This is a genomic window from Tetzosporium hominis (assembly GCF_002265435.1).
GTDB classification, from domain to species: Bacteria; Bacillota; Bacilli; order Bacillales_A; family Planococcaceae; genus Chryseomicrobium; species Chryseomicrobium hominis.
The window spans coordinates 57,672-115,342 of the sequence record NZ_NOKQ01000276.1 but is presented as its reverse complement, the minus strand read 5'-3'; the positions used below and the strand labels follow the sequence as shown (position 1 = coordinate 115,342).

General features: G+C 42.6%; 53 protein-coding genes, 1 pseudogene and 1 other annotated feature (2 of these 55 cut by a window edge). Of the genes and pseudogenes, 9 read left to right on the top strand and 45 right to left on the bottom strand.

Annotation, left to right across the window (positions count from 1 at the left end):
• The 19 genes and pseudogenes from CF394_RS12850 to citZ form a co-directional block, all read right to left on the bottom strand.
• Positions 1-351 carry the beginning of an ABC transporter ATP-binding protein gene (locus tag CF394_RS12850; protein WP_094944130.1) on the bottom strand. 363 nt of this gene lie to the left of the window's left edge, so 351 of the gene's 714 nt are visible here — the first part of the coding sequence; its start codon is at positions 349-351; the stop codon falls past the left edge of the window.
• Complete coding sequence (locus tag CF394_RS12845) at positions 348-1,907, bottom strand: ABC transporter permease (protein WP_094944184.1); 1,560 nt, start codon at positions 1,905-1,907, stop codon at positions 348-350. Before CF394_RS12845 ends, CF394_RS12850 begins: the two co-directional genes overlap by 4 nt.
• A 218-nt stretch (positions 1,908-2,125) precedes the next feature.
• Positions 2,126-3,196: a Fe(3+) ABC transporter substrate-binding protein gene (locus tag CF394_RS12840; protein ID WP_094944128.1), complete on the bottom strand. Its 1,071-nt coding sequence runs from the start codon at positions 3,194-3,196 to the stop codon at positions 2,126-2,128.
• A 92-nt stretch (positions 3,197-3,288) separates the two neighbouring features.
• On the bottom strand, positions 3,289-4,233 hold the full coding sequence (dnaI, locus tag CF394_RS12835; protein ID WP_094944126.1) for a primosomal protein DnaI: 945 nt from the start codon (positions 4,231-4,233) through the stop codon (positions 3,289-3,291).
• Positions 4,234-4,238: 5 nt separating this feature from the next.
• Positions 4,239-5,573 (bottom strand): replication initiation and membrane attachment family protein, encoded by a 1,335-nt coding sequence (locus CF394_RS12830; protein ID WP_094944125.1) that lies wholly within the window; start codon positions 5,571-5,573, stop codon positions 4,239-4,241.
• Between the two features lie 15 nt (positions 5,574-5,588).
• A pseudogene (gene nrdR / locus CF394_RS12825) lies at positions 5,589-6,057 on the bottom strand (transcriptional regulator NrdR).
• Between the two features lie 101 nt (positions 6,058-6,158).
• The gene (gene speD, locus CF394_RS12820) at positions 6,159-6,533 is read right to left on the bottom strand and encodes an adenosylmethionine decarboxylase (protein WP_094944123.1); all 375 of its coding nucleotides are present in this window, start codon (positions 6,531-6,533) and stop codon (positions 6,159-6,161) included.
• A gap of 403 nt (positions 6,534-6,936) precedes the next feature.
• Positions 6,937-7,956, bottom strand: coding sequence for a glyceraldehyde-3-phosphate dehydrogenase (locus tag CF394_RS12815; RefSeq protein WP_094944121.1), 1,020 nt, complete (start codon positions 7,954-7,956; stop codon positions 6,937-6,939).
• Positions 7,957-8,067: 111 nt separating this feature from the next.
• Positions 8,068-8,670, bottom strand: a complete 603-nt coding sequence (gene coaE / locus CF394_RS12810) for a dephospho-CoA kinase (RefSeq protein ID WP_094944119.1) — start codon at positions 8,668-8,670, stop codon at positions 8,068-8,070.
• Positions 8,671-8,679: 9 nt separating this feature from the next.
• Positions 8,680-9,552 carry a bifunctional DNA-formamidopyrimidine glycosylase/DNA-(apurinic or apyrimidinic site) lyase gene (gene mutM / locus CF394_RS12805; RefSeq protein ID WP_094944118.1) on the bottom strand — a complete coding sequence of 291 codons (873 nt, stop codon included), beginning with the start codon at positions 9,550-9,552 and terminating at the stop codon, positions 8,680-8,682.
• A 12-nt stretch (positions 9,553-9,564) separates the two neighbouring features.
• Entirely contained in the window at positions 9,565-12,192 is a 2,628-nt protein-coding gene (gene polA / locus CF394_RS12800) for a DNA polymerase I (protein WP_094944116.1), read from the bottom strand.
• A 73-nt stretch (positions 12,193-12,265) separates the two neighbouring features.
• The gene (gene hflC / locus CF394_RS12795) at positions 12,266-13,252 is read right to left on the bottom strand and encodes a protease modulator HflC (RefSeq protein ID WP_094944114.1); all 987 of its coding nucleotides are present in this window, start codon (positions 13,250-13,252) and stop codon (positions 12,266-12,268) included.
• Positions 13,249-14,208 carry an FtsH protease activity modulator HflK gene (gene hflK, locus CF394_RS12790; RefSeq protein WP_094944113.1) on the bottom strand — a complete coding sequence of 320 codons (960 nt, stop codon included), beginning with the start codon at positions 14,206-14,208 and terminating at the stop codon, positions 13,249-13,251. Before hflK ends, hflC begins: the two co-directional genes overlap by 4 nt.
• 170 nt (positions 14,209-14,378) lie before the next feature.
• A complete protein-coding gene (locus CF394_RS12785; protein ID WP_094944111.1) occupies positions 14,379-15,596 on the bottom strand; it encodes a carboxylate--amine ligase in 1,218 nt (405 codons plus the stop codon).
• A gap of 15 nt (positions 15,597-15,611) precedes the next feature.
• On the bottom strand, positions 15,612-17,033 hold the full coding sequence (gene pnpS, locus CF394_RS12780; protein ID WP_094944109.1) for a two-component system histidine kinase PnpS: 1,422 nt from the start codon (positions 17,031-17,033) through the stop codon (positions 15,612-15,614).
• Complete coding sequence (locus tag CF394_RS12775; RefSeq protein ID WP_094944107.1) at positions 17,030-17,734, bottom strand: response regulator transcription factor; 705 nt, start codon at positions 17,732-17,734, stop codon at positions 17,030-17,032. The genes pnpS and CF394_RS12775 overlap by 4 nt, the downstream gene beginning before the upstream one ends.
• A 48-nt stretch (positions 17,735-17,782) precedes the next feature.
• Positions 17,783-18,259, bottom strand: coding sequence for a MaoC family dehydratase (locus CF394_RS12770; RefSeq protein WP_094944105.1), 477 nt, complete (start codon positions 18,257-18,259; stop codon positions 17,783-17,785).
• 762 nt (positions 18,260-19,021) lie between these two features.
• Positions 19,022-20,287, bottom strand: coding sequence for an NADP-dependent isocitrate dehydrogenase (gene icd / locus CF394_RS12765; RefSeq protein WP_094944104.1), 1,266 nt, complete (start codon positions 20,285-20,287; stop codon positions 19,022-19,024).
• 81 nt (positions 20,288-20,368) lie between these two features.
• Positions 20,369-21,484: a citrate synthase gene (gene citZ, locus CF394_RS12760; protein WP_094944102.1), complete on the bottom strand. Its 1,116-nt coding sequence runs from the start codon at positions 21,482-21,484 to the stop codon at positions 20,369-20,371.
• A 165-nt stretch (positions 21,485-21,649) separates the two neighbouring features.
• Between citZ and CF394_RS12755 the strand changes: the two genes are divergently transcribed.
• Positions 21,650-22,162 carry a hypothetical protein gene (locus CF394_RS12755; RefSeq protein WP_094944100.1) on the top strand — a complete coding sequence of 171 codons (513 nt, stop codon included), beginning with the start codon at positions 21,650-21,652 and terminating at the stop codon, positions 22,160-22,162.
• A 223-nt stretch (positions 22,163-22,385) separates the two neighbouring features.
• Here CF394_RS12755 and CF394_RS12745 read toward each other — a convergent pair whose 3' ends face one another.
• From CF394_RS12745 to CF394_RS12710, 8 genes are all read right to left on the bottom strand, one after another.
• The gene (locus CF394_RS12745) at positions 22,386-22,772 is read right to left on the bottom strand and encodes an FxsA family protein (RefSeq protein WP_094944098.1); all 387 of its coding nucleotides are present in this window, start codon (positions 22,770-22,772) and stop codon (positions 22,386-22,388) included.
• Between the two features lie 12 nt (positions 22,773-22,784).
• Positions 22,785-24,545 carry a pyruvate kinase gene (pyk, locus tag CF394_RS12740; RefSeq protein WP_094944097.1) on the bottom strand — a complete coding sequence of 587 codons (1,761 nt, stop codon included), beginning with the start codon at positions 24,543-24,545 and terminating at the stop codon, positions 22,785-22,787.
• A gap of 16 nt (positions 24,546-24,561) precedes the next feature.
• Entirely contained in the window at positions 24,562-25,521 is a 960-nt protein-coding gene (gene pfkA, locus CF394_RS12735; protein WP_094944096.1) for a 6-phosphofructokinase, read from the bottom strand.
• A 173-nt stretch (positions 25,522-25,694) separates the two neighbouring features.
• Positions 25,695-26,648, bottom strand: coding sequence for an acetyl-CoA carboxylase carboxyl transferase subunit alpha (gene accA, locus CF394_RS12730; RefSeq protein ID WP_094944095.1), 954 nt, complete (start codon positions 26,646-26,648; stop codon positions 25,695-25,697).
• Positions 26,642-27,505, bottom strand: a complete 864-nt coding sequence (gene accD, locus CF394_RS12725; RefSeq protein ID WP_094944093.1) for an acetyl-CoA carboxylase, carboxyltransferase subunit beta — start codon at positions 27,503-27,505, stop codon at positions 26,642-26,644. The genes accA and accD overlap by 7 nt, the downstream gene beginning before the upstream one ends.
• The gene (locus tag CF394_RS12720) at positions 27,502-28,191 is read right to left on the bottom strand and encodes a FadR/GntR family transcriptional regulator (protein WP_243370858.1); all 690 of its coding nucleotides are present in this window, start codon (positions 28,189-28,191) and stop codon (positions 27,502-27,504) included. The genes accD and CF394_RS12720 overlap by 4 nt, the downstream gene beginning before the upstream one ends.
• 73 nt (positions 28,192-28,264) lie before the next feature.
• Positions 28,265-31,282, bottom strand: a complete 3,018-nt coding sequence (locus CF394_RS12715; protein ID WP_165767560.1) for a DNA polymerase III subunit alpha — start codon at positions 31,280-31,282, stop codon at positions 28,265-28,267.
• A gap of 10 nt (positions 31,283-31,292) precedes the next feature.
• Positions 31,293-32,219, bottom strand: coding sequence for a DHH family phosphoesterase (locus CF394_RS12710; protein WP_094944090.1), 927 nt, complete (start codon positions 32,217-32,219; stop codon positions 31,293-31,295).
• 89 nt (positions 32,220-32,308) lie between these two features.
• Here CF394_RS12710 and CF394_RS12705 point away from each other — a divergent pair, with 89 nt between their 5' ends.
• A complete protein-coding gene (locus tag CF394_RS12705; protein WP_094944088.1) occupies positions 32,309-32,620 on the top strand; it encodes a YtpI family protein in 312 nt (103 codons plus the stop codon).
• Positions 32,621-32,836: 216 nt separating this feature from the next.
• On the opposite strand, the gene CF394_RS12700 is transcribed toward CF394_RS12705, so the two are convergent.
• Entirely contained in the window at positions 32,837-34,144 is a 1,308-nt protein-coding gene (locus CF394_RS12700) for a DRTGG domain-containing protein (protein ID WP_094944087.1), read from the bottom strand.
• Positions 34,145-34,161: 17 nt separating this feature from the next.
• The gene (locus CF394_RS12695; protein WP_094944085.1) at positions 34,162-34,839 is read right to left on the bottom strand and encodes a metal-dependent hydrolase; all 678 of its coding nucleotides are present in this window, start codon (positions 34,837-34,839) and stop codon (positions 34,162-34,164) included.
• A gap of 95 nt (positions 34,840-34,934) precedes the next feature.
• Between CF394_RS12695 and CF394_RS12690 the strand changes: the two genes are divergently transcribed.
• Positions 34,935-36,014, top strand: coding sequence for a M24 family metallopeptidase (locus CF394_RS12690; protein WP_094944083.1), 1,080 nt, complete (start codon positions 34,935-34,937; stop codon positions 36,012-36,014).
• Between the two features lie 182 nt (positions 36,015-36,196).
• Here CF394_RS12690 and CF394_RS12685 read toward each other — a convergent pair whose 3' ends face one another.
• From CF394_RS12685 to ald, 3 genes are read right to left on the bottom strand one after another with little or no spacing between them, the layout of a single operon-like run.
• The gene (locus CF394_RS12685) at positions 36,197-36,517 is read right to left on the bottom strand and encodes a fluoride efflux transporter FluC (protein ID WP_165767559.1); all 321 of its coding nucleotides are present in this window, start codon (positions 36,515-36,517) and stop codon (positions 36,197-36,199) included.
• Positions 36,514-36,861: a fluoride efflux transporter FluC gene (locus tag CF394_RS12680; protein ID WP_094944080.1), complete on the bottom strand. Its 348-nt coding sequence runs from the start codon at positions 36,859-36,861 to the stop codon at positions 36,514-36,516. The genes CF394_RS12685 and CF394_RS12680 overlap by 4 nt, the downstream gene beginning before the upstream one ends.
• Before the next feature lie 54 nt (positions 36,862-36,915).
• Complete coding sequence (ald, locus tag CF394_RS12675; RefSeq protein ID WP_094944079.1) at positions 36,916-38,037, bottom strand: alanine dehydrogenase; 1,122 nt, start codon at positions 38,035-38,037, stop codon at positions 36,916-36,918.
• Between the two features lie 169 nt (positions 38,038-38,206).
• Here ald and CF394_RS12670 point away from each other — a divergent pair, with 169 nt between their 5' ends.
• The gene (locus CF394_RS12670) at positions 38,207-38,665 is read left to right on the top strand and encodes a universal stress protein (protein ID WP_094944077.1); all 459 of its coding nucleotides are present in this window, start codon (positions 38,207-38,209) and stop codon (positions 38,663-38,665) included.
• A 32-nt stretch (positions 38,666-38,697) separates the two neighbouring features.
• Here the strand turns inward: CF394_RS12670 and CF394_RS12665 are convergent, their stop codons facing one another.
• From CF394_RS12665 to sppA, 5 genes are read right to left on the bottom strand one after another with little or no spacing between them, the layout of a single operon-like run.
• Positions 38,698-39,891 carry an acetate kinase gene (locus CF394_RS12665; RefSeq protein WP_094944076.1) on the bottom strand — a complete coding sequence of 398 codons (1,194 nt, stop codon included), beginning with the start codon at positions 39,889-39,891 and terminating at the stop codon, positions 38,698-38,700.
• A gap of 32 nt (positions 39,892-39,923) precedes the next feature.
• Complete coding sequence (locus CF394_RS12660; RefSeq protein ID WP_094944074.1) at positions 39,924-40,838, bottom strand: class I SAM-dependent methyltransferase; 915 nt, start codon at positions 40,836-40,838, stop codon at positions 39,924-39,926.
• A 60-nt stretch (positions 40,839-40,898) separates the two neighbouring features.
• Complete coding sequence (tpx, locus tag CF394_RS12655) at positions 40,899-41,408, bottom strand: thiol peroxidase (RefSeq protein ID WP_094944073.1); 510 nt, start codon at positions 41,406-41,408, stop codon at positions 40,899-40,901.
• A gap of 34 nt (positions 41,409-41,442) precedes the next feature.
• Positions 41,443-41,928, bottom strand: coding sequence for an RDD family protein (locus CF394_RS12650; protein WP_094944071.1), 486 nt, complete (start codon positions 41,926-41,928; stop codon positions 41,443-41,445).
• An 11-nt stretch (positions 41,929-41,939) separates the two neighbouring features.
• Positions 41,940-42,953 (bottom strand): signal peptide peptidase SppA, encoded by a 1,014-nt coding sequence (sppA, locus tag CF394_RS12645; protein WP_094944070.1) that lies wholly within the window; start codon positions 42,951-42,953, stop codon positions 41,940-41,942.
• A gap of 109 nt (positions 42,954-43,062) precedes the next feature.
• On the opposite strand from sppA, the gene CF394_RS12640 reads away from it, so the two are divergent.
• Entirely contained in the window at positions 43,063-43,869 is an 807-nt protein-coding gene (locus CF394_RS12640; RefSeq protein ID WP_094944068.1) for an NAD kinase, read from the top strand.
• On the opposite strand, the gene rarD is transcribed toward CF394_RS12640, so the two are convergent.
• From rarD to ezrA, 5 genes are all read right to left on the bottom strand, one after another.
• Positions 43,858-44,757 carry an EamA family transporter RarD gene (gene rarD / locus CF394_RS12635; RefSeq protein WP_094944067.1) on the bottom strand — a complete coding sequence of 300 codons (900 nt, stop codon included), beginning with the start codon at positions 44,755-44,757 and terminating at the stop codon, positions 43,858-43,860. The genes CF394_RS12640 and rarD overlap by 12 nt on opposite strands.
• 132 nt (positions 44,758-44,889) lie before the next feature.
• On the bottom strand, positions 44,890-45,093 hold the full coding sequence (locus CF394_RS12630; protein ID WP_094944065.1) for an alpha/beta-type small acid-soluble spore protein: 204 nt from the start codon (positions 45,091-45,093) through the stop codon (positions 44,890-44,892).
• Between the two features lie 79 nt (positions 45,094-45,172).
• A complete protein-coding gene (thiI, locus tag CF394_RS12625; RefSeq protein WP_094944064.1) occupies positions 45,173-46,378 on the bottom strand; it encodes a tRNA uracil 4-sulfurtransferase ThiI in 1,206 nt (401 codons plus the stop codon).
• Positions 46,375-47,517: a cysteine desulfurase family protein gene (locus tag CF394_RS12620; protein ID WP_094944062.1), complete on the bottom strand. Its 1,143-nt coding sequence runs from the start codon at positions 47,515-47,517 to the stop codon at positions 46,375-46,377. The genes thiI and CF394_RS12620 overlap by 4 nt, the downstream gene beginning before the upstream one ends.
• Positions 47,518-47,569: 52 nt before the next feature.
• Positions 47,570-49,270, bottom strand: coding sequence for a septation ring formation regulator EzrA (ezrA, locus tag CF394_RS12615; protein ID WP_207761726.1), 1,701 nt, complete (start codon positions 49,268-49,270; stop codon positions 47,570-47,572).
• Between the two features lie 109 nt (positions 49,271-49,379).
• On the opposite strand from ezrA, the gene hisJ reads away from it, so the two are divergent.
• Positions 49,380-50,183 carry a histidinol-phosphatase HisJ gene (hisJ, locus tag CF394_RS12610; RefSeq protein WP_094944061.1) on the top strand — a complete coding sequence of 268 codons (804 nt, stop codon included), beginning with the start codon at positions 49,380-49,382 and terminating at the stop codon, positions 50,181-50,183.
• A gap of 9 nt (positions 50,184-50,192) precedes the next feature.
• Positions 50,193-50,672 carry a free L-methionine (R)-S-oxide reductase MsrC gene (locus CF394_RS12605; protein WP_094944059.1) on the top strand — a complete coding sequence of 160 codons (480 nt, stop codon included), beginning with the start codon at positions 50,193-50,195 and terminating at the stop codon, positions 50,670-50,672.
• Positions 50,673-51,326: 654 nt separating this feature from the next.
• On the opposite strand, the gene megL is transcribed toward CF394_RS12605, so the two are convergent.
• Complete coding sequence (gene megL / locus CF394_RS12600) at positions 51,327-52,523, bottom strand: methionine gamma-lyase (RefSeq protein WP_094944058.1); 1,197 nt, start codon at positions 52,521-52,523, stop codon at positions 51,327-51,329.
• A gap of 337 nt (positions 52,524-52,860) precedes the next feature.
• Between megL and rpsD the strand changes: the two genes are divergently transcribed.
• A complete protein-coding gene (rpsD, locus tag CF394_RS12595) occupies positions 52,861-53,463 on the top strand; it encodes a 30S ribosomal protein S4 (protein WP_094944056.1) in 603 nt (200 codons plus the stop codon).
• 86 nt (positions 53,464-53,549) lie between these two features.
• On the opposite strand, the gene CF394_RS12590 is transcribed toward rpsD, so the two are convergent.
• Positions 53,550-53,738 carry a hypothetical protein gene (locus CF394_RS12590; RefSeq protein WP_094944055.1) on the bottom strand — a complete coding sequence of 63 codons (189 nt, stop codon included), beginning with the start codon at positions 53,736-53,738 and terminating at the stop codon, positions 53,550-53,552.
• A 104-nt stretch (positions 53,739-53,842) separates the two neighbouring features.
• Positions 53,843-55,111, bottom strand: coding sequence for a tyrosine--tRNA ligase (gene tyrS / locus CF394_RS12585; RefSeq protein WP_094944053.1), 1,269 nt, complete (start codon positions 55,109-55,111; stop codon positions 53,843-53,845).
• A gap of 57 nt (positions 55,112-55,168) precedes the next feature.
• Positions 55,169-55,362 (bottom strand) — a binding site (T-box leader).
• 100 nt (positions 55,363-55,462) lie between these two features.
• On the opposite strand from tyrS, the gene CF394_RS12580 reads away from it, so the two are divergent.
• Positions 55,463-57,671, top strand: partial view of a transglycosylase domain-containing protein gene (locus CF394_RS12580; RefSeq protein WP_094944052.1) — the 5' portion only. 728 nt of this gene lie beyond the right edge of the window; only the first 2,209 of its 2,937 coding nucleotides appear in the window; its start codon is at positions 55,463-55,465; the stop codon falls past the right edge of the window.

Below are 57,671 nucleotides of genomic sequence, written 5' to 3'. Positions count from 1 at the left end.
CGCCCGCTTCAACCGCTCGGTACGAGACAGATGGCTCAGTCCAAACTTCACATTATCAAGAACCGTCATGTGCGGGAACAAGGCGTAATCTTGAAAGACAAGACCGATGCCGCGTTTTTCTGGTTGCACGAAGTGTTTTCCATCAAACATCGTCTCCTCATACAGACGAAATTCTCCTTTTTTAGGAATCTCAAGACCTGCAAGGATCCGAAGCATCGTACTCTTTCCACTCCCGCTTCGTCCGAGGATAGAAATCACTTCTCCAGTTTCAATCGTCATGCAAAAATGATCGATGGCGAGTTCTTTACTATTGCGATAAGAGAAACATACGTCTTTAATTTCAATGGTCATTTTGCATCCTCCTTATCCAGCAATCTATAGAATATAAAGATGGCTAGAGCACTCATGGCGATAATGATAAGAGACGGTTGACTGGCTTGCATGATTTTTTCATCTCCAGCGTACTGGAACGCTTTTGTTGCGAGCGTCTCAAAATTGAAGGGTCGTAATATCAAAGTGAGCGGAATCTCTTTCATGATATCTACAAATACCAGCATCAAACCAGAAATAATAGCTCCTTTAAGAAGTGGAATATCAACTTTGAAAAATGTCTTTGTCACGGAAGCTCCAAGCATGCGGGACGCTAAGCTAAAGTTTACTCCAATTTTATCGTAGCCGGACTCAATGGCATTGTACCCAATGGCGAAGAAACGGACGATGTATGCCACAATCAGCATCACTACGCTGGTACTGAGGACAAGTGTTGAATCTAGTCCCCAAGCATTATAGAAAGATCCAAGCTGACGATCGAGCCAGATAAACATCGTGACGATAGCAACTGCAATGACAGCTCCTGGAATTGAATAACCCACAATTGTAAACTTCGGCAACACTTTTCCGATACGCCCTCTCGCAAATCGTTGGAAGTTCCCTACAATTAAAGCTCCGGCAATGATGACGACAGAAGCAATTCCTGCTACTAGCATTGAGTTGCGAATGTAGGTCGTGAACTCATCGTTAGGAATAGCCCCCCACGTCAACACGAACCAGTCGATCAACTGAATGACAGGAATCAAGAAGGCAAGACAGAAGATCAACGTCACATACCCAAACGCACCCCATTTACGGAAACCGGTAAGTCTCACCTTTGGCAACGGGTTTACTTTCGTATTGGAATAACTGAACTGTTTTGTTCCTCGGAGAAGCTTCTCCACGACAAGCATCAACACGACGAATGTCATCAGAGATGCCGCAAGCTTGATGGCTGCATCGATGTCGCCTAAGCCAAACCACGTCTGGAAAATAGCTGTACTAAATGTCTGAATCCCGTAGTATTTCACGACTCCGTAATCGTTCAAAACTTCAAGAGAAACGAGACTTACTCCACCTATGATGGCTGCACGGGAGATTGGCAACACGACTTTGAAGAAAATCGCCCAGGGACCTTTACCAAGAAGCTTCGCACTTTCGACTAGCGAAGCGGCCTGTTGCGTCAAGAACACTCGCGTGATGGTATATACATATGGAAACAAGAACATCGTATAGATGAAAATGGCTCCCGGAATATTCATGATGTCAAAAAACTTTTGGTTCACTTGCAAATCGAAGACATTGCGAAGTGTGGTTTGAATGACTCCTGTATAACTCACCATTCCGGAATATGTATATGCCGCAATAAATGGTGGAATGGACAAGGGTAAGATCAGTGCCCACTTATAAAAACGACTTAGTGGAAACTCGTACTGAGCAATCAGCCAGGCTAGGCTTGTTCCGATTACTATAGTTCCGACAGCTGTATAAAAAACAAGTAAGAACGACGTTTTCATATAATCTTGGAGCATATATTCTTTGATATGCTCCCAGTTTTCGCTAGATGGCGCTAGCAGTCCAACGATGATTGGAAGCATCGGGGAAAGTAAAGAAAGAACAATAATGACGGACAGAATGGTCCATCCGTTCAAGTAGTAGGAAAGTTTTCTCACGTGGGTGTCATACCCTTCTATAGACCGTATTTCTATGCGGTATCATTATAGCACGCAGAGAAGTGAAAAGTCCGGCAAATGATACTCATTCTCGATGAATGTTCACAAAATAAAAAAACCTCCCGAGTGGGAGGCTCATGAGATTACTTCCAACCAACTTGGTTGAAGATCATAATGGATTTTGCATTGTGTGTGCCAAGTTCAGATAAAGGAATATCTTGTTCTTTGAACTCGCCCCATGACTGAAGCAATTCAGAAGCAGGCACCGCTTCGTTAACTGGATATTCATAGTTGGCTTCTGCAAAAGTACCTTGTGCTTCTTCAGCAGACAAGAACTCAAGAAGTTTGATAGCATTTTCTTTATTTTTAGAACCTTTAACTACACCAGCACCTGAAATGTTAACATGTGTCCCGCTTGTTTCTTGGTTCGGGAAGAAAACGCCTAAGTTTTCTGCTACCTTTACTTCTTCTGGGTCATCAGAGTTAAGCATTTGCCCTAAATAATAAGTGTTCATAATTGCTACATCACCAATACCTGCAGCTACCGCTTTAGCTTGGTCGCGGTCTCCACCTTCAGGATCACGCGCAAAGTTTTTCACTAAGCCTTCTGCCCACTCTGTTGCTTTTTCTTCACCATCGATCGCGATAAATGAAGCAAGTAACGATTGGTTGTAAATATTTTCTGATGAACGAATCAATACACGACCATTCCACTTTTCTTCAGTTAAAGCTTCGTATGTTGATAGGTCTTCAGGTTTTACTGTTTCTTGGTTGTAGACCATAACACGTGCACGTTTTGTAAGACCAAACCATTGGTTGTCTGCGTCACGGTATTTTTCTGGAATTTGTTGTGCTAGGACATCGCTTTCAGCAGCTTCAAGCACACCTTCGTCTTTAGCGCGGAATAAACGCCCCACGTCTGCTGTATATAAAAGATCTGCTTCAGTTGCTTCGCCTTCACGCTTAATACGCTCTAATAACTCATCCGCTTCTCCATTAATAACATTAACTTTAATTCCTGTTTCTTCTGTGAATTTTGCATAAAGTTCATCGTCTACATCATAGTGACGGCTTGTGTAAAGATTTACTTCACCAGCTTCTTCAGTTCCTTCCGGTGCTGATGAAGTTTCATTATTTGTAGGCTCGTTTGAAGAATTAGAACAAGCCGCTAAGAATAATGTCAAGATGGCAACTAAAGTAAGTAACTTTTTCATGGTGTCGCTCCTTTTTAATTGATAATGAATTTCATTTCCATGGATTAGTATAGCCTCACTGAGAATGAAAATCAACAAAAAAGCGAAAAAGTTTAGTAACTTTCTCGCCAATTTTTCCCTTGGAGTTGAATCGGAATCGTCAAAGCTTTGATTCGTTCAAGAATTCGTCCTGCTTTAACAGGCTCTTTCTCTCCACGTTGTGTAGTTGTAAAATGATGCTGAAGTTCTTCATAAGTAAAGTTTGAAGAAATAAAAGTTGGTAGTTGTTGTGCCATGCGGTGCTGCAAGATCGTCCCGATAATATCGTCTCGAGTCCATGACGACATCGTCTCCGCTCCCAGGTCATCGAGCATCAAGACAGATGCATTTTTCACCGTCTCCATTTTCTCGCTCAACGAATTTTCTTGAATGGATTGACGCATTTCTCGCAAGAACTCTGGTACATAAACAAGAACCGTTGAGATTTGTCGGTCTGCCAGTTCATTCGCAATAGCTCCAAGAATAAACGATTTCCCTACTCCAAACGACCCGTGAATATAGAGCCCTTTTGTTGGAAGAACATGATCCTTCTCGTAAGCATCGATAAAGTTTTTTGCAGCTCGTAGCGCTAGAACTCGTGATCCGTCAGTAAGATCCACATTTGAAAACGTAGCAGCGAGCACATCTTTTGGCATGTGCATGCTGTGAATCATCGAAGAAATTGATTGGCGTTCATCTTCAATTCGGCCCTGACGGCAACGAGAGTAATCGATTTCAATGCGCCCCTTGCCCATTACAAGACGCGGCTCAAATCCTTTAATCAAGTTTTGGCACTGTACTACACTCGGGCATCCTTTGCAGTCATGCGTCTGTTCTACATATTCATAGAGCTTACTCATGCTGGCATTCAAGATGTCAGGTGTCACGACATTCGCATTCGCTTGTAGAAAATCTTGAACATCTCGGTTTTCTAACACTTCTTTTTTCATCTCTTCCATCCGAGTAGCAAAAGAAGGATTCGAGATCATGCGTTTTAATGTCCGATTGATTGGTTCCATTTCATTCACCGGCCTTTCGTTGCGCTGATTTCAGCAAGCAACTTTTGACGTTCCGCTTCTATATCAATGGTCGATTCTACAGCTGCAGATTTCTTAGCAGGTGTTTTCTTGTCTAACCATTCAGGTACTTTTTCTTGTCGTTTGTAAGACTTGTTTGAAGACGTGGTTTCCCCGTTCTTCCATTTCATGTACTGCGTATGTTCTTGACGTGCGAGTTCCATCGCTTCTTTAGCTGTCTTCACTTTTTTACGAACCCAGTGTGAGGCGATCTTCTCAGCAAATGTCTTCGTCAGTTTCATGTCTGTACGCAGCATCACATACTGAATTAAGACGTTGACGACTCCAGTAGGCATCTCATAGACTGTGATGAAACGGTTGACGAGCTCGATATCCGCAGGGAACGGCTCTTTCCCACCCGCACTATCTCTCAGCACTTCAAGTGGCGACGTGTTCTCCAGATACAACAAGTACTCTTGCTCTTTAGAGGCTGGAGGTACTGCAGGAGTGGTTGTATTTGATTCTACCTGCTGCTGTTTCACTGAAGATTTAAGGGCAGGTGACCGGTCCACTTTTAACTTAAAGTAATCTTCACAAGACCGTTTCAAACGCTCCGTTGAGATATGGGTTGGATCATCCACTGCTAACAAAATGATCTTCTGCATATCGAGCGGCGAATAACCATATAAGAACGCAAGCTTCGTAATCAGTCTCTTGATGTCTGGTGTGACCAGTTTGCGAGGCAACAGATGTTCACTCAACCCGTCGAGTAACAGCTCAAAATCAAACTCGTGCTCAAACTCGTAACTTTCGCGATTGTCTTTCTCAGTACTAGCTGTAACGTTCTTTTGCTTAAGGTTTGGCTGAAAGACATCCGTAAATGTCCGTGTTACTTCGACGCCTTTTTTCCGCCACGGAGTTGATTTTTGGTACCGCTTCTCAAGTTGCTGATAGCTCTGGTCTCCAATCTTATTCCATAAGAAGATGGATAAAAGAGGATCCGCAAAGAACGCTTGTGGCGTTAGCGGCTTCTGTAGCTCATAGTAAAACGTTCGTTCTTCGTCCCCTGTTCGCCACGTGCGAAGTAGTCCAATTGCTTCTAGATGCGCACGGGCCTCAAAAATTCGTTGTGCTGTAAGAGACATCGCGTTCATCAAGCTATAATGGCTGTACTCCGTCTTCATAGAATCAGAGAATGTCCAAAGCTGTTGATACAGCGTGAACGCTTCAGGGCCGATGATTGGCTGGTAAAATAGGGTAAGGGTTTGTAGGTCTTCTGTCGAAATGGGAGCAGCGACACTGGTGCGGAAGGCGTCCATAGGTTGTAGTTCTTTGTGTAGCATCTGCTCTCATCCTTTCTAGTTTGAAGAAGGGTTGCGTTTTAGTAACTCTTTCACTTCTTCCATAAATACATTGATATCTTTGAACTGGCGGTAAACGGATGCGAAACGGACATAGGCAACTTCGTCGACTGCAGCAAGTTTCTCCATCACTTGTTCTCCGACTTGTTCTGATTTCACTTCAGAATTGCCTGTGCGGCGCAATTCTTTTTCAATCGTGAAAACAACTTCTTCTAACTGTTCTAGAGTGACTGGGCGTTTTTCACACGCACGGATTAATCCACGCAACATCTTTTCGCGACTGAACTCTTCTCGTGAGCCATCTTTTTTAACCACGATCAGTGGCGTCTCTTCTACTTTTTCAAACGTCGTAAAGCGAAACCCCACATTGTTCACATTCGCGTCTTCTTCGTATGGATTTGTTTTCATCGACCGGTCGTGAATCGACTACTTTCGTGCCATTGTATTGGCAGGAGGGACATCTCATAATTAACGCTCCTATATGCTCGTATTTCATTCATTATACTAAAGTTAGGGCACTTCTGCACCCATAGAAAAAGCAGAGGGAGATTCCCCTCTGCTGTAATTTTAAACCGTTTGTAATGATTTTGCTGCAACTGGGCCCATACCACGTGGAAGCTCCATCAACTCACGCGTTTTAGCATGAAGTGCTTCGGCGATATAATTGGCTGCAATTGTCGGATCCAGGTCACCGCATGTGTATACATCGATACTAGCGTAGCCATGCTCTGGAAAGCTGTGGATTGTTAAATGTGATTCTGAAATGATGACGACTCCACTTACACCTTGAGGTGCAAATTTATGAAACGCAACTTCGCGTACTTCCGCACCTGATTTCAGTGCAGCATCTACGAAAGTTTGTTCAATGAAGTTCACGTCGTTCAATTTGTCGAAATCGCATTCCCACAGTTCAGCAATGATGTGACGTCCCATTGTTTCCAATGTCCGTTTCCCCCTTTGACTGGAATTTTTAATCAAAGTGACTACCACGGGGGAAAGTTAGTCCAGAGAGGTCCTAACCCTTTAAGTAGCCGGTGCTTTTGGCACGATTTTCATTATACGAACATCCGACATAAAATGCAATAAAATTTTGAAAGTAGTTCTCTCCGCTTTGTTTGTAGCGTTTTCTCACGACCTAAAACTCTATAAATAGAAGAAAATCTGAAATATGTAGAATAAATCTTCAGATTTGTAGATTAAACTCCGAGATTTGTAGATTAAACTCCGAGATTTGTAGATTAAACTCCGAGATTTGTAGAATAAATCCTCATATTTGTCGAAGAACGCTCGCTCAGCCAATGTCACCATAAAAAAAGCGCCACAATGGGCGCCTTCCAAATTCAACTTATGCAGTAATAGCCTCTAAGGACTTTGCAACTTTCTGAGTCAAGTCCACTACGCGAGCTGAATAGCCCCACTCGTTGTCGTACCAAGCAAGAACTTTCACTTTGCGATCGCCGATTACCATAGTTGTTAAGCCGTCAACTGTTGCAGAAACAGTCGTCGTGTTAAAATCGATAGAAACTAATGGATCTTGAGTGATAGCTAAGATGCCTTTCATGGAACCTGCAGCTGCTTTTTCAAATGCCAAGTTCACATCTTCAGCTGTCACGTCACGCTCTAAATCGACGACTAAGTCTACTAAAGAAACGTTTGGTGTTGGAACACGAAGAGCCATACCGTGCATTTTACCCTTTAACTCAGGAAGAACTAATGTCAACGCTTTCGCAGCACCAGTCGACGTCGGAATGATCGATTGCGCACAAGCACGCGCACGACGAAGATCTTTATGTGGGTTGTCTAAGTTATTTTGATCATTTGTATAAGCATGAACCGTAGTCATCAATCCATTAACAATACCGAATTCATCGTTTAACACTTTTGCTACAGGAGCTAAACAGTTTGTTGTACAGCTTGCGTTTGAGATGACGTCATGTTTTTCAAGATCTAATTGGTCATCATTAACACCTAGAACTACAGTGATGTCTTCGTTTTTACCCGGAGCCGTCAAAATGACTTTCTTGGCTCCTGCTTCAAGATGAAGCGCAGCGCCTGAACGTTCATTGAACTTTCCAGTGGCTTCGATAACGATATCCACACCTAATTCTTTCCAAGGTAGTGCAGCTGGGTTGCGTTCGCTTACGATTTGAATGCGCTTACCATTTACGATAAGAGCGTTCTCAGCTGTCTCCACTTCGCCTTCAAACTTGCCATGTACGGAATCGTATCGGATCAAGTGAGCCAAAGTGTCCACTGGGTAACTAGCGTTGATCGCCACAATCGAAAGATCGTCTTTCATAATCGCTTGGCGAAACACCATGCGTCCAATTCGTCCAAAACCATTAATCGCAATAGAAGCTGTCATAAATACCGTTCCTCCTGTTAACTATGTGATACTAATTCACTTAATATGCAATTAGTATAACACATTAAAGTCTATCTGGTACTCTAATATGTGACACAAATAAAAGTTCCATTATTCTGACAGTGCCTGTTTCCATTCAGCTACAAGGGAATCCACCTGTTCGTATAACTCATCCAATGTGCCGTCATTTTGAATGACATCATCTGCCCATTTCATTTTATCGGTAATTGGAATTTGAGAAGCTATTCGTTCCTCTGCTTGATGCTCTGTGAAATCGTTTCTAGCCATCAAACGCTGCTTTTGGATTTCAGGGGTCGTTCCAACGACAACAATGTGTTCTACAAAATGCTCTAGTTTACTCTCAAATAATAGAGGAATGTCCAAAATGACGATTTTTTCTCCTTGCGCAAGATAGACATCTTTTTGACGCAACATCTCTTGGCGAATCGCGGGATGGATAATCCCGTTCAACACATTTCGTTTTTCTTCGTCTCCAAAAATCTGACGACCAATTTCTTCTCGATTCATCGAGCCGTCTGGTAAAAGTGCCTCGTCTCCAAAAGCTTCTTTGATTTTCTGAAGAGTTGGCGTTCCAGGTGCTACCACTTGCCGTGCAATCAGATCCGCATCGACTACTGGGATACCATGCTCTTTGAACCGATTCGCTGCTGTGCTTTTTCCAGTAGCGATACTACCTGTTAATCCAATGATCATAGTGACCTCCTATTTTTGACATACTGGGCAGTAGGTAGACGTTCGGCCTCCTATGACCATCTGCTTTGTCTGGGTACCACAGGATGGGCACTGCTTCTTACCGTACATCTTTAAGAAGTGCTGCATATTCCCAGCTCCACCATTTACGTTCCGGTAATCGGAGATGCTGCTGCCACCTCGTTCAATACTTTCTTTAAGTACGTCGACAATAGCTTGATACAATTCATTTTTCCTCTTTTTTGAAATACGACCGACTTGGCGATTCGGATGGATCTTCATTCTGAACAACGCTTCTGTCGCGTAGATATTCCCACATCCTGAAATTACATGACCGTCCATGATAAAGACTTTAATAGGTTTGTTTTTATACTTTGGCAGTTCGGCCATTTCCAGATAATGTGCAAGTCCCTCTTCTGTAAACGGCTCTGGCGCCATCGCTAGAAGCGGTGGATGGTCGTGAAGTTCATGGAGAAAGCGGAGCTCTCCAAAACGTCGAATATCCGAATAGACGAGAGTCGACCCGTCATCTAACGTAAAGATAACGTGGATGTGATTGCGAAACTTAGCTTCTTTGATGTCATCTAAGGAATTTACCGGGAACCAGGCCCCCGTCATTCCAAGATGTCCTACCATCCAAGCATGCTGGCCATCATACTCTAGTTCAAAAAACATATATTTCGAGCGGCGCGTCAATTGTTTGATTTGAAATCCTTGCACCGCTTCAGAAAAAGCAGCAGGAGCAAGCCCTTTGATTATGGCTTGCTTCCCTGCTTCGTGACTGGTCACTAACTGATCAGACACATGAATCTTCTCAATCGTTTTTCCAACAATATACGGTCTCAAGGATTCGACGACGCCTTCTACTTCTGGTAGTTCAGGCATTCAAATCCCTCCTTATTTCGTTTCGTACCATGTTTTGCCGTGTGCAAAATCTACTTTCAGTGGTACCGATAATTCTACGGCATGTTCCATGACGTGAGGCACAAGCTGTTCAATCGTCTCGAGCTCATTTACAGGTACTTCGAAGATGAGTTCATCGTGTACTTGTAGCAACATCTTTGTCTTCAGTCCGCGTTCTTCCAGTTCACGGTCCATATCAATCATCGCTTTTTTGATGATATCGGCAGCACTTCCTTGAATTGGTGTATTCATTGCCGTCCGCTCTGCGAATCCTCGAAGGTTGAAGTTCGAACTTGTGATTTCCGGCAAATAGCGGCGACGGTTCATGATCGTTGTGACAAACCCGTGCTTTTTTGCTTCTGCGATTGCATTATCCATAAACTGTTTGACTCCTGGAAAGCTCGTCAAATAGTTATCAATAAATGTAGCGGCTTCTTTTCGCGTAATGGAAAGACTTTGCGACAATCCATAGTCACTGATTCCGTAGATGATTCCGAAATTCACGGCTTTCGCTGCACGACGCATGTTAGACGTCACTTCTTCTGCTGTGACACCAAACACATCCATTGCCGTCTGTGTGTGGATATCTCGGTCTTCCTTAAAGGCACGGACCAGTTTGTCGTCTTGAGACATATGCGCCATGACACGTAGCTCGATCTGAGAGTAATCCGCTGCGAACAAGACCCAGCCTTCTTCAGAAGGTACAAACGCTTGACGAATCTTGCGCCCTTCTTCGATACGAATCGGAATGTTTTGCAAGTTCGGATTGATGGAGCTGAGACGTCCTGTAGACGTCAACGCCTGTTGGTAGCGAGTATGCACTTTCCCGTCTTCGTGAATTTCTTTGAGCAACCCTTCAATATACGTTGACTGCAATTTCCCGAGTTGACGATACAATAAAATCTCCGAGATGATTTCATGCTGTCCTTGAAGCTTCTCTAGAACGTCTGCAGCAGTTGAATAGCCCGTCTTCGTTTTCTTAATAGCTGGTAAGCCTAATTTTTCGAATAAGATAACGCCGAGCTGCTTCGGTGAATTGATATTGAAGTCTTCTCCTGCCATCTCGTGAATGCGCTTTTCGATTTGCTCTAGACGCCCTCGAAGCTCTACACCCATCTTCTCAAGAGTTTCACGGTCCACACGGACTCCGAACGATTCCATTTCTCCTAATACACTTGCTAATGGCAATTCGAGATTATGATACAGTTCGTACTGCTCGGTCTCTTTCAATTTGGACTCTACAATATCTTTAAGCTTCCAAACAGCAGTCGTCTTCCGGATGACATGTTCAAACAGGACGTCTCCTTCTGGAGCTTTCTTCTTCGCTCCTTTCCCGTAAAGAGCTTCGTCATCATCCACTTCTGCGTGGCCAAAGTGACGTGCGAGTGACGCAAGGTCTTGCGAAGAGGATATGGAAGGATCAGAAATATAAGCAGCAAGTAAGAGGTCGAAGCTCGCGCCTTTTAATTCACAACCGAAACGTTTAGCCACTGCTTGGAATGCTTTGACGTCATAGCAACGTTTCAATTTCGACTCATCTTCTAGCCATGCCTTGAATAAGGAATCGGAAAATGCGGCATTCCCTTCCATCACATACTGGCCCTGCTCTCCAATTAGTCCGACGGCTAAAATAGCACTCGTATGGTAATGGTCATCGTACAGCTCAATGTGAAGTGCCATGTCTTGTTCAAACTGTTCAGGCTTCCATTCTGTCACCACTTCATAAGTAACTTCCGTTAACTCTTTTGTATCGGACTGGAATGAAGATTTTTCAAGTAATGTCTTAAACTGAAGCTGTTGCCAGATGGCATGCACTTTTTCCATATCAGGTCCTGGATACTGGATCGAGTCAAGACTTACTGTTACCGGGGCATCTCGTTCAATCGTTGCGAGCTGTTTGCTAATATGGGCAAGCTCTTCGTTTGCTACGAGCTTTTCTTTCATTTTTGAAGCCTTCATCTCGTCCATGTGTGCGTAAACGCCTTCCACAGATTCATAAGCCGTTAACAGCTTGATGGCTGTTTTCTCTCCGACACCAGGAACCCCTGGAATGTTATCTGAAGAATCTCCCATCAAACCTTTCATATCGATGATTTGAAGAGGTGTAATGCCGTACTTCTCTTGGATATGTTCTGGTGTATAATGCTCGAGGTCTGTAATCCCTTTTCGCGTAATTTGAACCGTTGTAAGTGAACTTGCAAGTTGGGTCAAATCTTTATCTCCACTGATGACGATGGTCTCGACCCCTTGCTGTTCTGCTTGTTTAGAAAGGGTACCGATAATATCATCCGCTTCGTATTGATCAAGCTCGTACTGAGGAATTTGGTATGCTTCAACCAATTGACGAATGTAAGCAAATTGCTCGGACAACTCAGGAGGCGTCTTTTGACGACCTCCTTTGTATTCAGAGAATGTTGCATGACGAAATGTCGTCTTCCCCGCATCCCATGCAATTAACATATGGGTCGGTTGTTCTTCTTCAACGATTTTCTGAAGCATCATGGTAAATCCGTATGTGGCATTGGTATGAATGCCTTGCTCATTTGTTAAAAGTGGTAAGGCAAAGAAGGCACGGTACGCCAAACTGTTCCCATCCACTAACACTACTTTTTGCTTTGACACATCTGTCACTCCTTTTTTGAACGAAAAAAACCTTGCTTTCAGTTTACCATGACTGAAAGCAAGGTGTGGTCCATTACGGTGTAATCCCCGAAAGAATCTGTGCATATGGAGAATCAGATGGCAGCATGATGACCGTGTCTTCTCCAATTGTTGCTTTATACGATTCTAGTGTGCGGTATAAATTATAGAATTCAGGGTCTTTAGAGAAGGACTGATTGTAGATGCGTGCCGCTTCTGCTTCTCCTTCAGAGATGATGACAGCTGCTTCTCGCTCAGCATTTGCAATGATTTCTCGCACTTGGCGGTCGGTCTCTGCTTCGATGCGGCGTTTGTCTGCATCCCCTTCAGATAAGAATTTTTGCGCAATCTTCTCACGTTCAGAAATCATGTCTTGGAACACCGCTTGTTCATTCTCTACAGGAAGGTCCGTTCGTTTGATACGAACGTCGAGCACTTCTATTCCGTATGAGTCCGCTGCTAACAATTCATTGACTCTCGATGTGATCTGTTCACCCAGACTTCTGCGTGATGAGTTCTCATCATTGATGATTTCTGAATAATCTAGTCTACCAAGTTCTGTACGAACGACAGAGTAGATAAACTCTTCCATACGAGATTCTGCATTAATCAAAGTTCCTGCGTTGGAAATCATCTGTTGTGGGTTATTGACCTTCCAAACGGCATAGTTATCAATAATAATTCGGCGTTTGTCCTTAGTATTGATCTCCGCTTCCGAGATTTCATAGTTCATCAAATATTTTGGGACCGTCGTCGTGCTTTGTAAGAATGGAATAGTAAAGCCGAGCCCAGGCTCTTCAACGACTTTAACGATTTCACCAAACTGACGAACAATCTTATACTCACCTTCACGTACCACATACATATTGGTCAAGAAAATCACGATTAAAATAAAGGCTAAGAAGACACCTCCAATGATCTTACCGTGCTTCTTCCAGTCGAGGACAAATTCATATTTGGTTTTAGGCTTCTTCGGTTTTTTCTTTTGATTCAGAGCGAAACGCTCTTCCAGTGAGACGAAATTTGAATCTTTCTCGGTCATTCGTTATCGCTCCCTTCCGTTGCAACTGGTGGCGTAGTACGTGGTCCAGCAAGTGGCAAGTACGTCATGTTACCTGTGTTTTCGTTCATGATATAGAGCTGTGCGTTAGGTAACACCGCCTCTAAAGTCTCCAGAACAAGTCGGTCTCGTGTGATGTCTTTATTCTGTGCATACTCTTCATAAAGTTCGTTGAAAAGAGCCACATCTCCGCGCGCTTGCTCAATTCGAGCAATCTTTTCACCTGTTGCGTTTGAGATGATAGCATCTTTTTCCCCGTTCGCTTCTCCGAGACGTTGGTTTTCATAGCGTCCTGCTTGGTTCACTTTAATGTTCTTTTGCTCTTCGGCATCTCGAACAGCAGTAAACGCTTGACGGACTTCTTCGTTCGGAAGCTCAACGTCTTGTAGATTTACGGATAATACAGTAATCCCGATATCGTATTTCGTCACAAGATCTGCAAGTAAATCTCGAGTTGTCGCTTCAATTTCTGCTTTACCAGATGTCAACGCGTCATCAATTTTAGAACTCCCGATAACGGAACGGATGGATGCAGATGTAGCAGAGTGAAGCAGTTCACGTGGATCCTCTGAATTGAACAGGTAGTCACGTGGATTCGTGATGCGCCACTGGACGACTAAGTCAGCTAAGACGATGTTGTCATCTCCAGTAATCATCTTGGTTTCGTCGTCATAAGAGACGATTTCTCCATCTGATGTCTGTTGGTACCCGAACTGTAAACTGAACGTCTCTTTAGAAAGTTTTTCTACTTGTTGGATCGGCCAAGGCATTTTAAATTTAAGTCCTGGTTCTGTAATAGGATCTCCAGCATCCCCGAATGTGATAACGATGGCTTGTTCCGATTCATCGACTGTATACCACGATGTGGCAATCACTAGAAGGACAATAAGCCCGGCAATTGAGACACCGATGATGGATAGTAAACGTTTTGTTGTCATTATGTATGCCCCTTTCTTCTGTCTATCTCTTTTACGGACAGCCACCAGAAAAGTTTCACACAAAAAGAAAACCGAGCCAGCGATTGCTGACTCGGTCTCCTTTTTTCCAGTTTGGAAAAGGGGTTACCTTTATAGTACGAGATGTTTGTAAAGTCTGTATGAAGCTACTGTTAAGATTCCCACTGATTGTTCTTATATTTTCTATAGTAGTTGAATTGACGAGCAATGAGATAAAACTTTCGCTTCGTGTTTGTATCTCCTTTATAGAACATCGGGTTGCCCCACTTGCCTTGACGAATCAAGCGGCGGCACTCTTCATTTACTGCATGGTTGTCGACGAATTTTTTCAAGACAATCTTTGGCACTACAGTGAATAAGTATTCGGTGTTCAAATAAGTCAATGGTTTTTCTTGTCCGTAAATCACATCGTCCACAAAATACTTGGCCATGTTGTGACCGCATGCAGTCGTGTAATAGCTTGAACGTCCTTGACGAATATTGACTTCAAATACTTTGTATTTGCCGTCTCGTGCGTCGTATTTTAAATCGAAGTTTGCAAACCCTTGGTAGCCCACCGCTTCTAAGAAATGTTGAAGTTTTTTCATGAGCTCTTCATCGTAACGAGTAACAAGTGCAGTATAGTTCCCGATAGCGGTCACCGTATGTTCTTGCAAGACGACTTGAGCAAGTGTTCCAAGCTCTGCCTTCCCTTTCGTATTGACATAGAACACCGAATCCCACATGAACGTATCGTCACCTGGAATAAAGTCTTGAATGATCATGTCTTCTTGATAGCCTGAAGCATTCACTTGATCTAATACTTGTTGCAATTCTTCACGTGTTTCCACCCGATAGACTTTTTGCTGCCCAGGAAACTTGTTTTTATAATATTCAACGCCGTTACTTGGCTTAACGATTAACGGAAACTGGACATCCTTTTCAAAAATGCCTTGTTCTTTGCAGCTGTAAAAATAGGTATCTGGTGTATCAAGCCCATGCTCATCACATAGTCGGTAAAAGTTTTTTTTCACTAATAAATCGTTCATCAGATCTTCGGACATGTAATTGAACACATACCATTCACGAAGCTGTTCTTGATTCTCAATAATCAAGCGAACATAGAAATCATTCGTACCAATCAACAAAAGGGATATTCCCTGTTTTTGATACTTTTTCGCGACTCTCTCTAAAATCGAAACGAACGCATCCTTATTCCATAAATCTTTTTCATACTCAATCGCAGATGGGATCGAGCTCAGACTCGTAAACGACATTTCTTCTTTCCCTACTAGAACGGGATGGATTCCATATTCCTCATGGAAAGAAATAGCCATATTATAGGCATTCATATCCGTACCGACAATAATCGGCAAAAAATTCAATTGCATTACAGTTCCTCCAAGCTATGTGGTGACCAGTGGAATGAAGACGCGGAACGTCGTACCTTTACCCGGTTCACTTTCGACTTCTATTTTCCCTTCATGGGCTTCAACTAAATGTTTCACAATGGCAAGACCAAGTCCCGTACCACCACTATTTCGAGAGCGCGCTTTGTCCACCCGGTAAAACCGTTCAAAAATGCGAGGGAGTTCTTCTTTAGAAATACCAATCCCTTGATCTCTAATGATGAAAACTCCAAATGTATGTTGTTTTTCAGCAGCAATCTCAATAGTTGTTTGGTCAGGAGAATACGTGATGGCGTTGCTAAGTAGATTAACGATAATTTGCAGAAGACGGTTCTCGTCTCCTTGAATCAACAAATCTTGTTCTAAATTGTAATTCATCGCAATTGCCTTATCCTCAGCAGCTTGTTTCGTTAGCTGCAAGGCCCTGCCGATGACCATGTCCACAGAGACTGCGGATCTCTGAAGATGAAACTCATGTTGTTCCATTTTCGATAGATCGAGCAAGTCATTTATAAGGAGTTGCAGACGGTCGCTCTCTAGTTTAATGATTTCTAAGAATTCTAGCAAGGTTTCTTCTTTTTGATACGCTCCGTAAAGCAGGGTTTCTGTAAAACCTTTAATAGAGGTGACAGGTGTCTTTAACTCATGAGAGACATTGGCCACAAAATCTTGCCGTACTTTTTCAAGACGTTTTAACTCAGTGATGTCATGAATAACGATAACCATCCCGAGCCACTTTCCATACTCTCCAATGATTGGAGCTCCGTAGCATTCTGTGTAGCGGATGCCTTTGGACGTCTGAAGTTGGAGTTGTTGACGAGTGGGCATCTCAGTGAGTAGCAGATTATAGGCAAAGGCTTGTAAGTCTTTAGGTAAGCCCACATCTTGATAATTTTGTGCTCGGACTTCATCAAATTGCAGACCAAAGAGACCCCCAAACGTTTTGTTCATGATGCTGATATTTCCCGATCTCCCAAGCACGATAAGGCCAGAACCCATCGTCTCGATCAACGTTTTTAAACGTTCTTGCTCACTTTCTCTTAATTGAGACATCTCTTGAAGATTGCGTGCAAGTACGTTCAAGGATTGAGTGAGCGGTGTGATCCCCGTGAGTTCGTCTTCAAAGACACGAGCTGAGTAGTCACCATCTGCAAGGTGAATTGCTGTATGGGAAATATCATCAATTGGTTTGATGTACCGAGCAAGTACAATTCGTGCAATGAGTAGCGATACTAAATAAAAAACAGCTAAAGTACCGAATAATAATAAGTTAAATACTGATAAATCATTGCTATCAAAATCCACTTGTTCTTTTAAGACAATAGGAAAAAGCTGTCCCAGCACGATGCCAAGTGTAACCAGCATCACGGCATACAAGACAGCAAAGACAATCAAAAGTCGACTGTAGAATGTCTTCATCCTTTTTTCGGCTCCTCAAATTTATAGCCGAGTCCTCGAATCGTTTTGATAAAGAACGGTTTGCGACTGTTCTCTTCAATCTTTTCACGAACGTGGCTTACGTGAACGTCGACAATACGGGTATCCCCAGCAAAGTCGTAATTCCATACAGAACTGAGGAGTTGGTCACGTGTTAGAACACGATTTTTATTTTCAACAAGATAAATCAAGAGTTCAAACTCTTTTGGAGTGAACTCAAGACTCTCTCCATTTTTTAAAACCTCGAAACGTTCTGGATAGATGACAAGATCACCGAATTGATACTTCTTGTCACCTGAGCCGTCTGTCTGATCACTCAGCTGAGAGCGTCTGAGCAACGCCTTCACTCGAGCAAGTACTTCCCTAGGACTGAAAGGTTTGGTCATATAATCGTCGGCACCAAGTTCAAGTCCTAGCACTTTATCAAATTCTGCATCTTTTGCTGTCAGCATAATGATAGGAACTTGGTTTTTTTGCAAGCGAAGCTGTTTGCAAATTTCCATACCGTCCATATGCGGAAGCATCCAATCTAATAAGATGAGGTCTGGTGCTTCAGTGAGTGCTTTGTCTAGCCCTTCACGGCCATCTGAAGCGGTAATCACTTCATACCCTCCATCTTTTAAATTATATGTGAGAAGCGTTTGGATAGATTGTTCATCTTCTACTACAAGAATCTTTGCCATTGTCTATTCCCCCTCAGTTAAATGAAAACCCCTTTTCAAACCTGAGTGTTAGAAATTTTCCATGGATTGCTCCATCATTCGGTTGGCGAGTTTAGGTGGTGTAACGTGAAGTGTACCACTCACCACGACTTGGTGGTCTTCGTTTTTCGCTTCAACCTTGACGACTATCTGATTTTCAGATGGGTATACGTCTTGCACTTCGAATAAGAACTCGAGCGTATCGTAGTGATAGGCAGGATAAGGGAATGTTAAATGTTGTTCAAACACATGAGATCCCGGTCCTGGCATGTATTTAGATACTGCCGATGTGACGATGCCTGTCAGCATGATGGTAGGTACGATCGGCTTTCCAAATGATGTTTTCATTGCGTAATCATGTTGTATGTAAAGTGGATTGGCGTCATTTGTTAGACCTAAATAGAGCAAAAGATCTTTGTCTTCGATTTTTTCTGTGATGACTAGTTTTTCTCCTGCGGTGATATCTTCGATCTTTCTGCCAAGTTTGCGTTTTTTCCCTAGTAACACGTGCAATTCCTCCATTCATCCCTTTGGTTCTAGTGTATCAAGAAAGCTTCTCACCCGCCAGCTTAATAAAATTGACTTCCTTTCACCCGAGACACCATTTCCAAGGGGAGAACCCGCGAGTCTCCTCGCTGCACCTCGGTGAAGTGATGCTAAGTTTCATACGAGTTTTTAGCTCTTCAACACATGGATTACGGGCGACTGCGGGGTCTCGCAGAACCTCTGATACCCTGGGAAATGGTATCTCGTGCTCAAAGAAAAATACAGCGTGTTAAGTTCAAATAATCTAATAAAAATTATTTATACTTATTAAACTAGTTGATACAACCTAGGGATTTCTATTTCTAACCTTAACTCGCTCGCTGTCCTAAACTGTGAGTTTGAAGTCTATCTATCGGGCCTTGCCCCAGCACAGCCCCGCCTCCAAATAGTTTCTGAGAGGTTACCCGTATTCATCACAAGACCAACTAGAGGCAGAGCCGAATCAGGGATGGTAAGTTTCCACAACTTCCTGCAAAGTAATTACAAACCGGTTTTCTTCCTAAACTAGATGTGAATCTTCTCACGTACGATGAAGACAGGTGCAGGATTCGCTCGAAAAGCGAATCCTGCACCTGTGGTTTATTGCACTAAGAGAAGTTCCATCGTCTCGAAAGAGAAGAAGAAAGTCTGTTAAAAAGTATAGAGTGCTCGGTTATTAAAACTCTGAAATTTATTTTTAAAAAAACCGGGCTCCCTATGAAGAGAGTCCGGTTGAGTAAAGAATTACATGTTTTTGATTAGCTCATCAGCAAATTCAGAACATTTCACTTCAGTAGCGCCATCCATCAAACGTGCAAAGTCATAAGTCACGACTTTAGAAGAAATTGTTTTCTCCATAGAGTCCATGATTAATTTTGCAGCTTCTGTCCAGCCAAGGTGCTCAAGCATTAACACACCAGAAAGAATAACTGAAGATGGGTTTACTTTGTCAAGACCCGCATATTTCGGAGCTGTACCGTGAGTTGCTTCGAAGATTGCATGTCCTGTTACGTAGTTGATGTTTGCTCCAGGTGCGATACCGATACCACCAACTTGTGCAGCAAGTGCATCTGAGATATAGTCACCATTCAAGTTCATTGTTGCTACTACATCGAACTCTTTTGGACGTGTTAAGATCTGCTGTAAGAAGATATCAGCAATAGAATCTTTAACAAGGATTTTGCCTGAAGCTAAAGCATCGTTTTGAGCTTTATCAGCAGCTTCTGTTCCTTGCTCTTCTTTGATTTTGTCATACTGGTTCCAAGTAAATACTTTATCGCCGAACTCTTGCTCAGCCACTTCGTAACCCCAGTTTTTGAAAGCTCCTTCAGTGAACTTCATGATGTTTCCTTTGTGAACTAAAGTTAACGATTCGCGGTTTTCTTTGATTGCGTACTCAAGAGCAGCACGAACTAAACGCTTTGTTCCCTCCTCAGATACAGGTTTGATTCCGATACCAGAAGTTTCAGGGAAACGGATGTTTTTAACGCCCATTTCACCTTGTAGGAAATCAACAAGTTTTTTCACTTCGTCAGAACCTTTTGCATACTCGATACCTGCATAGATATCTTCTGTGTTTTCACGGAAGATGACCATATCTGTATCTTCTGGACGACGAACTGGTGAAGGAACACCATCGAAGTAACGAACTGGACGTACACATGCGTATAGATCAAGCTCTTGACGAAGTGCTACGTTCAATGAGCGAATTCCGCCACCAATTGGTGTAGTAAGAGGTCCTTTAATTGCTAGAAGGTACTCATCAATTGTGTCTAAAGTTGCTTGTGGTAACCACTCACCCGTTTGGTTGAATGCTTTTTCACCAGCTAAAACTTCTTTCCACTGAATTTTTTTCTCGCCGTTGAATGCTTTTTCAACAGAAGCATCTAATACGCGAACTGCTGCGTTCCAGATATCTGGACCCGTTCCGTCACCTTCGATGAAAGGAATGATTGGTTCATTTGGGACGTTTAATACGCCGTTTTCAACTGTGATTTTGCCGTTTGTCATAGTATTTGTCTCCTCCTAGTGGTCGTAAGTAAAGGGCTAGACGCATAAGATGCGGTAGCCCCAATGTATAATTCGTACGGATTAACGCTCGTCGATCGGTACGTATGTCTGCATGCCAGGTCCTGTGTACTCTGCGCGAGGACGGATTAGGCGGTTGTCTGCATACTGCTCAAGAATGTGAGCTGTCCAACCAGATACGCGAGAAACTGCGAAGATTGGTGTGAACAAGTCATGGTCAATGTTTAAAGAGTGGTATACAGAAGCCGAATAGAAATCCACGTTTGGCGGAAGTTTCTTTTGACCTGTCACTAACTCTTCAATCTTAACAGACATCTCGTACCATTTCGACTCTCCGCGTAATGCTGTCAATTTTTCAGACATTTCACGAAGGTGCTTCGCACGAGGGTCTCCATTGCGATAGACGCGGTGACCGAAGCCCATGATTTTTTCTTTGTTATCTAATTTTGTTTGAATGTAAGATTCTACGTTTTCTACAGAACCGATTTCACTCAACATTTTCATTACTTGCTCGTTTGCTCCACCGTGAAGTGGCCCTTTAAGAGCTCCGATAGCTGCTACAACACCAGAATACATGTCAGAAAGAGTTGCAACACATACACGTGCAGTGAATGTAGATGCGTTTAATTCGTGATCTGCATGAAGAACAAGTGCTTTATCAAAAGCTTCTACTTCGATTGCTTCTGGCTCTTTACCAGATAACATGTAAAGGAAGTTTGCTGCATAGTTTAAATCTGTGCGTGGTTGTACTGGCTCTTCGCCTTTACGAACACGAGCAAATGCTGTCACTAAAGTAGGTAACTTCGCTTGAAGTTTGATTGCTTTTAAATAGTTAGCTTCGTCAGACATATCTTCTGCTGCTTCGTCGAAAAGGCCAAGCATAGATACTGCTGTGCGAAGTGCTGTCATCGGGTGAACCGATTTGATGTCATATGTTTTAAAGTGAGCTAGTACTTCAGCTGGTACTGCCATGTTGTCAGCAAGCTGTTGTTTTAACTCAGCTAGTTCGTCATGCTTTGGAAGACGTTTATGCCATAACAGATACACTACTTCTTCAAAGCTTGCGTTGTTTGCTAAATCGTCGATGTCGTAGCCAACGTAAGTCAATGTATCGTCAATAATTGAGCTGATCGCTGATTGCGTTGCTACTACACCTTCAAGTCCACGTGTGGATGTCATGTGTCTCTCTCCTTTGAATGCTTTCTATATGTACCTCAACAACCTTACCTATCGTATTATAGCTAATTATGGCGGGTTTGTGAATGAAAACGCTTGAATTTATAAATAAATAACAATTGTACGACAGTTGTTTCCCTAAATATTTGAAAAGATTGGATGTAATTGATGAAAATGAGTGGTCGTTCACTTTCTGTTTTTATATCTATTAGTGCTTTTTGTATATTTATGCTATGGTTTTTGACCCCTATAAATTGTGCTCTATTTTTAGCATTTACTCTAACCCTTGTTGCGCACTATGTTAAAGGGCATCCTTTAAAGTCCATCATCACTCTGTCTGTTTTAGCATTCGGAGTATGGATTTCAGCACCACTAGCAGTGAATGAAGCTAAACAAGCTGGAAACTCCGTGATTGAACTAATTCAAAACCTGACCTCAGAACTACCAGAACTTATTCAGCCGTTGCATGTAAGTGAATGGAACTTAGAGGTACTTCAATCGTTTGTGGAAACTGACACCGTCTATACAACGTTGCAACTCTCGAGTGATTGGATCATGGAGATCGCTTTGTTTTGCTCTTTGTTTTTTATAGCATTGATTACCTTTGTCAGACGACCCGATGTTTTGATTTATTGGATGCCTTCTTCTACTCCGAACAACAGAATTTACTGGGATCTATGACGTTATTATTTTTCTTCTTTTTAGTATTTTCACGACATTTGATTGAGCCATTGCTCTGGAAACAACGAGTACAGTCACTTGCTCTTGTAGTACTTGTCATATTATCGAGTGCTTTGATGCTGTTTGGGATCAAAGGATTTCTCCTCATCCCACTTTGTTTTGTTGCAGTTGCACAACTTCAATTACAATCTTCTAACTAAAAAAACCAGCCAAGGGCTGGTTTTTAGCGTACGATGATAATATTTCCTTTACGAATCTTGCGCTGGATAAATCGGTTGATTGCAGGTCGATAAAATTTCCGGGTTGGGGCAAATAAAAGTGTGATTCCAATCGCATCTGTTAAGAAACCAGGTAGTAAAACTAGCACGGCTCCAATGCCGATTAACACTCCATCCACCACAGTGTTTGCTGGATGCTCACCACGTTCAATTTGTTTCGGTAGGTCTTTAAACGCTTGAATTCCAACCGATTTTACTAAATAAATGCCGACAGCGCCGGATAACAAAATCAGACCGAGAGTCCAAAAGACACCAATCGCCTTTCCGACAGTCAAAAACAAGATCAATTCAACAATAGGTAACAGTAAAACGGATGCAATGATCCACTTCACAGAATCACGTCCTTAAATGATGTGGGCCTGACCGTGATAAATAGCACCAGACTCTGCATCTATTGTAAGTTCTTGCTCATCTTGAAGCAAGGAAGTCGCATTCTCCACACCCACGATGACCGGTTTGCCAAGAGTTAGTCCAACTACTGCGGCATGGCTCGTTAGACCGCCCTCTTCTGCTACGATCCCAACACAACGCTCGATAGCTGGAACCATATCCTTATCTGTTCCAACCGTCACTAGAATTTTGCCTTCAGCTTTTTCAGGGTCGGCTACTTCTCCAGCTTTTACCACGTAAGCATTCCCCATTGCAGTTGTTTTTCCAATACCTTGACCTTTAGCAACCATGTCCCCGATGACATGTACTTTCATCAAGTTTGTAGTACCTGCTTTACCAACTGGTACACCTGCAGTGATGATAACTAGATCTCCATGAGATACGTAGCCTTTTTCTAAGCTTTCTTCAATAGATGTCTCTAAAATTTCATCCGTAGAGTGAACTTTTGCTCCAACGATTGGATAGACACCCCAAACAAGTGTCAATTGACGTGCTGGACGTTCTGAAGACGTAACACCTACGATAGGCACACCTGGACGGAACTTCGAAATCATTTTAGCCGTGTGGCCACTCTCTGTTGGAGCTAACACCGCTTTAACATTTAAGTTTAAAGACGTATGGGCTACAGCTTGTCCGATAGCATCCGTTAAGTTCACGTCGCGTTTCTTGCTTAGCTTGCCAACGATTGAACGATAGTCAACCGCTCTTTCCGTACGGACTGCAATCTTATGCATAGTTTCTACAGATTCTACTGGATACATTCCCGCTGCCGTCTCCCCAGATAGCATAATAGCGTCTGTTCCATCTAAGATCGCGTTAGCTACGTCAGAAGCTTCTGCACGAGTTGGACGGGGGTTACGCTGCATAGAATCCAACATTTGAGTAGCAGTGATAACAGGCTTTCCTAAGTGGTTACATTTTGCAATCAGCTTTTTCTGTACTAATGGCACTTCTTCAGCCGGAATTTCTACACCTAGATCTCCACGAGCTACCATTAATCCATCTGATACTGCCAAGATTTTATCGATATTGTCGACACCTTCTTGGTTTTCAATCTTAGGAACGATCTGGATGTGACCGCCGCCGTTTTTCTCGAGTAATTGACGAATTTCAAGAACATCTGAATCACGACGTACAAAAGAAGCTGCGATGAAATCCACGTCTTGTTCAATACCAAACAAAATATCTTGAGCATCTTTTTCAGTAATTCCTGGAAGCTGAACAGAGACTCCTGGTACATTGACACCTTTATTGTTCTTCAGTGTTCCTGCATTGATTACATTTGTATAGATTTTGCCATTTTCTTTGTCGATAGATTCTACAATCAATTCAATCAATCCATCATCAAGTAAGATGACAGAGCCTGGGAAGACATCTTCAATCAATTTGTCATATGTGATGGAGAAGACGTCTGCATTTCCTAAAACTTCTGTTGTAGAAATTGCAATAGATTGACCCGTTACGAGTTCAATCGCATCGTTTTCCATTTTATGTGTACGAATTTCCGGTCCTTTTGTATCTAATAAAATACCAACGATACGGTCAAGCTTCTTCGCAACTTTACGGATTCTCTCAATACGAGCTCCGTGTTCTTCATGGCTTCCGTGTGAAAAGTTCAGACGCGCTACGTTCATACCAGCTAGAATCAAGCGTTCTAACATTTCCTCACTTTCACTGGCTGGTCCAATCGTACATACTATTTTTGTTTTTCGCATTTCCTTGTCTCCTCACTTAGATAGATAATTCTTTTGATAGATGATACATTGAAAGATCGAGTTCATGTTTTCCTTCGAATGCTTCTTTCATATCATAGTCAACTATTTGATTGTGGCGTAAACCAATGGCACGGCCACCTTTTCCTTGTAACAAAACTTCAACGGCCTTTGCGCCGAACTGACTAGCCATCACACGGTCACGAGCAGATGGAGTACCTCCGCGCTGAATGTGGCCTAGTACAGAAACTCGAGTATCCATTGCAGTATGTTCTTTTAATTTATCGGCAAACTCATTTCCACTCATTACGCCTTCAGCAACAATGATAATACTGTGTTTCTTGCCACGAGAAGAACCGCTCTCTAAACGTTGCACAATAGATTCCATTGATTCATTCACTTCAGGTATCAAGATTGTCTCGGCACCACCAGCAAGTCCTGCCCAAACGGCAATGTCCCCAGCATCACGGCCCATTACCTCAATGATAAATGTACGTTCATGTGAAGTTGCTGTGTCCCGAATTTTATCAATTGCCTCTACTACTGTGTTTAGTGCTGTATCAAATCCTAATGTATAATCTGTTCCTGGAATATCATTATCAATCGTCCCAGGTACGCCTACACATGGAATGCCATGGTTCGTCAAAACCATAGACCCTTGATACGAGCCATCTCCACCAATAATGACAAGTCCATCGATTTGATGTTTCTTGATTTGTTCGAGTGCTCTTTTCTGACCTTCTTCCGTACGGAATTCAGGACAACGGGCTGAATATAACTTCGTTCCACCTCGCTGAATGATATCTCCTACGAATCCAAGCGTCATCGGTTCGATCTTACCTTCTATCAATCCTTGATAGCCATTGTACACCCCATATACTTCAAGACCTTCATAAATCCCTTTCCGAACAACAGCTCGGATTGCAGGGTTCATGCCAGGTGCATCTCCTCCACTTGTTAAAACCGCAATTCTTTTCACAGGATTGCCTCCTTCAAGTCAGCATTTCTTCATTTAGCTTATCACGCAAGAAGTCAGATGTCTAAGTTGTAAAACAATGAAAACGCTTTATTTTCAGAATTTCTTTCAAAGGGCGCAAAAAACCTTTTCTCTCGAAAGAAAAAAGGTTTGAAAGGTGCGTTATTTCACGGTTTTCAGGACGAAAATGATCCCATCTTCGCGAATTTTTCATAGCGTTGTTGTATCAATTGCTCTTTTGAGAGAGCTGTCAAAGTCTTCATAGATTTCACAATAGTCTCTTTGACAAATTCAGCTTGTTGCTTTAGATCGTGATGAGCTCCACCTTTAACTTCAGGAATGATGTCATCTATGATGTCCATAGCTTGAAGATCCGGTGCTGTGATTTTCATGGACTCTGCTGCTTTTTGAGCGAGACTTGAATCTTTCCATAAGATTGAAGCAGCACCTTCTGGTGAAATAACAGAATATGTACTGTTTTCTAACATGTGTACGTGATTCCCTACTCCAAGTGCCAAAGCTCCACCACTTCCCCCTTCGCCAATAATAATACTGACGACAGGAACTTTTAAGTCAGCCATTTCAATTAAGTTGCGTGCGATGGCTTCACTCTGTCCACGTTCTTCTGCAGCTTTTCCGGGATATGCCCCTTTAGTATCGATCATGCAGACGATTGGTCGCCCAAACTGCTCCGCTTGCTTCATTAAGCGTAATGCTTTGCGGTAGCCTTCAGGATGAGGCATACCGAAGTTGCGACGAACGTTTTCTTTCGTGTCACGACCTCGCTGGTGACCAATGATTGTTACAGGATTCCCATTGATTGTGCCTATTCCTCCGACAATGGCAGCATCATCCCCATAATTACGGTCTCCATGTAGTTCAATAAAGTTGTCTACAATCGTTTCAATGTAATCGTATGTCGTAGGGCGTTCTGGATGACGTGCAATCTGGACACGGTCCCATGGTTGCAGATTCGAATAGACATCTTCTCGTAATTGCTCGAGTCGGGACTCCAGTGTGGCGATTTCTTCACTAAGATCCACTTCGGCATCTTGCGTATAGTTTTTTAATTCTTCAATCTTCGACTTCAGCTTTTCGATTGGTTCTTCAAAAGGCAAAGCTTTTACCATTGGGATGCCTCCTTGGTGTGTAATTGCACGAGAGTCGCTAATGTCTGCTTCATGTCATGACGGTGCACAACAGCGTCTAGCTGGCCCTTCTCTAAAAGAAACTCAGCTGTCTGAAAATCTTCAGGCAACTTTTCACGGACAGTCTGTTCAATTACCCGACGACCAGCAAAGCCAATCAGCGCTTTCGGTTCCGCTAAATTCACATCCCCTAAAGAAGCAAAGCTTGCGGAGACACCTCCTGTAGTAGGGTGTGTCATGACGGATACATACAGAAGTCCTTCTGCTCGGTGACGATTAAGAGCTACACTAGTCTTGGCCATCTGCATAAGTGATAACACGCCTTCTTGCATGCGGGCACCGCCACTCGCTGTGAAAATGAGGAATGGTAGTCGATTAGATGTCGCAAACTCTATAGCACGCGTAATCTTTTCTCCGACAACAGAACCCATAGAGCCCATGCGGAACGTTGAGTCCATGACAGCAAGTACAACTTTCTGCCCTTCTAGAGTTCCTGTTCCCGTCCATACCGCTTCATTGAGACCTGTCTTTTTCTGATCTGACAGAATTTTTTCAGTATATCCAGGGAATCCTAGAGGATTTGTAGTTTGCAGATCCATATCAAACGATTGTTGCCCTTCTTCTTCAAGAAGAGAAGCTACACGCTGCTTTGCATTTAACGGATAGTGATGATCACATTGAGGACAAACCCAATTGTTCGTTTCAATTTCTTTTGTGAACATGTTTTTCTTACATCCAGGACACTTCGTCATGATTCCTTCTGGAACATCATTTTTATGTTCTTTTTTAGGGATCGTGGCATACTTCACTTTGTTTTTCGCGAATAATTCTCGAATCATCTATCTAGTTCCCCTCTCAATCGTTGTTCCCATGCCGCTAATTGCAGCTGCGCTTGCTGACTGTTTCCTGCTTCAATGGATTCAATCAGCTCGAGCCAATGACTTCGGTCTTCTTCCGTCATCTCTGTGCGAAACGGTCGACTACTGTACTCATTAAGTAACAACCAAATTTTCATCGACAGCCGGTTGCCTGATGCAATGACGAGTTCCTTTAAAAACCATTCCTGTTGAATGTCGTCTGTTGTTACCAATGCATTCTTTAAAACAGATAAGCTGGCACTCTTTCCTTCTACCACTTCATGTATAGCTTGTTTCTCGAGCGCTTGCCGTGTGGAATGGATATCTATAGTTGATTTTGTGTCTTTTAAAATAAATGTAGCCAAAATCTCTACTAGTTTATGGTTACGAAAGTCAGCTAAGAAAGTTCCTTCGCCTCTTCGCGTTTCAATCAATCCTAAAAGCTCCAGACTTCGAAGGGCCTCTCGGATCGTGGAACGTCCTACCTCTAGACGTTCGGCAAGTTCTCGTTCAGACGGCAGCTTTCCACCAATGGGAATCCGCTCCTGTTCAATCAATTGCCTCAGTTGTCGGACGATCTCTGTAAATAATTTAGGTGATGCAGATGTCATATCGTCACCTGTTTCCATATTTTTGAAAGTGGTCTGACCACTCACAAGTAGTAGCATAACGCATTTTTTTCACCATGACAACTGTCACAATAAAAAAATTCCAGTCCCGAAAGACTGGAATCAAAATTTTCTATAGAGGCTGTAGTGACTGAACGATTAGTTGATTTTTACCGTTACGCTGTTCTATTTTCCCTCGAACATGAAGAACCGTTTGTTCCTTCAAGTGGACATTTACGTTTGCAAAGACTTCTGGGAAAAACGTGAGGTCGATTTCATCGCGCTCATCTTCAAGAACTCCAAATGCCATGGCTTGGCCTTTTTTAGTACGAATTTTGCGAAGGTCTTTGAGCAAACCGACAAGTTCCACCTGACTCCCATTCGCAAGTTGGACTTCATCAATTGGACGCAAATTCGAGTTGAACTGATTTCGAGCTCCTTCGACAGGATGCGCTGATAAAAATGTTCCAAGTACCTCTTTTTCATACGCCAATTTGTAATTGTCTGGCATAATCGCTGCTTCTGTATATTTGGGTTCTCCAAAGGATCCAATTGAACCACTCAGTAAATCATTGTCCACTGTAGGTCGAACGAGCTCTGCGTGCATAATAGCCGGATCAAGGCTTGCCAGTAAGACAGCTCGGTCTTTCCCTAGAAAATCGAGAGCCCCTGCTTTGATCAACGGTTCAATTGTTGCCCGTGTAAAATACTGTGCAGAAAGATCAGCAGCGAGTTCAAACAAAGACTTCCACGGTGTATTTCGTTGTTTACGAATCGCTAGCAATTGTTGCATAAACGGACGCGGTATCCCTTTAATGCTGCTCAGACCAACTCGGATGCCTCCGTTGTCCATTGTAAAACGGCCAAAGCTTTTCCATAAGTCGGGTGGCAGTAGAGCAAGTCCTCGTCGTTTCATTTCACGAAAGACCGCTACTTGTTTCTCTTTGTTACCGGTTGTAGATGTTAGTAATGTCGTGTAAAACGCTTCAGGATAATGAGCTTTAATATAAGCCATCTGCATAGCAATCAAGCTATAAGCTGTTGCATGGCTTTTTGGGAAGCCGTACTCTGCAAATCTCACGATTAAGTCATATAAGGTAGCGGCCGTCTGTCCAGCCACTCCTTGTTGCTGCGCTCTAGTAGTAAAATTGTTTTTCTCCGCCGTTAATACATTACGGTCTTTCTTACTCACAGCTCTACGAAGATTATCGGCTTCGGCATAGCTGTAGCCTGCAATGCTTCGTGCTAGCTGCATAATTTGCTCTTGATAGACAATAATTCCATATGTTTCTTTTAAGATAGGTTCGACAGAGGGATGCGCATAGCGCACAGCTTCTTTCCCTTGTTTCCGTGCAGCAAAGTTTGGAATAAACGCCATCGGACCTGGACGGAACAAGGCGTTGACCGCCACTACTTCTCGGAACGAGGTAGGATGGACTGTTTGCAAAGCCTTTTTCATTCCAGATGACTCGAACTGAAAGATTCCTAGTGTGTCTCCGGATGATAAGAGTGCAAGCGCCTTCGCGTCTTCCCGGTCAATGCGAGAAAGTGAGAAGTCTGGTGACTGTGTCTCTCTTATGCTTGCTGTCATCTGATCTAGCATGGTCAGGTTGCGTAGCCCTAAGAAATCCATCTTTAGAAGACCCGCTTCCTCGACTTCCTTCATTGTCCATTGGGTCAGATACATGCCGTCATTATGTTCTTCAATTGGAACGACTTCCACCAGTGGTTTGGGTGAGATGACAACACCTGCTGCGTGAACAGTGGTATTACGTGGCATCCCTTCAAGTCGTTTAGCCAGCTGGTACCAGAGTTCATGCTTTTCCTCTCTTGATATGAATGCTTGGAGGTCTTTTGACTCGTTGACCGCTGTCTCTAAAGAAGCCACTTGAGCGGGTACAGACTTAGAAAGAAACGCGAGAGTCTCTTGTGGAAGTTCCATGACTCTTGCTACTTCGCGAGCGACTGCCTTTGTAGAGAGTGTTCCAAATGCGACAATCTGCGCCACAAATTTCTCTCCGTACTTTTGTTGCACATAGCGAATGACTTCATCTCGACGGTAATCGGCAAAGTCGACATCAATATCTGGTAACGATACTCGCTCGGGATTTAGGAATCGCTCAAATAATAAGCCATATTCAATTGGATCAACTCCAGTAATTCCGAGGACATACGCAACTAAGGAACTTGCAGATGAACCACGACCAGGACCTACGGAAATCCCTTTTGATTTCGCATAATTAATGAAATCTTGCACAATTAAGAAATAATCGCTATATCCCATTGATTGGATGATTGATAGTTCGTACTTTAAGCGCTCTAAATATGCATTATTTGTTGCAAGACCTTTTTGTTCTAGCTGATGGGTGGCCAGACGTGATAAATAATCATTTGCATTCGTGCCTTCAGGAACTGGAAAGCGTGGTAATTTAGGTGTCTTCTCAGACACTGCATAGCCTTCACAAAACAGCTGGAAAAACGTTGACTGCCAGTCGCCAAGCGATGCAAATTTGTCATCCCATTGTTGTTTAGTTAGAAGTGGAATGACAGGAAGCTCTTCTGTTTCCTGAAGCTTCTTTCCCTCTGAAAGAGCTTGAAGAACTCGAAAAGCGAGGCGGTCTTCCTCGTCCTCTAATTGAGCAGGTGCATAAGGAAGAACTAAAGGATGCATCTCCCTTAATTCTTCAATAAATAAATGCTGTTCAACTGTTTCAGATGAAACTGCAGGAATCACTGAAGCGGATAAATAGGAAGCAATTCGGGGATAGCTGTCTTCTGTAACGACTACAGCAGTAACTAAACCTTTTGAGTAAGCGCGAAACCAGGAAGTAGGCAACGCATCAACATGCCGGGTCTCAAGAGCACTAGATAACTTGAGCAGATTTTTCCATCCTGTTTCATTTGTTGCGTAACTAATAGCTTGAACCACGTCTTCATCAGAAAGCTCTAAGCGATACCTTAGACCAATAACCGGTTGAATCGAATGACGCACCATTTCTTTATAAAATGCCTGGACACCATATAAAGTAGAGTTGGTCAAAGCAGCCAGCTGTACTCCTTGACCAGCAAGGAAAGGCCCCAGGCGATCTAAACGTATCGTACTTTGCAATAAATCCATAGATGTCACAAGTTGTGGATAACAGATCGCCATAGGAACCTCCTTAAAGTTTATACATATCTCCCATAACATCATCTACTTCATGCCACTTGTAGATAGTAGCTCCAGATGCAAGAGGATGTCCTCCGCCATTGTATTTTTTCGCAATTTCGTTAATAACCGGGCCTTTAGAGCGAAGTCGAACACGGATGCTCTCCTCGTCTTCAATAAAGAACACCCAGGCGCGCATTCCTTGAACATCTGCCAATGCACTCACTAATAGAGAGGCTTCTGATTGACTGACTCCATAATCCGCGAGAAGAGCCTTTGTCATCTTGACGTGTCCAATTCCGTTTTTCATGACGAAGTTTTCGTAGACGTACCCTTTTAATTTCAGTACGTTTGGAGATACTTCATACATAGCATTGAATAACTCGCCTCGGTCAAAGTCATATGCCATCAATTCTCCTGCATAAGTCATTGTCTTCAAAGATGTGCTTGAGAACATAAATCGACCTGTGTCTCCTACGATGCCTGCATATAAAAGACGCGCTGCTTGGTCAGGGAGTGTCCAGTCCTCTTCTTCAGCACCCGTTAAAAATAAAGAGTAGATGATTTCGCTTGCTGAACTTGCAGTAGTATCTACATAGACAATGTCTCCATAAGGATCTTCATTTGGATGATGATCAATCTTGATCAGATACTCTCCTTTTGTATAGCGCTGATCATCGATACGATCTGTATTTGCCGTATCCGTAACAATAATCAAGGCACCTTCGAACGCTGCATCCGAGACAACCATCGGTTTTGCCAAATAGTCGAGTGTGAAGTCATGTTTTCCTGTTACATAGATTTCTTTTTCGGGATAGTTGTGCTTTAAGAGCATCATCAACCCAATCGAGGAACCATATGCATCGGGATCAGGCCTTACGTGTCGGTGTATGACGATTTTTGGATAGGCCTTAATTTTGTCCAGTATTTGACGGTGCATCAGTATTCCTCCTGTAACGGTAGCTCCACTGTCGCATTTTCTATAAAAAGTCGGTACACTAATAGAAGAAAGTGTGTGGAGGGAACCAAATGAATTCGATTTTAGCTATTGGGATTATTATCTCTATTGTATGGTATTTTTATTTTAAAACAAAACAATTTCGTACAGATTTACCAATTCGCAAGAAATGGTACTCGGCGAAAAGTGGCATTTGTTTAGGTGTATTTGTTTTCTTATTCGGTTTGAATTACTTGTTTTTATTCCCGGATACCATCACGTACATCATATCAGCGATTTTCTTGTTGCTTGGTGGTTATATGGCTGTCTACAATTATAAGGCATCAAAACATTATGGAAAGTTTGTACAAGAGGAATGGGATTTAAACCAGGTCCCTGAATGAAAAAAGAAATAGTCCTCAACACAGATAAGGGAGTTTCTCGTAAATGAGAAACTCCCTTATCTTTATAGTTAGCGTTCTTCACATCTACTAGTAATCGAGTTGCGAACGCCAGAAATCCACATCAAAACCATTCACCCCAACCGAGGCAAAGAGCGCCTCAATTGGGGCGCCTGGTTTTGATGAAATTTCTAGAGCGGCGTTCTACACATCTAACATTTAATGGTCGAATATCTGATAGGTAATCAATGCTTTGCCGACAAGATGTTTGTCATTGTAGGCTTCCACATCTACTTTTGCCATACGTCTGCTAAAATCCAACACTTTCGGCATGAGCTTGATATGCGCTTCAAGAGGTACTGGCTTTGTATGGTAGATCGTCATATTCTCCACGACACTTTCCACTCGCCGTCTTGTCCGCAATGCTTGAGAACCTGCTTCAGAAAGCACCGTAGTAAACGCTCCGTAAGACATCGTTCCGAAATGGTTCGTCATTTGTGGTGTAACTGTGAATCCGATGACAGACTTATCATCAGATGAAGGCGATAACTGTGATTTGATCAAATCATCAATCGTCTCTCCGTTCTGCGGTTGTCGAGAAGAAGCTTGTAGTGCTTTTAGGACATCTTCCCGACTGATGATACCTTGAAGCTTGTTCGCCTCATTAACAACCGGAAGCAGATCAATGCTTTCCCAGACCATGCGGTGACTCGCTGCTGCAACGCTCGTCGTTAATGTAATGACGATTGGTTGCTTGGTCATAACCTTTTCAATCGAATCCTCACTATCCGCATCCATGACGTCACGTGCCGTCACGACACCGACTACTGTCTCTTTTTGATCTACGACTGGATAGCCGCCGTGATTCGTTTCCGAATTCAGTTCTCTATAGCGCATCACTGTATCTCTTGTAGTTAAATAAGCTGTCTTCTCTTTTGGAATATAGATGTCCTCAATCAATAAAACGTCTTTTTTAATCAATTGATCATCTATAGCCCGGTTGATCATGGTAGCAACCGTAAATGTGTCATAGCTTGTGGAGATTAGAGGCAATTCAAGTTCATCTGCTAATCGCTTGGAGGATTCTGGAACATCAAACCCACCTGTCACTAAAACGGCAGCTCCTGCTTTTAAAGCGTGTTCATGCACTTTGTAGCGGTTTCCGACAATCAACAGATTGCCTGGATCGACATAACGCATCATGTCATCTACTTGCATGGCGCCAATGACAAACTTGCTCAGCGATTTATGTAAGCCTGACTTTCCGCCGAGGACCAGTCCATCTACAATATTGACGACTTCTGCAAATGTCAGACGCTCAAAGTTTTCTTTTCGTTTTACTTCAATACGAATCGTACCCACTCGTTCTATCGTAGAAACTAACCGTCTGTTTTCCGCTTCTTTGATAGCTCGGTAAGCGGTTCCTTCACTAACTGTCAGATCTTTTGCAATTTGACGGACAGATATCTTATTTCCAATAGGCAACGATTCGATATAACTTAAAATTTGTTCATGCTTGGTCGACACTTGCTTTCACGCCCCGTCTAATTCTGTACTTCTTCGCCTGCTTTTAAAATTTGTACGTCTGCACTGTGGACAAGGGATTTGAAGTGTTCAGGATCTTGTTCAATTGGCGGGAACGTATTGTAATGTATTGGCACCACTATTCTTGGTTCGATGAACTCTACTGCACGAGCTGCATCACGTGGGCCCATTGTAAAATTGTCTCCAATTGGCAAGAAGGCAATATCAATCCCCTGCTCTCCAATCAACTTCATATCGCTAAACAGCCCGGTATCTCCTGCATGATAAATCGTTGTGTCTTCAATTGTTAACACAACTCCAGCAGGCATTCCTGTATAGTGCACTGTCCCTTCTTCGTCTGTAAACGATGAACTATGGAACGCTTGTGTAAATTTTACATGACCGAAGTCAAATTTCCGTCCGCCACCGATGCCCATACCGTGTGTTTTAGCTCCTTGGGACTCCAGATAATCTGCAAGTTCAAACGTAGCAATCACTAACGAGTCGTGCTCTTTCGCGAGTTGAACCGTATCTCCTACATGATCATTATGCCCATGGGTTAGAACGATATGCGTCGGTTTGACGTCTCCAACCTGTAAATCTGTCTGTCCGTTCCCCGAAATAAAAGGATCAATTAAAATGGTGAAGTCACCTGTTTCAATTTTTACAACAGAATGTCCATGGTAGCTCACTTTCATTGCCATCACTCCATTTCTCAGATTTTACTGCTAACTTGTATTCTACTATGTTAGGATGAGGAATGGATAGTCAAACACTTAGGAGGGTTTCGAGTATGTCAAAACTTGCTACACTGCAAACTCATTTGCAACAACAAAACTTCGATGCTGCTTTCATCACGCATCCGGATAACGTGTTTTATTTCACTGGATTCCGAAGCAACCCACACGAACGTCTGCTTGGTGTATTTGTCCCTGCAAATGGGCAGTCTTTCTTAATCTGTCCTCAAATGGAAGTGCCGGATGCGAAAGAACACTTCTCAGGAAACATTATCGGACACGTGGATACAGAAAACGCTTGGGACAAGCTAGTAGCTTCCTTTACTGTACCTGTTGCAAAACTTGCAATAGAAAAGAGTCACATGACTGTAGAGCGTTTAGAATTTTTAGAGTCACGCATCACAGGTGCTACTTTCTCCTCTATCGACGAGACAATCACGGAGATGCGTTTACTAAAGACACCTGAAGAACTTGTTGAACTTCGAAAAGCAGCAGCACTTGCTGATTTTGCAATTGAAGTGGGCTGCAAAGCGATTGCAGAAGGAAGAACGGAGATGGAAATTCTTTCTGAGGTCGAAACGGCTGTAAAAGCAGAAGGTGCAGATGGTATGTCATTCAGTACGATGGTTCTGAGTGGGTTGAAAACTGCTTCTCCTCACGGAACCCCAGGTAACCGCAAAATTCAAAAAGGTGATTTTGTGTTGTTCGATTTAGGAGTTATCGTAAATGGATATTGCTCGGATATTACACGAACAGTAGCATTTGGGGAGCCTAGTGAAGATCAGCGCAAAATCTATGAAACTGTAAAAAAAGCAGAAGAAACAGCTGTTGCTCTAGTTCGTCCTGGAGTTCTTGCTAAAGACTTAGATAAAGCGGCTCGTGATGTGATTGAAGATGCCGGGTATGGGGAGTATTTCACTCATCGCTTAGGACATGGTTTAGGAATTTCAGTTCATGAGTTCCCTTCTATCCATGGCGAAAATGAGATGGCTCTTCGCGAAGGTATGGTCTTTACAATCGAGCCAGGTATTTATCACCCAGAAGTAACAGGCGTCCGCATCGAGGATGATGTAGTGGTTACTGCAGATGGAGTGGAAGTCTTGACGAAATTTACGAAAGATCTAATAGTACTGTAATTCATTTCATTTCGTTTAATTTAACTTACTACATTTACAAAGTGTGTAGGGGTGACTCCAGCGGGATTAAAAGCGGAAGCTGAGACCGAGGCTCAGCCCGCGCCCGCGGAACGCTTCCCCTACACATGACATAATTGAATAAAGGGCATTTTCTCATTGAAGAGAAGATGCCTTTTTTTGAGCTATATGATTGCCAGTAAATAGCCCGCTCCAACAGCCAGTAAAGTCGCTAGCCAAGTAGCTAGTATATAACGAATCGGTTTTGTAGATGTGGCCGCTTCAAGTGCAAATGTCGAGACTGTACTTAAAGCCCCGCATATTCCAATAATTAAAAAGGCACTGAAGTTCCCTTGTTGAAGAGAAGGAATCAAGTAGCCAATTAGCAAACTAGCAATAAAGTTCGCTATGAACGTCCCGTACGGAAGCTTTCCATTTAACTTACTGAGAAAGTAGCGGCCAGCGGCACCTAAAGCTCCACCAAGTGAAACCCATAACCAGATCACGCTACCGCCCCCTTCAGCCGAATCCAACGGACAATAACCGTGCTTCCAACTAGAGTCAAAAATGAATAGAAGAACCAGACGAAAAGATTGCCTTCTTCAATCAAAGTCAACGATTCAAAACTAAATAACGACATCGTCGTAAAACCACCAAAAATCCCTGTCATCCAAAACCGTTTCCAGCCAGGGGAAAGTGTCAATAAAGAGACATACCCAATTGCAGCACTCCCCACCCAGTTAGCTAGTAAAGTAGCGAGGGGCAGTCCCCATAAACTAAACGGAAGTAAGGTAGCAAGGAGGGCTCGAAATACGGCTCCAAGTGCTCCACCTATCATGACCTCTCTCATACAATCCCCCCTTAAAAAGAAAAGCCGATTCTAAAGAATCAGCTTTTTTCCTTATCAAACGACTGCTAATACATCGTTCACATCGCGGTATTCGATGCCTTGAGCATCTGCTACTGCTTTGTAAACACAGACTCCGTTTAATGTATTCAAACCTTTTAATAAAGACGTGTTATCTAAACATGCTTGCTTGTATCCTTTGTTTGCAATTTGCACTGCATAAGGAACCGTCGTGTTTGTCAAAGCAATTGTTGATGTACGTGGAACGGCACCCGGCATGTTTGCAACTGCATAGTGTACAACACCGTGTTTGATATATGTTGGCTCATCATGAGTTGTGATGCGGTCCGATGTTTCGAAGATCCCACCTTGGTCGATCGCGATATCAATCACTACAGAGCCAGGTGACATGGATTTAATCATTTCTTCTGTTACTAATTTTGGTGCTTTAGCACCTGGAATTAGAACTGCTCCGATTACTAAATCCGCATTTTTTACAGACTCTGCAATATTGTATGGATTTGAAATCAATGTGTGTACAGTTGCTCCGAACATTTCGTCAAGTTGACGAAGACGCTCTGGGCTTAAATCGATGATAGTTACGTTTGCACCAAGGCCAACTGCCATTTTCGCAGCATTTGTACCTGCGATACCACCACCGATAACCGTTACGTTAGCACGTTCAACACCCGGTACTCCTCCAAGTAGAATCCCTTTACCACCGTTGATTTTTTCAAGGTATTGAGCACCTAATTGAGTTGCCATACGCCCTGCTACTTCACTCATTGGAGTTAATAGTGGAAGTGAGTTATTTGGCAATTGAACTGTCTCGTATGCAATCGCTGTAACTTTTTTATCTAATAATACTTTTGTCAATTCTGGTTCTGGAGCCAAGTGAAGGTATGTAAACAGAACTTGGTTTGGTTGAATCAATTCATATTCAGAAGAAACCGGTTCTTTTACTTTCATCACCATTTCTTGTTGCCAAGCTTCTTGAGCTGTCTCTACGATGTGAGCCCCTGCTTGTTTGTAGTCTTCGTCTGTAAAACTAGAACCAAGACCTGCGCCTGACTGGATATATACTTCGTGGCCATTTGTAACAAGAGATACAACTCCCGCTGGTGTCATGGCAACACGATTTTCGTTGTTTTTTACTTCTGATGGAACGCCAATTTTCATTTTAAACTGCCTCCCTTTCTTCAAATCAAATCCATTTTAGCAAATTGTATAAAAAAAAGCTTTAATTATTTTTTTATAAGTGACTCAGATTGTTCACAAATAAAAAGAGGAGTTTTGAAATCTATTGTCGAAAGGTATAGATGAATTCATTTTTAAGGAGGAGTTTCAGATGACATTGACGTACAAGGAAATTCTAGTAGCAGTAGATGGATCCAAAGAAGCAGAGCTTGCCTTCAGAAAATCGGTGGCGATTGCTTCCCGTAATAATGCAACACTTCACCTAGCAAACATTATTGATACTCGCTCATTCGCTGCAATTGAAGCATATGATCGTTCAATCGCAGAACGCGCACAGAACTTTGCTGAAGAACTGCTTGCAGGCTATAAGCAAGAGGCTGAAAAGCACGGTGTGTCTAATGTTCATGTGATGGTGGAGTATGGCTCACCGAAGACGATGATTTCTAAAGATCTGGCAAATAAGGTCAATGCAGATCTGATTATCGTAGGGGCTACTGGACTTAATACTGTAGAACGTTTCTTAATTGGTAGTGTATCTGAGAATATTGTTCGTTCAGCTAAATGTGATGTGTTGGTTGTTCGTACAGATGCTCCAGCAGAAGAAGAGTAAGAGAAAAAGACTTGGCGGCCGCCAAGTCTTTTTTAGTTCAGTCCTGCAACACGAACCGTGTCACGAACAATCATAATTTCTTCATTTGTAGGAATCACTAATACTTTCACTGGAGAATGTGGATAATTGATTGGTGTTTCTTTTCCAATCTGAGCGTTAAGCTCCGGGTCCATATAGACTCCCATAAATTGAAGTCCCTCTAAAACCTTTGCACGGATGACAGAGCTGTTCTCTCCGATTCCCGCCGTAAAGATGATAGCATCGACTCCATTCATTCTAGCTGCATAGGAACCGATGTATTTATGGATCCGGTTCGCAAACACATCAAGCGCTAGTTGCGCCCGTTCATTCCCTTTCTCCACTTCCAGCTCAATATCACGCAGGTCACTGGAGAAACCGGAAACTCCAAGCATCCCAGATTTTTTGTTTAAAACATCGAGAACTTCTTCCGCACTCTTATCCGTTTTCTCCATCAAAAACGGAATCAATGCAGGATCGATGTTTCCGGAACGAGTCCCCATCGTTACACCAGCAAGCGGTGTAAAGCCCATAGAAGTATCGATTGACTTCCCGTACTGAATTGCAGCAATACTCGCTCCGTTTCCTAAGTGACAAGAAATAAATCGAGTCGTTTCAATCGGACGATTCAATAGTTCAGCTGCTCGCTGTGCCACGAATTTATGAGATGTCCCGTGGAAGCCATATTTACGAATTCCATAGTTCTCATAATACGAATACGGAATCGAATATAAAAAGGAGCTCTCCGGCATCGTCTGATGAAAAGCCGTATCGAATACAGCTACAGCAGGGATGTCAGGAAGTGCTTTTTTGAAGCTTTGAATTCCCGTGATGTTAGCTGGGTTGTGCAGTGGCGCTAGTTCAGACAAATCAATCAGCTTATCAATAATCTCATCTGTAATTTCCACAGAATCACTGTACACTTCTCCACCATGGACTACACGGTGACCGATTCCATGGATATCGTGTAGAGACTGAATAACGCCCGTCTCGAGTAGGGAGTCCATAAGTAACTGAACCGCTACTTCGTGATTGGGGATGTCCGCTAATTTTTTCACTTTATTGTCATCAACAGTTACTGTGATATAGGCGTCTGACAAACCAATTCGCTCAATCAACCCTTTAGCTGCAATTTCTTCTTCAGGCATTCGGACTAGCTGGAATTTCAGACTGGAGCTACCTGCATTGATAGCAAGAATGTTATGCATACGATCTTCCTCTCAATAACATTTCTTTCATTTTACTTCCACTGACGCACTTTTTCAAAGAACAACTCCATACTCTTTTTATTAGATAAGGAAGGAACTTGAGCTAAAAGCACATCTTTTTTAGGCAATGCCTTGTGCTCGTCTTTTCGAATGACGAGAAGCGCTTTGGCAGTCTGTTCGGATTTGAACACTTCTTTTGGAAGTTGCAGGACCGCTTCAAGTCGCCCATGTTTTGAAATATACGTGTGGAGATTTTGCGCTTCTGGAGAAGAGAAAAGCGTTGCAGGAGCTAATATGATCAAGGCTCCCCCATCTTTCACATAGTTCATACTCTGTTCGATAAACAAATGATGTGCGTAAGCGTGTTGTTGGTTTCCTCGCAGTTCAAAAGTTTCGGCATGCTCATCATCCGGATAGTATCCGATTGGTAAGTCGCTGATCACCATGTCTACTGGATCTAAGAGTAACGGTCTAAGCGAGTCTTGAAGGAACAGTTCAATTGGTTGATTCAATAATTCCGCCGTCTGTGAAGCAAGCTGAATCAGCAATTCATCAATTTCACTTCCGAACAACTCGACTTCTTGTGAGCCTAAATAGTTAGCAACTGTAAACATCAGATTTCCTGTACCAACTGCAGGGTCGAATAACCGAACATCTTTCTCCCCTTCAACTAATTCTCGAACTAAAAATGCGACGAGCATTCCAAGTGCATCTGGAGTCATTTGGTGATTGGGTTGTGCAGACTTGCGCATCCCTTTCAAAATCGCGAGTTGGATAGCTCGGCGCTTTTCTTCTTTCGTCGCTTCCACATCGACAAAATCAGTGCCGCTAACTAACCAGCGCTCTAATCCGAAAACCACGCCTTCCAGATACGTCCCTTGTCCTGAAAGTTCAATCTGCTCGGCCGCTTCATTTAATTGTGTAAATATCTGTTCTACTACGTTCATGCCTGACTCCTTTTCTTCTAACCGAAAAGATGCCCACTTCATAGAAGTGGGCATGTTCTCTTAGTTAGATGCAGCTTGTTTCACTGCTTCAATTGCTTTTTCATAATCGGGGTGATCTGTACCCTCAGGTACGTACTCGACATATGTTACTGTATCGTTCGCATCTACAACAAAGATGGAACGCGCAAGTAAACGTAACTCTTTCATTGTAACCCCATATGCTTCACCGAATGAAAGATCACGGTGATCAGACAACGTGCGGACAGCGTCCACTTCGTTAGCTCCACACCAGCGTTTTTGCGCGAATGGTAGGTCATTCGAAATCGTTAAGATTTCCACATTGTCTCCCATGCTTGCTGCTTCACTATTAAATTTGTTTGTTTGTGTTGAACAAACTCCTGTATCCAGAGAAGGTACAACACTGATCAAACGTACTTTACCTTTAGAATCAGCAAGTGTGACTTCAGATAAATCATTTGCAAGCACTTTGAAATCGGGTGCTTTGTCTCCTACTTTTACCTCAGTACCTGGTAATGTCATTGGGTTTCCTTTAAATGTTACATGTGCCACTAGACAACCGCCTCCTTTTCAATCTGTTTTCATCTTACTGTACGACATTCGGTTGGTGCAACTGATTCGGTGTTTGGACTTGATAAAAATCTTGTTCATGAATCACTACTGTATCCGCAATAAAATCGTGTACCGCTTGTTTTTTAGGTGTAAATCCGACAATCAGATACGGAAGATTGAACGGAATGACCGACAAAATTCGTCCAACTGTCTCGCGGAAGAACACAGTTCCAAAACTTGGCTTCTGCTGAGACAACGTGACCACACGGATGCCTAGAATCATTTTGCCTAACGTCTGCTGTAAGAAATACGTCATTAGCGTGAAATATCCGTAGAACACGATGACGGATAAAATAGTTATTGGTGCATACCACGTCGTACTTTGTAAATCGAGATTGAACAGTCGGAACAATGGTTTGATGACCAACCAGCCGAAACTAGCGATGATCAGCAAATCAAGTAGGTACGCCCAAAACCGAATCCAGAACCCTGCAAATTTATGTTCATAATGCGTATTCATATGGCGCCTCCTTATTGTTCACCGTATAAGTACATCATACGAGGTGCTTGATTGTCAGTGATTAATTTCGAAATGACTTGTGTCTCAATATCGAGACCTAAGAACGACTGAGCTTTCACTCCAAATAATGAGCTTAACGACTGCTCTTGTGAATACTCAAATACTTCTGCTCCTGGAATATCTAAATCTTCTTTCATAGCGGCGATGACATCTTCTTCAAATCCATAATCATCTGCTAAGTTCGCTTCGATTGCTTGACGGCCATTTAAGATTCGTCCGTCAGCCACTTTACGTACTTCTTCTTCTGACATGCCGCGTCCTTCTGCAATAATACGGACAAACTCTTCATACGAATCGTTAATCATATCCTGTAACATTTCTTCCTCTTCTGGAAGCATGTCACGTGAAGGACTCAAAATATCTTTATAAGGACCGGTCTTAATCGTTACAAATTCTACTCCATACTTTTCAGCAAGGTCACCGTAGTTGACACTTTGTAAGATTACTCCAATTGAACCAGTCATCGTCTCTTTCATGACGAAGATTTTGTCTGCTGGTGCTGCGATGTAATAGCCACCTGAAGCAGCCATACCTCCCATGGAAACGTAAATCGGCTTATCTGTCTCGTCTTTGATTTTCATCAAATCTTTGTAGATTTCAGCGGACTCAACCACACCACCACCTGGTGAATCAACTGCTAACACGATTCCTTTTACAGTCGGATCGTTCTTCGCTTCCTCTAATTGTTGTAAGAAGAAACTATGGTTATAGCCTTCTGTTGCAAACAGGCTAGATGCAGCCCCCGTATCTTGAATAACGCCCTCTACTCGAAGCACGACAATTCGTTCAGATACATCTCCTGATTCAATAACTGTACTTCCCATTGTTTCTAACATCGTGGATTCATAGTCTTCTAACCAAGATGTCCAGTCTGTGGAAAGTGCAGCCGAAACCGAGTTGACGATGATGGATACCGCCACTAACAGTGTTGCAATTCCTAACGCTACCCAGCGTTTGATGTTCATAATGACTCCTCCTTGATATGTATTCTTTATTCTTTACGTAAAACATGCAGAAATGTTTCATCCGATGTAAAATTGATTTTAGAGAAGTGGACGAAAGGAGACTGAATGCGTGAAAAAAAGAAACGCACTATATATTTATGCTAAAAACGACCGTGCTTCCCAACAATTGCGGGAAGAACTTGGAACAGCAATCGATGCTCAAGGACTAGAGGTCGTCACGTCACCTGAAGAGGCTTCTATTATTGTTAGCGTAGGTACAGATGGCAGCTTCTTGCAAGCCGTTCGTAAGACGGGATTCCGTCAAGATGTCCTGTATGCAGGAATCTCCACTTCAGGTTCATTAGCTATGTACTGTGACTTCTTACTAGAAGATCTTCATTTTCCAGATATGGCGACTGCTATTTTACAAGACCGTGTAGAAGTAAGGAAATATCCAGTAATCGAGGTATCCGTTAACGAAGAACCACAATTTTATTGTTTAAACGAATTTTCTATTCGCTCTAACATCATGAAAACAATAGCGATGGATGTAAAAATTGACGATATCCACTTTGAGACGTACCGTGGAGACGGAATTGTCATCTCCACTCCAACAGGTAGCTCCGCATATAACAAATCATTAGGTGGCGCTGTCGTTGATCCACAGATGCCTTGTTTCCAAGTGACTGAAGTAGCTTCTATGAACAATAATGAGTACCGTTCACTCGGATCTCCTTTTATCCTGAGTGGCAACCGGACGCTTCGATTAGAGCTTCATGACGACTGGAACGATTATCCTACCATGTCGACAGACAATGAAGCGCTGAGCATTCAACATGTCAACACGATTGACATTCGCCTGAGCGAACGTGTTGTGAAGACCGTAAAATTAAAAGACAATAGTTACTGGGAAAAAGTAAAACGCTCATTCTTGTAATGAGCGTTTTATCTGTATAAACTTCGATATGGAGAATAGACCAAGAGCGACCCAGATAAAACTGAATCCTGTCCATTCCATGTTTGAGAACGGTTCATTGTATAAAGCTACTCCTAAAATCAACATGATTGTCGGCGCTATGTACTGGATGAATCCTGATAAGTAGAGCGGGATAGATTTTGTACCGCTTGCATAAAGAAGGAGCGGTAATGCCGTAGCAACACCTGACAGCATAAGTAATAGCATCGTGACGATTGAACTGTCGATGAACTGTAACGAGTCTTGCGTGAACAGATACACCATATAAGCGAATGCAAACGGCAAGACAAAGAATGTTTCAATCGCAAGACCTGTGATGGCGCCTACTTTAGCTTGCTTCTTAATCAACCCATAAAATGCGAAGCTTCCTGCAAGTACTAAAGAAATCCATGGCAGTTGTCCATATGTAATGGTTAAAATCAAAACTCCGGCTGCAGCAATACCTACTGCGGCTTTTTGTGCGTCACTCAGCTTCTCTCCTAAGAACACAATTCCGAGCATCACGGAAATTAACGGATTGATATAGTAGCCTAAGCTCGTCTGTACAAGTTCCCCGTTGTTCACCGCAAAAATAAACGTAAACCAGTTGGCTGTGATTAAATACGATGCAAGCATCAGACTGAAAAACGCTTTTTTGTCACTCCAAAGACTGTGCAGGTCTTTACGTAGCTTTGGAATGTCTCGCATTACCGTAATCAACAGCAGCGTAAAGATGAATGACCATACAATACGACTAGACAGGATCTCGTCACTTGTAATATGCTGCACCGTCTTCCAATAGATCGGCATTAACCCCCAAAGCAGATACGCTAAAAATACTTGGCTGATTCCTTTTTGTTCTGTTGTCATCATGTACCTCTATTTATTTTTAGTTTCGAAATAATGCTATCAGTGTATCACTCTGATACGCTAAAGTAAATCTTTCAGAAAAAAAGGGAAAATCCGAAAACCCTCTTTAAAGAGGACTTTCGGATTTTGTAGTTATTGCTGGCGACCGTTGTTCAATTGTTGCTCTGCCATTTGTACAAGACGTTTCGTGATTTCTCCACCAACAGAACCGTTAGCACGTGAAGTGGCATCAGCACCTAATTGTACGCCAAACTCTTGAGCGATCTCATACTTCATTTGATCAAGCGCTCGTTTTACACCAGGTACCGCAAGCTTGTTTGAGTTGTTGTTTGCCATGTGTGTGTCACCTCCTTGTGCAGATAGAATGAACCGAAACGGCTTTTTCATACATTGCACAAGCAGGAAACTTTTTCTTTTATAATAAATCGTCGAAAGACTCTTGCTGTTTCTTCTCTGGAAAGCGGAACACTTCTCTAGTCTCAACCGCTTTTTCGACATAGCTGTCAAAACTTTCGAAGCTCTCATAGAACGTTACTTTCTCAAGTTTTGGCTTTGTCTTTGGTGAACTCGGCACAAAGATCGTACAGCAATCTTCAAATGGTAAGATGGATGTCTCATACGTTCCAATTTCCTGAGCAAGCTGAATAATAGTTGTTTTATCTTCAGCAATTAGTGGACGCAAGACAGGTGTTGCCGTCACTTCATTTATTGCAGTTAACGACTCCAAAGTTTGACTCGCTACTTGCCCGAGACTTTCGCCTGTAACGATGGCTAATGCGCCTATGTCTTCACGTACAAGATCTGCAATTTTCAACATCATGCGTCTTGTCGTCGTCATGGAAACATTTTTAGGAATCTGTTGTTGAATCACTTCTTGGATTTCCGTGAACGGAATGACATGAAGGCGGACCGTTGCACCAAAATGACTGAGTTTTTCCGCGAGCTGTTTTACTTTATCTAAAGAACGCTCACTTGTATATGGCGGACTGTGAAAATGAATTGCATCAAGTCGCACTCCGCGCTTTAGCATCATATAACCTGCAACTGGGCTATCAATCCCTCCAGAAAGCATCAAAAGAGATCGTCCATTTGATCCAACTGGCATGCCACCTGCACCAAGAATAGTTTGTGCTGAAATGTAAGCAGCATCTTGTAAAATTTCAATTTTGATGTTGTAATCCGGATGCTTCATTTTAGCTGTCAGCCCTTCAAAGTGACGAAGCACTTGACTTGCGACTAAATGTTGAACTTCATTCGTTTCATGAGGAAAGCTCTTATCAGAACGTTTGACTGTCACTTTACATGTCTTCCCTGAAGTTTCAAGTTCACTTAAAATGGCAATCGTTGTAGCTGCCATAGCGTCGATGGTCTTCTCAGTTTTTGCAACCGGGCTGAAGGACTGAATTCCAAATACTGCTGGAAGTCTTGAAAGTAACGTCTCCATGTCCTGGTCCGTTTCAGTCGTTAAAAACATGCGGTCTCTTTCTGCTTGAAGCTTTAATGTTGGAACGTCTTCAAACGAAAAGCGAATATTGTCGCGTAATCGATTGGTAAATTGACGTCTGTTTCTTCCTTTAGTTGAAAGTTCGCCGTAGCGAACGAGTATACGATCCCACTTCATGATTGCAAATTCCTTTCTAATTGCCCGAGGATCATTTCAAACGTTTTTATAAACGCGTTTATGTCCTGCTCGGTCGTGTCTTTACCCATACTAATCCGAATGACGCCATCTATCAACTCATTTGGAACTTTCATTGCCTGTAGAACATGGCTGGTCGATTTTTTCTTAGACGAACATGCACTACTAGTAGACACATAGATTTGATGTTTTTCTAATGCATTGACAAGCACTTCTCCCGTAACACCTTTCACCGCGAGCGTAACGATATGAGGCGCAGCAATTTTAGGTGTCAACACCGTTACGAGTGGATGTAGGTTAGAGAAATGAAGAAGTTCTTGTTGGAGTAGTAGTAACTTTTTATGAACCATTTGTTGATCTTGATGAGCGAGGCGCATCGCTTTTGCCAGTGCGACAGCTTGTGCTACAGGCGCCGTACCACTGCGAAGACCAAACTCTTGGCCGCCACCCACAATCAGCGCCTCTAAGTCGATTTGCTTCGAACAAACTGCTACACCGCTTCCTTTAATCCCGTGAAACTTGTGACCAGAAAGCGTCAGCCAATCTACAGGCAAATTGTCAAAATCGACAGGTAGTTTCCCATAGCTTTGTACCGCATCGACGTGAACAATGGCTCGGGAATTGGAACGGATAATTTCTAAGCATTCCTGAAGCGGTTGAATTGTTCCAATTTCATTATTGACATGCTGGATCGAGACGACTGTGGTCGTGCGTCGAATTTTCTTTTTTAAGTCCTCTAGTTGAACTGCTCCCGTGTTGTCTACCTCAAGCCACTCGACTTCAAATCCCTCATCTGACAAAAGATTCCCTACTTCGATTCCTGCTGGATGCTCTACCTTTGAAATCAAAATATGCGTTCCAATGGCCTTTCGAGCTTTAGCAGTTTGACGAACTACAAAATTGGTCCCCTCTGTTCCTCCTGAAGTAAAGATGACAGATTTCGCTTGAGTCTTAAGTAGTTCTGCAATTTGACCTCGAGCTGTTTCTAATAATCGGTTGGCTTGATCTCCGAGTGCATGAATGGATGCTGGGTTGAACCAATAACTCTCATTCACTTTTGCGAAAGACTCTAGGACGGATGGATCTGGCTTTGTTGTAGCACTATTATCTAAATAAATCATTCCGTTCACCTCTTTTTCCTACCATAACAAAAAGCTGCCGAAACGGCAGCTTTTAATGATTCCATTGCTGTTCTTTCATCATCTTTTGAATCTTTTTCAATGCGCCTGGCTCAGCTTGCTCAACAGCAATCCCCGCTTCTTCCAGTGCTTTTGTATAGCGTTTTTGGCGGAAAGCATGCTCCGCTTCTAGTAATTTCACATTGACTGCAGTGTTCGTCGTCCGGTAGCGGTTTCCATACTGGATGATTCGCTCTACAAGTAACGCGTTTTCTAACATTTCCTCAGCCTTTGCTACCGCTTCTTGAACGGCACCTTCTGCTTTTTTCATGTTAGCATCGACAGTTGCCATATTTAAAGGAACTTCTTGTAAGTTCTGTTCTACGACAAAGATGTTTTCTTCTGCTTCTTCAAATCGAACATCGATTTCTTCTGGTACACCAGGAAGATTGGCTTTATGAAGGCTACGCTCCGTCACATGCAAAGTTCGCTTAAGTTCGACAATTTTCGCCCGTGAGCTATTCTCATCGATGCGCAAGTTCTTCAACTTGTTGTGGAACTCACTTTGGATTTCGTCTTGCTCTCCAATTACCTGTTCTAAAGAACGCAATTCTTCTTCTATAGAAGAATAGGCAGATGTTTCTTCGCTTAAACGAGTTTGAACCCACGTCATCTTCGATTCTGCTGCTGTCAACTTTTCTAAACATTTCACAGGAACAGATAATTGCTCGTCTGTTAAGTGATAGCTTTGTTTAATGTAGTTCGCTTCTTCTTGAGCTGCAAGCGTCTGCTTTTTAGTATCATCCAGTTTCTCAGCGATGACAAGATGCTGTTGGTCGACATAAGCTCTTGCTTTAACTTCTTTTTCTAACACATCATAAACCGTTTCAAGCTCATCTTTGATTTCTTCTACACGTCGCTTTACTGGGCCAACAGATAGTTTGGCAATCTCTTCTTTTAGAGTCACCAGTTCTGCTTCGATTCCCTCGAGCTTAGGTGTTAATTCTAGATGATCTAAGAAGTACCCTTGAGATTCCATCTCATTTTTCCCTGTTCGGAGTTCATGGAGAGTAGCTGGAATTTTTGTAGAAACTTCTGAGAACAAAGTAGGGATGTCATGGAGTTTCGGGAATAATTGATCTCCTTTTTCACGCAGACGCATCACTACTTCACGTGCACTCATATAATTTCCTTTTGCCGTCAATTCATTGTATTCGTTCATTTCTGGTTGGAAGCTTTCGAGTTCTTGCTCTAAAGCTGGTAAAGCTTCTCCGAATGAATATTGATGAGCCAGGACATTTTTACGAGCGGCACGATATTGTTCGTTAATCTGCTCCATTTCAATCCGGTTCTTTTCCTCGCTACCAATCAGGTTATGTAATTCTTCTAAAATGGAATTCATCTTCTGTTCAGCAGTATGTAGACGTTCTTTAATCAGCTGTTCTGTTTGCGATGCTTTCCCAAAACGCATTTTGTCGACGAATTCTTCTGCATCAAAGAGCAGAGAATCGACTTCTGGAATATCGTGATCCATCACTTCGTTCCAAAGGTTGCGCCACCGTTCAAACATTTCTTCTGTCTGACCGTTCATGTTTAGCTGTTTTACTTTAGTCATTTCTTCGAGAATCGGCTTATGCTGAATCTGTAGTTTTTGTTGGTCTAAATCACTTATAATGGCGTTGTGCTTCCTTCTAAATACAAGAATTAGAACAATCGCCACCAGGATCACTATGAGTATTGGGATAAGATATTCCATTATAAGCCCCCTGTTCCTTTGTCCCACAAGCTTGTTGTTCTTCTAGTTTACCATGTTATGTTAAGATTGTTTCAATCTATTGTAACTATTTTTTGAAAGGATTTTCAATATGAAGAGAGATGCTCATATTCATACCCCATTCTGCCCCCATGGTTCTTCAGATCCGTTAAAGGAATATGTAGAGCGGGCCATTGCACTTGGTATCAAAGAAATGACGTTTACAGAACATGCTCCCCTCCCCTCTTCTTTTGTAGACACTACCCCTACACAAGACAGCGGGATGACACCTGCCACACTTGAGGCCTATTTAATAGCAGTAAAGTCCATTAAACAGGAGTATGCGAAAGACATACAACTACAAGTAGGCTTGGAAGTCGATTTTATAGAAGGATTTGAAGAAGAAACGACTCAGTTTCTTGATCACTACGGCCCAGAACTAGATGACAGCATCTTATCTGTCCATTTTTTAAAGTTACCAAACGACCGTTATGTATGTATCGATTATTCTAAAGAGCTTTATTTAGAAACAATTCAGCAACTCGGTAGTAGCGAACAGCTTTATTCACTTTACTACTCTACTGTGCTAAAATCGGTTACATCTTCTCTTGGAAACTGGAAACCGAAGCGTATCGGTCATTTTTCGTTAGTGCGCAAGTTCCAACATACGTTAACGTCTTTACCGAACGATCAGCATCACTTACTACAAATACTAGATGCTATTCAAACTGCTGGTCTTGAAGTAGATCTTAACAGTGCGGGTCTGGCTAAACCGTTTTGTCTGGAACCCTACCCGCCGCTTGAGATTGCGCGACTTGCTAAGACTCGAGGAATTCCACTTGTATTTGGTTCGGATGCCCACACGGTAGGTGACTTGCACCAGTTTTCAGAGTACTTTACTGAATTTGAGAAATGAGGAATGAACATGTTTACGAAACAAGCGTATTCCGCTTCACTTGAAGAAAACTATGCACTACTTGCTAAGCAACTCGATGCCTTGCTTGATGGAGAAACAAATCAGATTGCAAATTTAAGCAATGCATCTGCGCTGTTAAATCAATTTTTAGACGATACGAACTGGGTTGGCTTTTATTTAATGGAAGACGGGGAATTAGTACTTGGTCCATTCCAAGGTCTTCCAGCATGTGTGCGTATTGCTGTTGGTCGAGGAGTTTGTGGAACAGCTGTTGCCAAGAATGAAACACAGCGCATTGAAGATGTGCATGCATTCCCTGGTCATATCGCTTGCGACGCTGCTTCTAATTCAGAGATTGTTATTCCTCTTGTGAAAGACGGAGAAGTCATTGGGGTACTGGATATCGACAGTCCTTCAAAAGGCCGTTTCACTGAACAAGATCAAGCAGGACTAGAGACATTTGTGGCTCACCTGGTTAAGCATCTCTAAGATGTGGAGAAGGCCACTCTAGAAATTTCATCAAAACCAGGCGCACCAATTGAGGCGCTCTTTGCCTCTGTTGGGGTGAATGGTTTTGATGGGGATTTCTGGCGTTCGCAACTCGATTTCTCCTGGAGATGTGGAGAACACTGTTCTAGAAATCTAAGATGTGGAAGACAAATGTAAAGAAAACTAAGTAACTAGAAACTTGATCTGAGAAACCATTTCCAAGGGGAGAACCTGCAAGTCTCCTCGTCGCAGGCTCCTGCGGGGTCTCGCAGAACCTCTGACAGCCTGGGAAATGGTATCTCAGACCCGAAAAATAGTGAGAATTGAATCTTAACTATTTTATTTCACTTACTAAGTTGAATTGAAAAGCATACTTCATTAGAGTGTGTAGGGGTGACTCCAGCGGGATAAAAAGCGGAAGCTGAGACCTTCTCTAGATGTGGAAGGCGTTCGCTCAGAAATGCTTCGGAAATCAGGCACTCCCTGTGAGGCGTTCTTTGCCTCATAGGGAGTGAATGATTTATGAATGTATTTCTAACGCCTGCAACTCGATTTCACCTCAGCCCGCGGAACGCTTCCCCTGCACACAAAAAACGTAGAAAAGGGAGTTTCTCGAACCAAATCGAGAAACTCCCTTTTTAATTCACTCGCATGTCACAGCATTTCCATACTGCTTGTTTTAATACTCTGGAACGCTTGCTGTAAATCTGCAATGATGTCCTCCGGATCCTCAAGACCCACAGACAGACGGAGCATCCCGTTATCGATTCCCATTGCAATTCGATCCGCTTCCGGAACGACAGAATGTGTCATCGTAGCAGGGTGTTGAATCAACGTTTCCGCATCTCCAAGACTGACAGCTACATGAATCAGTTTTAAGTGGTTCAAGAAACGCTGCGCCGCTTCTGTTCCCCCATCAACTACAAATGAGATGAGACCGCCACCTGCTTGCATCTGTTTCTTAGCAATTGCTGCATGTGGATGATTGTCATCAAATGGATAGAGAATTTTAGTGACGCTTGGTTCAGTCTTTAAATAAGCCAATAACTTTTCTGCATTTTTCACATGACGTTCCATACGAACATGAAGAGTCTTCAATCCTCGCAAAATCAGCCATGCGTCAAATGGTGAAATGATGCCACCATAATCTTTTTGAATCGACATGCGGATCTGGTGCATCTCGTCCGCATCTTTTCCCACTAAAATTCCGGCAATCACATCCCCGTGACCGTTTAAATATTTTGTCGCACTATGCAGGACAAAGTCTGCACCGATGATGAGAGGCTGCTGAAGATACGGCGAACAAAATGTATTGTCCACTACAACTCGAATCCCTCTCTCTTTAGCCACCTCACATACAAGATGGAGATCAACTAGCTCCATCGTCGGATTGATTGGTGATTCTACATATATCACTGTCGTATTAGCAGTGATGGCTTGTTCGATTTCGTCGCGAGTAGACAGTTCCGATAAGGAATGTGTAATGTTGTATTTGTTTTCAAATATCCCAAGCAAACCGAATGTGCAACCATAGAGACCTTTTGAACAAAGAATGTGATCTCCCGCTTTTGTTAAATGGACGAGAATTGTACTTACTGCTGCCATCCCTGAGCCAAACGCTAAAGCCCCTCCACCTTCTTCGAGAGCCATCATCCGCTTCTCGAGTACTTCTACAGTCGGATTCCCGAGTCTTGAATAGATTCCGCCTGCCTCCTCTCCAGCAAACCGGCGTTGTCCTTGCTCTGCTGTGTGGAATGTGTACGTCGATGTTTGATAAAGTGGCACGGTCAAGCTATCGTGATGTTGTTTAGGATCCATCCCCTCATGAATCAACCGCGTATCCTTCTTCATGTAAAGCACCCCTTTATAATGTAAACGCTTTCATTATGATTGTAGCTCTTACTCTGTTATTCTGGCAATGGATTCCAAAGAAGTCAGACCAGTTCCGTGCTATGTACAGGTCCATCCCTTGACAGACGGCTTTCTATGTTATACAATGGCCTTTGTGTAAAATAAACGCAGCAGTTGTATGGCCAAGAGCTGTTAGTTTGTCCCACGACTTTGTGGAAGTGATATGTAACCCTTCGGCTGCATGGGCGAAATCACATCATGACAAAATAACCTTTTGACTGAATACAATTGGTTTTTATTTTACAACAAAATAAAACCAACAGAGGAGGAGACTACTATGTCTCGTTATACAGGTCCATCATGGAAACTGTCTCGTCGTCTTGGAATTTCTCTAAGCGGCACAGGTAAAGAATTAGAAAAACGTCCGTACGCTCCAGGGCAACACGGTCCAAACCAACGCAAAAAATTGTCTGAGTACGGTTTACAATTACAAGAAAAGCAAAAGCTTCGCCATTCATATGGCTTGAACGAGCGTCAATTCAAAACGTTGTTCAATAAAGCTGCTAAGCTTCAAGGTAAACAAGGTGAAAACTTCATGATCCTTCTTGAAACTCGCCTAGATAACTTAGTTTACCGTTTAGGTCTTGCTCGCACTCGTCGTGGAGCTCGTCAATTAGTTAACCACGGTCACGTTATGGTCGATGGCGCACGCGTTGACATTCCTTCATACCTTGTAAAACCAGGTCAAGAGATCTCACTTCGTGAAAAATCTCAAAACCTTACAGCTGTTAACGAAGCTATGGAAGTAAACAACTTCGTACCTGAGTACTTAGAGTTTGACGCTGACAAAAAAGTTGGTAAATTCACTCGCCTTCCAGAGCGTAGCGAATTATCTGCTGAAATCAACGAAGCTCTTATCGTTGAGTTCTACTCTCGTTAATTTGCGTTTCTGCCTCCCTTTATGGGAGGTTTTTTTGTGCCTACTAAAAAAACCCGCCCTCACCTAAGTGAGAACGGGTATTCTTGTTACATAATTTCTTTAAAAATATAGCCGTTCAAACGCTCATCACGTGTGATCTCTAATTGATCCCCTGGCTTGGCCTTAACTGTAAATTTATCTTTAGGGATAAATATACGCTCATTTGTTTCTTTTTCATTTAAAATCACGAAAAAATCATCAACGACACTTACTATACAAATTTTTGATTGGGACATTACCGCTACTCCTTGCATAGGTTCATATATATATGCTAGTGTACCACAATCCCATAACAAAAAATTAGTTAATATTGATTTTTTTCAACAATTTTTAATACCATCTATTGTAAAAATTGTATCATTCTATAGTTTTTCTTTCCTCTTCTCACAATCATAAATTGATCGTCTAGACGGTCAGTCCCAGTGACTGTGTAGGCTACGTCTGTTACTTTTTCCCCATTGATGGAAATCGCTCCATTTGTTACATCTTCACGGGCTTGACGCTTGGATGGAGAAACTGCAGCTTCCACTAATAAATCTACAATATTTGCATCTTGTTTTGGTACTTCAGATGTCGGCACATCTTTAAATGCATCTTTCATTTCAGATACAGTCAATTCTTTCAAGTTCCCACTGAATAAAGCTTGGGAGATTCGAACAGCCTGCTCATGCGCCTCGACTCCATGGATCAACTCCGTCATTTCTTTAGCAAGACGTTTTTGTGCTTCACGTAGATGTGGTTGCTCTTGTACTGCTTTTTCAAGCGCTTCGATTTCTTCACGACTTACGAAAGTAAAAATCTTCAAATATTTGATGACGTCCGCATCTGCTGTATTGATCCAGAACTGGAAGAATTCATACGGCGTCGTTTTTTCAGCATCTAACCATACTGCTCCTCCCGCTGTTTTGCCAAACTTCGTCCCGTCGGCTTTTGTCACAAGAGGAATCGTGATTCCAAATGCTTTTGCTTCTTCGTCGTGCGTCTTGCGAATCATCTCAAGACCTGTTGTGATGTTGCCCCACTGATCAGATCCTCCGATTTGAACGCGGCAGTTGTGGTGGTCGTATAGATGGTTGAAGTCAATTCCTTGAATTAAAGTGTAAGCAAACTCTGTAAACGAAAGACCTGTGTCCAAACGACTTGAGATGGAGTCTTTGCCTAACAAGTAGTTGATGTTCACCAGTTTCCCATAGTCACGTAGGAAGTCGATGATAGTCATATTACTGATCCAGTCTTTATTGTTGACCATCTTTGCACCGTTGTCTGCTTCGAAATCAAAGATGCGCTTCATTTGCTCTGTAATTGCAGCAACGTTTTGGTCCACTTGCTCCATGCTTTGAAGTTGGCGTTCTTCTGAACGACCGGATGGATCTCCAATAGTTCCAGTCGCACCACCTACTAACAAGATCGGTTGATGCCCGTGCATTTGGAAACGACGCAAAGTAAGTAATGGAACGATATGGCCAATATGCATGCTGTCTGCTGTCGGATCCACTCCACAGTAAAGGGCTACTTTTTCTTTATCGAGAAGTGCAGTCATCCCCTCTTCGTCAGTCTGTTGATACAACAAGCCTCTCCAGCTTAAATCTTCTAAAAGTTGTTTCGACATCTTATTTCCTCCTCAATCTGAATTTTCGCAATAAAAAAGTCCCTACATCTCAAAAGATGCAGGGACGCGAATACGCGCGGTACCACCCAGTTTAGAAAGGAGCTATCTCCTTCTCACTCGTATGACGTTAACGCCGTCTTACGTTAAGCTCCTAAACTGTACTTCACGCATGGCAATGTCTGGTTTGCAGCACCCACCAGATTTCTAATGGCATTGACCATAAGCTACTCGTATTTACTCATCGCTTAAATATATACCTATTTTACTCATTTCACAGAAGTTGTCAATAACTATCGAACTTGGGGTGCCTATTATGCTATAATAAAGTGATATTTTAGGGGGTGCACGACCTTGAACTGGAAGGAACGATTAGATAGTTGGACCCGTTCAAAATGGGCCAAGGCATTACGTATTACAGGAAGTGTTTTTTGGAACTTAGCACTGATTTTATTAGTTGTGTTTGTGGTCCTGGGAGCCTTTGGCGCATCTGTCGGAGCTGGCTATTTTGCAGCGCTTGTAAAAGATGAACCGTTGCGTTCTGCTGAACAAATGCGCAATGCGGTCTTCACATACGAAGAGACCTCAGAGATTTATTTCAAAGACAATAATTACTTTGGAAAAATGAGAACGGATCTGGAGCGTACAGAAACGAAACTTGATGCTGTCTCAGACAATGTATTAAATGCTGTGTTCGCTACTGAAGATGAATATTTTGAAGTACATGACGGGATTGTACCAAAAGCGATCTTCCGTGGACTGCTACAAGATATTACAAATGCAGACACACAAACTGGTGGTTCTACATTAACGCAACAAATCATCAAAAATCAGATTCTAACAAATGAAGTCTCCTATTCTCGTAAGGCAAAAGAAATTCTCCTTGCGATGCGTTTAGAAGAATATATGGATAAAGAAGAAATCTTAGAAGCCTACCTCAACATCATCCCTTATGGACGAAATTCAAGTGGGCGTAATATAGCAGGGATTGAAACAGCTGCACAAGGAATTTTTGGTGTAGAAGCTAAAGATTTAAACTTAGCTCAGTCCGCTTATATTGCGGGAATTCCTCAAGCTCCCTACCGTTATACTCCATTTACTAGTAAAGGTGAATTGAAGGACGCGGAAGGACTCGCGCCAGGAATCGACCGGATGAAAACTGTTCTTTTCCGTATGAATGAGACGGGTTACATCACAGAAGCTGAGTATCAAGAAGCTCTTGCTTATGACATCACAAAAGACTTTAAACCTCGTGAAGCATCGACTTATGAAGATCTTCCTTGGCTAACAATTGAAGTAGAAGAACGCGTCACTACGATTATGGCCAAAGTTTTGGCTGAACGTGATGGATTAGATCCAAAGCGAATCGATGGAGATTCTTCACTTCGTAATGAGTACCGTCAATTGGCACGTCAAGAAATCGCAACAGGTGGATACCGCATCCACACGACAATTGATGAGAAATTGATGCGCAAAATGGAAGAAATCAAATCAAACTATGACATGTACGGCTATACTCGTGTGAAAGAAGTAAAGAATTCCGAGACAGGTGAGATTGAAAAAGTAGAAGAACCCGTGCAAGTTGGTGGTATGTTACTTGAAAATCAAACCGGACGTATTCTTGCATTCATGGGTGGTCGTGATCACAATATTGAAGCTCTAAATCACTCGACACAAGCTTACCGCTCTCCTGGTTCAACGTTCAAACCGCTGATGGTCTATGCACCAGCAATTGAATATGGTGTAGCTGGCGCTGGTACTCCAGTAGTCGATGTAGAGTTCTCATTCACGGATGCGTCTAACTCAGGATGGTCACCAGAGAACTACAATCCAAACCAAGAAAAGGGAATCATTTCGCTTCGTAGCGCCCTGACAACGTCTCAAAATTTAACAGCGATCCGTTTATATGACACGATACGTGAACGTAAACCTATCGATTTTCTTCATAAAATGGGCTTCGATAGTGTCGAAGATAAGGAGAACAGCAACCTTTCCCTTTCTATCGGTGGAACAAGTAAAGGTGTCACTATTGAAGAAAATACAAACGCCTTCGCGATGTTTGCGAACAATGGATCCTTTGTAGATGCTTATTTAATCGAAAAGATTGAAGATGTAGATGGGAATATCGTATATGAACACAAGGCAGAACCTGTACAAGTGTTCAGCCCTGCTACTGCTTATATCATGAATGATATTATGCGCGATGTATTTGACGAAGGAACAGCAACAGTCGCAAATTCACGCTTGAAATTCAGTTCTGATATTGCCGGTAAGACAGGGACAACTCAGGACCATAAAGATGCTTGGTTGATCGGTTACAATCCAAACGTCACACTTAGCGTATGGCTTGGGTATGACAACTACAACTTTAAAGCGGGTGACAACACCCTCTTCTATATGAACAATACGTATGGACATCCAAGTGTGCGCTCGAATACACTTTGGGCGAATCTTATGAATGGCATGTATGACGTTAACCCAGAGTTAATTGCAGCACCAAACAAGACGTTCCAACGTCCTGAAGGTGTAGTAGAGCGCTCATTCTGTGGTATTTCAGGTTTGG

Excerpts from the sequence above, each read along its gene's own strand:
- thiI (WP_094944064.1), bottom strand. The coding sequence starts at position 46,378 with ATGAAGTGGGATCGTATACTCGTTCGCTACGGCGAACTTTCAACTAAA.
- CF394_RS12695 (WP_094944085.1), bottom strand. The coding sequence starts at position 34,839 with ATGAAAGTGAGCTACCATGGACATTCTGTTGTAAAAATTGAAACAGGT.
- icd (WP_094944104.1), bottom strand. The coding sequence starts at position 20,287 with ATGACAAACGGCAAAATCACAGTTGAAAACGGCGTATTAAACGTCCCA.
- CF394_RS12815 (WP_094944121.1), bottom strand. The coding sequence starts at position 7,956 with ATGACAGCTTCTATTGCGATTAATGGTTTTGGACGAATTGGACGCATG.
- CF394_RS12785 (WP_094944111.1), bottom strand. The coding sequence starts at position 15,596 with ATGCAATTGAATTTTTTGCCGATTATTGTCGGTACGGATATGAATGCC.
- CF394_RS12840 (WP_094944128.1), bottom strand. The coding sequence starts at position 3,196 with ATGAAAAAGTTACTTACTTTAGTTGCCATCTTGACATTATTCTTAGCG.
- CF394_RS12710 (WP_094944090.1), bottom strand. The coding sequence starts at position 32,219 with ATGCACCGTCAAATACTGGACAAAATTAAGGCCTATCCAAAAATCGTC.
- rpsD (WP_094944056.1), top strand. The coding sequence starts at position 52,861 with ATGTCTCGTTATACAGGTCCATCATGGAAACTGTCTCGTCGTCTTGGA.
- rarD (WP_094944067.1), bottom strand. The coding sequence starts at position 44,757 with ATGACAACAGAACAAAAAGGAATCAGCCAAGTATTTTTAGCGTATCTG.
- CF394_RS12650 (WP_094944071.1), bottom strand. The coding sequence starts at position 41,928 with ATGAATACGCATTATGAACATAAATTTGCAGGGTTCTGGATTCGGTTT.
- pnpS (WP_094944109.1), bottom strand. The coding sequence starts at position 17,033 with ATGAAGACATTCTACAGTCGACTTTTGATTGTCTTTGCTGTCTTGTAT.
- citZ (WP_094944102.1), bottom strand. The coding sequence starts at position 21,484 with ATGACATCCACACGTGGACTTGAAGGTGTAGTAGCAACGCAATCAGCG.
- CF394_RS12665 (WP_094944076.1), bottom strand. The coding sequence starts at position 39,891 with ATGCATAACATTCTTGCTATCAATGCAGGTAGCTCCAGTCTGAAATTC.
- CF394_RS12715 (WP_165767560.1), bottom strand. The coding sequence starts at position 31,282 with ATGGCGATCTGTTATCCACAACTTGTGACATCTATGGATTTATTGCAA.
- pyk (WP_094944097.1), bottom strand. The coding sequence starts at position 24,545 with ATGCGAAAAACAAAAATAGTATGTACGATTGGACCAGCCAGTGAAAGT.
- CF394_RS12670 (WP_094944077.1), top strand. The coding sequence starts at position 38,207 with ATGACATTGACGTACAAGGAAATTCTAGTAGCAGTAGATGGATCCAAA.
- mutM (WP_094944118.1), bottom strand. The coding sequence starts at position 9,552 with ATGCCTGAACTACCAGAAGTAGAAGGCGTCGTCGAATCCTTGAGACCG.
- CF394_RS12605 (WP_094944059.1), top strand. The coding sequence starts at position 50,193 with ATGTTTACGAAACAAGCGTATTCCGCTTCACTTGAAGAAAACTATGCA.
- CF394_RS12620 (WP_094944062.1), bottom strand. The coding sequence starts at position 47,517 with ATGATTTATTTAGATAATAGTGCTACAACAAAGCCAGATCCATCCGTC.
- CF394_RS12690 (WP_094944083.1), top strand. The coding sequence starts at position 34,935 with ATGTCAAAACTTGCTACACTGCAAACTCATTTGCAACAACAAAACTTC.
- CF394_RS12775 (WP_094944107.1), bottom strand. The coding sequence starts at position 17,734 with ATGGCAAAGATTCTTGTAGTAGAAGATGAACAATCTATCCAAACGCTT.
- megL (WP_094944058.1), bottom strand. The coding sequence starts at position 52,523 with ATGAAGAAGGATACGCGGTTGATTCATGAGGGGATGGATCCTAAACAA.
- accA (WP_094944095.1), bottom strand. The coding sequence starts at position 26,648 with ATGGTAAAAGCTTTGCCTTTTGAAGAACCAATCGAAAAGCTGAAGTCG.
- hflK (WP_094944113.1), bottom strand. The coding sequence starts at position 14,208 with ATGACAACAAAACGTTTACTATCCATCATCGGTGTCTCAATTGCCGGG.
- tyrS (WP_094944053.1), bottom strand. The coding sequence starts at position 55,111 with ATGTCGAAACAACTTTTAGAAGATTTAAGCTGGAGAGGCTTGTTGTAT.
- accD (WP_094944093.1), bottom strand. The coding sequence starts at position 27,505 with ATGATTCGAGAATTATTCGCGAAAAACAAAGTGAAGTATGCCACGATC.
- ald (WP_094944079.1), bottom strand. The coding sequence starts at position 38,037 with ATGAAAATTGGCGTTCCATCAGAAGTAAAAAACAACGAAAATCGTGTT.
- sppA (WP_094944070.1), bottom strand. The coding sequence starts at position 42,953 with ATGAACATCAAACGCTGGGTAGCGTTAGGAATTGCAACACTGTTAGTG.
- CF394_RS12845 (WP_094944184.1), bottom strand. The coding sequence starts at position 1,907 with ATGCTTCCAATCATCGTTGGACTGCTAGCGCCATCTAGCGAAAACTGG.
- CF394_RS12830 (WP_094944125.1), bottom strand. The coding sequence starts at position 5,573 with ATGCTACACAAAGAACTACAACCTATGGACGCCTTCCGCACCAGTGTC.
- coaE (WP_094944119.1), bottom strand. The coding sequence starts at position 8,670 with ATGATCATTGGATTAACAGGTAGTATCGCTACTGGAAAAAGCACAGCA.
- hisJ (WP_094944061.1), top strand. The coding sequence starts at position 49,380 with ATGAAGAGAGATGCTCATATTCATACCCCATTCTGCCCCCATGGTTCT.
- CF394_RS12755 (WP_094944100.1), top strand. The coding sequence starts at position 21,650 with ATGAAAATGAGTGGTCGTTCACTTTCTGTTTTTATATCTATTAGTGCT.
- CF394_RS12680 (WP_094944080.1), bottom strand. The coding sequence starts at position 36,861 with ATGAGAGAGGTCATGATAGGTGGAGCACTTGGAGCCGTATTTCGAGCC.
- CF394_RS12720 (WP_243370858.1), bottom strand. The coding sequence starts at position 28,191 with ATGCTACTACTTGTGAGTGGTCAGACCACTTTCAAAAATATGGAAACA.
- CF394_RS12660 (WP_094944074.1), bottom strand. The coding sequence starts at position 40,838 with ATGAACGTAGTAGAACAGATATTTACACAATTAAATGAAGCGGCCGAG.
- ezrA (WP_207761726.1), bottom strand. The coding sequence starts at position 49,270 with ATGGAATATCTTATCCCAATACTCATAGTGATCCTGGTGGCGATTGTT.
- CF394_RS12590 (WP_094944055.1), bottom strand. The coding sequence starts at position 53,738 with ATGTCCCAATCAAAAATTTGTATAGTAAGTGTCGTTGATGATTTTTTC.
- CF394_RS12630 (WP_094944065.1), bottom strand. The coding sequence starts at position 45,093 with ATGGCAAACAACAACTCAAACAAGCTTGCGGTACCTGGTGTAAAACGA.
- hflC (WP_094944114.1), bottom strand. The coding sequence starts at position 13,252 with ATGACCGAGAAAGATTCAAATTTCGTCTCACTGGAAGAGCGTTTCGCT.
- CF394_RS12705 (WP_094944088.1), top strand. The coding sequence starts at position 32,309 with ATGAATTCGATTTTAGCTATTGGGATTATTATCTCTATTGTATGGTAT.
- dnaI (WP_094944126.1), bottom strand. The coding sequence starts at position 4,233 with ATGGAACCAATCAATCGGACATTAAAACGCATGATCTCGAATCCTTCT.